Origin of the sequence: Mesorhizobium sp. M0830, assembly GCF_040319965.1 — a bacterium.
GTDB lineage: Bacteria > Pseudomonadota > Alphaproteobacteria > Rhizobiales > Rhizobiaceae > Mesorhizobium.
In genome coordinates, this window is record NZ_JAMYOR010000001.1 from 1 (window position 1) to 57671 (window position 57671).

51 protein-coding genes (1 of these 51 running past the window's edge) are annotated in these 57671 nt (G+C 60.5%); 20 read left to right on the plus strand and 31 right to left on the minus strand.

Annotated features, from left to right (window positions below):
- Window positions 1-175 precede the first annotated feature (175 nt).
- Entirely contained in the window at window positions 176-499 is a 324-nt protein-coding gene (locus NKI20_RS00005) for a TfoX/Sxy family protein (RefSeq protein WP_352827181.1), read from the minus strand.
- Window positions 500-589: 90 nt separating this feature from the next.
- On the opposite strand from NKI20_RS00005, the gene NKI20_RS00010 reads away from it, so the two are divergent.
- Window positions 590-1087: a GFA family protein gene (locus tag NKI20_RS00010; protein ID WP_352726564.1), complete on the plus strand. Its 498-nt coding sequence runs from the start codon at window positions 590-592 to the stop codon at window positions 1085-1087.
- Window positions 1088-1120: 33 nt separating this feature from the next.
- Here the strand turns inward: NKI20_RS00010 and sufA are convergent, their stop codons facing one another.
- From sufA to NKI20_RS00045, 7 genes are all read right to left on the minus strand, one after another.
- Entirely contained in the window at window positions 1121-1501 is a 381-nt protein-coding gene (gene sufA, locus NKI20_RS00015) for a Fe-S cluster assembly scaffold SufA (protein ID WP_013532156.1), read from the minus strand.
- 100 nt (window positions 1502-1601) lie between these two features.
- A complete protein-coding gene (locus tag NKI20_RS00020; protein WP_352485723.1) occupies window positions 1602-1994 on the minus strand; it encodes an SUF system Fe-S cluster assembly protein in 393 nt (130 codons plus the stop codon).
- A gap of 21 nt (window positions 1995-2015) precedes the next feature.
- The gene (locus NKI20_RS00025; protein WP_352602711.1) at window positions 2016-3260 is read right to left on the minus strand and encodes a cysteine desulfurase; all 1245 of its coding nucleotides are present in this window, start codon (window positions 3258-3260) and stop codon (window positions 2016-2018) included.
- Window positions 3261-3264: 4 nt separating this feature from the next.
- Complete coding sequence (gene sufD / locus NKI20_RS00030; protein WP_352827185.1) at window positions 3265-4533, minus strand: Fe-S cluster assembly protein SufD; 1269 nt, start codon at window positions 4531-4533, stop codon at window positions 3265-3267.
- Window positions 4534-4552: 19 nt separating this feature from the next.
- Complete coding sequence (gene sufC, locus NKI20_RS00035; protein ID WP_023759796.1) at window positions 4553-5308, minus strand: Fe-S cluster assembly ATPase SufC; 756 nt, start codon at window positions 5306-5308, stop codon at window positions 4553-4555.
- Window positions 5309-5335: 27 nt separating this feature from the next.
- The gene (sufB, locus tag NKI20_RS00040) at window positions 5336-6853 is read right to left on the minus strand and encodes a Fe-S cluster assembly protein SufB (RefSeq protein WP_023759797.1); all 1518 of its coding nucleotides are present in this window, start codon (window positions 6851-6853) and stop codon (window positions 5336-5338) included.
- Between the two features lie 186 nt (window positions 6854-7039).
- Window positions 7040-8218, minus strand: coding sequence for a cysteine desulfurase family protein (locus NKI20_RS00045; RefSeq protein ID WP_352827188.1), 1179 nt, complete (start codon window positions 8216-8218; stop codon window positions 7040-7042).
- 236 nt (window positions 8219-8454) lie between these two features.
- Here NKI20_RS00045 and NKI20_RS00050 point away from each other — a divergent pair, with 236 nt between their 5' ends.
- Window positions 8455-9129 carry an alpha/beta hydrolase gene (locus tag NKI20_RS00050; RefSeq protein ID WP_013532163.1) on the plus strand — a complete coding sequence of 225 codons (675 nt, stop codon included), beginning with the start codon at window positions 8455-8457 and terminating at the stop codon, window positions 9127-9129.
- A gap of 79 nt (window positions 9130-9208) precedes the next feature.
- Here the strand turns inward: NKI20_RS00050 and NKI20_RS00055 are convergent, their stop codons facing one another.
- The 3 genes from NKI20_RS00055 to NKI20_RS00065 all read right to left on the minus strand — a co-directional run bounded on the left by NKI20_RS00055 (window position 9209) and on the right by NKI20_RS00065 (window position 12278).
- The gene (locus tag NKI20_RS00055; protein ID WP_352827191.1) at window positions 9209-9955 is read right to left on the minus strand and encodes a phosphatase PAP2 family protein; all 747 of its coding nucleotides are present in this window, start codon (window positions 9953-9955) and stop codon (window positions 9209-9211) included.
- Between the two features lie 126 nt (window positions 9956-10081).
- On the minus strand, window positions 10082-11725 hold the full coding sequence (locus NKI20_RS00060) for an ArnT family glycosyltransferase (protein ID WP_352827193.1): 1644 nt from the start codon (window positions 11723-11725) through the stop codon (window positions 10082-10084).
- Between the two features lie 358 nt (window positions 11726-12083).
- Window positions 12084-12278, minus strand: a complete 195-nt coding sequence (locus tag NKI20_RS00065) for a hypothetical protein (RefSeq protein WP_352827195.1) — start codon at window positions 12276-12278, stop codon at window positions 12084-12086.
- Between NKI20_RS00065 and tyrS the strand changes: the two genes are divergently transcribed.
- The gene (gene tyrS, locus NKI20_RS00070; protein ID WP_352827197.1) at window positions 12265-13518 is read left to right on the plus strand and encodes a tyrosine--tRNA ligase; all 1254 of its coding nucleotides are present in this window, start codon (window positions 12265-12267) and stop codon (window positions 13516-13518) included. The genes NKI20_RS00065 and tyrS overlap by 14 nt on opposite strands.
- 6 nt (window positions 13519-13524) lie before the next feature.
- Here the strand turns inward: tyrS and NKI20_RS00075 are convergent, their stop codons facing one another.
- Window positions 13525-16905, minus strand: coding sequence for a DUF3971 domain-containing protein (locus NKI20_RS00075; protein ID WP_352827200.1), 3381 nt, complete (start codon window positions 16903-16905; stop codon window positions 13525-13527).
- A 95-nt stretch (window positions 16906-17000) separates the two neighbouring features.
- Here NKI20_RS00075 and NKI20_RS00080 point away from each other — a divergent pair, with 95 nt between their 5' ends.
- Both NKI20_RS00080 and NKI20_RS00085 read left to right on the plus strand, forming a co-directional pair.
- Window positions 17001-17468: a peroxiredoxin gene (locus NKI20_RS00080; RefSeq protein WP_352827203.1), complete on the plus strand. Its 468-nt coding sequence runs from the start codon at window positions 17001-17003 to the stop codon at window positions 17466-17468.
- A gap of 148 nt (window positions 17469-17616) precedes the next feature.
- Entirely contained in the window at window positions 17617-18921 is a 1305-nt protein-coding gene (locus tag NKI20_RS00085) for a M23 family metallopeptidase (RefSeq protein WP_352827205.1), read from the plus strand.
- Window positions 18922-18994: 73 nt separating this feature from the next.
- On the opposite strand, the gene NKI20_RS00090 is transcribed toward NKI20_RS00085, so the two are convergent.
- Both NKI20_RS00090 and NKI20_RS00095 read right to left on the minus strand, forming a co-directional pair.
- Entirely contained in the window at window positions 18995-19150 is a 156-nt protein-coding gene (locus tag NKI20_RS00090) for a hypothetical protein (RefSeq protein WP_352827207.1), read from the minus strand.
- Window positions 19151-19159: 9 nt separating this feature from the next.
- A complete protein-coding gene (locus NKI20_RS00095) occupies window positions 19160-19909 on the minus strand; it encodes a methyltransferase domain-containing protein (RefSeq protein ID WP_352827210.1) in 750 nt (249 codons plus the stop codon).
- Between the two features lie 303 nt (window positions 19910-20212).
- Here NKI20_RS00095 and NKI20_RS00100 point away from each other — a divergent pair, with 303 nt between their 5' ends.
- The 7 genes from NKI20_RS00100 (at window position 20213) to NKI20_RS00130 (ending at window position 25774) form a co-directional block, all read left to right on the plus strand.
- Window positions 20213-21379, plus strand: a complete 1167-nt coding sequence (locus NKI20_RS00100) for an ROK family transcriptional regulator (protein ID WP_352827213.1) — start codon at window positions 20213-20215, stop codon at window positions 21377-21379.
- Window positions 21376-22140, plus strand: coding sequence for an ATP-binding cassette domain-containing protein (locus NKI20_RS00105; RefSeq protein ID WP_352726547.1), 765 nt, complete (start codon window positions 21376-21378; stop codon window positions 22138-22140). The genes NKI20_RS00100 and NKI20_RS00105 overlap by 4 nt, the downstream gene beginning before the upstream one ends.
- 40 nt (window positions 22141-22180) lie before the next feature.
- Window positions 22181-23221: a sugar ABC transporter substrate-binding protein gene (locus NKI20_RS00110; RefSeq protein WP_352827216.1), complete on the plus strand. Its 1041-nt coding sequence runs from the start codon at window positions 22181-22183 to the stop codon at window positions 23219-23221.
- 148 nt (window positions 23222-23369) lie between these two features.
- Window positions 23370-24365: an ABC transporter permease gene (locus tag NKI20_RS00115; RefSeq protein WP_352629239.1), complete on the plus strand. Its 996-nt coding sequence runs from the start codon at window positions 23370-23372 to the stop codon at window positions 24363-24365.
- On the plus strand, window positions 24362-25132 hold the full coding sequence (locus NKI20_RS00120; protein ID WP_352827219.1) for an SDR family oxidoreductase: 771 nt from the start codon (window positions 24362-24364) through the stop codon (window positions 25130-25132). The genes NKI20_RS00115 and NKI20_RS00120 overlap by 4 nt, the downstream gene beginning before the upstream one ends.
- A 233-nt stretch (window positions 25133-25365) precedes the next feature.
- Window positions 25366-25545 (plus strand): hypothetical protein, encoded by a 180-nt coding sequence (locus NKI20_RS00125; protein ID WP_352827221.1) that lies wholly within the window; start codon window positions 25366-25368, stop codon window positions 25543-25545.
- Between the two features lie 10 nt (window positions 25546-25555).
- The gene (locus tag NKI20_RS00130) at window positions 25556-25774 is read left to right on the plus strand and encodes a hypothetical protein (protein WP_352827224.1); all 219 of its coding nucleotides are present in this window, start codon (window positions 25556-25558) and stop codon (window positions 25772-25774) included.
- 63 nt (window positions 25775-25837) lie between these two features.
- Here the strand turns inward: NKI20_RS00130 and NKI20_RS00135 are convergent, their stop codons facing one another.
- Entirely contained in the window at window positions 25838-26278 is a 441-nt protein-coding gene (locus NKI20_RS00135) for a hypothetical protein (protein ID WP_352827226.1), read from the minus strand.
- A 224-nt stretch (window positions 26279-26502) separates the two neighbouring features.
- Between NKI20_RS00135 and NKI20_RS00140 the strand changes: the two genes are divergently transcribed.
- From NKI20_RS00140 to ligD, 3 genes are all read left to right on the plus strand, one after another.
- Window positions 26503-26703: a hypothetical protein gene (locus NKI20_RS00140; protein WP_352949259.1), complete on the plus strand. Its 201-nt coding sequence runs from the start codon at window positions 26503-26505 to the stop codon at window positions 26701-26703.
- Window positions 26704-27019: 316 nt separating this feature from the next.
- Complete coding sequence (ku, locus tag NKI20_RS00145) at window positions 27020-27889, plus strand: non-homologous end joining protein Ku (RefSeq protein WP_352827228.1); 870 nt, start codon at window positions 27020-27022, stop codon at window positions 27887-27889.
- A 3-nt stretch (window positions 27890-27892) separates the two neighbouring features.
- The gene (gene ligD / locus NKI20_RS00150; protein ID WP_352827230.1) at window positions 27893-30436 is read left to right on the plus strand and encodes a DNA ligase D; all 2544 of its coding nucleotides are present in this window, start codon (window positions 27893-27895) and stop codon (window positions 30434-30436) included.
- A gap of 83 nt (window positions 30437-30519) precedes the next feature.
- Here ligD and NKI20_RS00155 read toward each other — a convergent pair whose 3' ends face one another.
- The 3 genes from NKI20_RS00155 to ku (NKI20_RS00165) are packed head-to-tail and all read right to left on the minus strand — an operon-like array spanning window position 30520 to window position 33635.
- Complete coding sequence (locus NKI20_RS00155) at window positions 30520-31518, minus strand: ATP-dependent DNA ligase (RefSeq protein WP_352827232.1); 999 nt, start codon at window positions 31516-31518, stop codon at window positions 30520-30522.
- Window positions 31515-32783 carry a cytochrome P450 gene (locus NKI20_RS00160; protein ID WP_352827236.1) on the minus strand — a complete coding sequence of 423 codons (1269 nt, stop codon included), beginning with the start codon at window positions 32781-32783 and terminating at the stop codon, window positions 31515-31517. The genes NKI20_RS00155 and NKI20_RS00160 overlap by 4 nt, the downstream gene beginning before the upstream one ends.
- Window positions 32784-32834: 51 nt before the next feature.
- Window positions 32835-33635 carry a non-homologous end joining protein Ku gene (ku, locus tag NKI20_RS00165; protein ID WP_352827616.1) on the minus strand — a complete coding sequence of 267 codons (801 nt, stop codon included), beginning with the start codon at window positions 33633-33635 and terminating at the stop codon, window positions 32835-32837.
- A gap of 571 nt (window positions 33636-34206) precedes the next feature.
- Here ku (NKI20_RS00165) and NKI20_RS00170 point away from each other — a divergent pair.
- The gene (locus NKI20_RS00170; RefSeq protein WP_352827238.1) at window positions 34207-34647 is read left to right on the plus strand and encodes a DUF2267 domain-containing protein; all 441 of its coding nucleotides are present in this window, start codon (window positions 34207-34209) and stop codon (window positions 34645-34647) included.
- A gap of 143 nt (window positions 34648-34790) precedes the next feature.
- On the opposite strand, the gene NKI20_RS00175 is transcribed toward NKI20_RS00170, so the two are convergent.
- The 4 genes from NKI20_RS00175 to NKI20_RS00190 form a co-directional block, all read right to left on the minus strand.
- Entirely contained in the window at window positions 34791-34940 is a 150-nt protein-coding gene (locus NKI20_RS00175) for a hypothetical protein (RefSeq protein WP_352827241.1), read from the minus strand.
- 340 nt (window positions 34941-35280) lie between these two features.
- Window positions 35281-35559, minus strand: a complete 279-nt coding sequence (locus NKI20_RS00180) for a hypothetical protein (RefSeq protein ID WP_352485736.1) — start codon at window positions 35557-35559, stop codon at window positions 35281-35283.
- Window positions 35560-35643: 84 nt separating this feature from the next.
- Window positions 35644-36009, minus strand: a complete 366-nt coding sequence (locus NKI20_RS00185) for a PRC-barrel domain-containing protein (protein ID WP_352602757.1) — start codon at window positions 36007-36009, stop codon at window positions 35644-35646.
- Between the two features lie 276 nt (window positions 36010-36285).
- On the minus strand, window positions 36286-36585 hold the full coding sequence (locus tag NKI20_RS00190) for a DUF1236 domain-containing protein (RefSeq protein ID WP_023759824.1): 300 nt from the start codon (window positions 36583-36585) through the stop codon (window positions 36286-36288).
- Between the two features lie 214 nt (window positions 36586-36799).
- Here NKI20_RS00190 and NKI20_RS00195 point away from each other — a divergent pair, with 214 nt between their 5' ends.
- The gene (locus NKI20_RS00195) at window positions 36800-37585 is read left to right on the plus strand and encodes a DUF1236 domain-containing protein (RefSeq protein WP_352827245.1); all 786 of its coding nucleotides are present in this window, start codon (window positions 36800-36802) and stop codon (window positions 37583-37585) included.
- A 291-nt stretch (window positions 37586-37876) separates the two neighbouring features.
- Window positions 37877-38044 carry a DUF3309 family protein gene (locus NKI20_RS00200; RefSeq protein WP_023759825.1) on the plus strand — a complete coding sequence of 56 codons (168 nt, stop codon included), beginning with the start codon at window positions 37877-37879 and terminating at the stop codon, window positions 38042-38044.
- Window positions 38045-38182: 138 nt separating this feature from the next.
- Here NKI20_RS00200 and NKI20_RS00205 read toward each other — a convergent pair whose 3' ends face one another.
- Both NKI20_RS00205 and NKI20_RS00210 read right to left on the minus strand, forming a co-directional pair.
- The gene (locus NKI20_RS00205; protein WP_352827248.1) at window positions 38183-38710 is read right to left on the minus strand and encodes a YciE/YciF ferroxidase family protein; all 528 of its coding nucleotides are present in this window, start codon (window positions 38708-38710) and stop codon (window positions 38183-38185) included.
- A 418-nt stretch (window positions 38711-39128) separates the two neighbouring features.
- Complete coding sequence (locus NKI20_RS00210) at window positions 39129-39560, minus strand: hypothetical protein (RefSeq protein ID WP_352827250.1); 432 nt, start codon at window positions 39558-39560, stop codon at window positions 39129-39131.
- A gap of 1133 nt (window positions 39561-40693) precedes the next feature.
- On the opposite strand from NKI20_RS00210, the gene NKI20_RS00215 reads away from it, so the two are divergent.
- Window positions 40694-41383: a hypothetical protein gene (locus NKI20_RS00215; RefSeq protein WP_352827252.1), complete on the plus strand. Its 690-nt coding sequence runs from the start codon at window positions 40694-40696 to the stop codon at window positions 41381-41383.
- A 1149-nt stretch (window positions 41384-42532) separates the two neighbouring features.
- On the opposite strand, the gene NKI20_RS00220 is transcribed toward NKI20_RS00215, so the two are convergent.
- The 5 genes from NKI20_RS00220 to NKI20_RS00240 all read right to left on the minus strand — a co-directional run bounded on the left by NKI20_RS00220 (window position 42533) and on the right by NKI20_RS00240 (window position 51565).
- Complete coding sequence (locus tag NKI20_RS00220; protein WP_352827255.1) at window positions 42533-43609, minus strand: type I restriction enzyme HsdR N-terminal domain-containing protein; 1077 nt, start codon at window positions 43607-43609, stop codon at window positions 42533-42535.
- A 70-nt stretch (window positions 43610-43679) separates the two neighbouring features.
- Window positions 43680-47150 carry an AAA family ATPase gene (locus tag NKI20_RS00225; protein WP_352827258.1) on the minus strand — a complete coding sequence of 1157 codons (3471 nt, stop codon included), beginning with the start codon at window positions 47148-47150 and terminating at the stop codon, window positions 43680-43682.
- On the minus strand, window positions 47147-48406 hold the full coding sequence (locus tag NKI20_RS00230; protein WP_352827261.1) for a metallophosphoesterase family protein: 1260 nt from the start codon (window positions 48404-48406) through the stop codon (window positions 47147-47149). The genes NKI20_RS00225 and NKI20_RS00230 overlap by 4 nt, the downstream gene beginning before the upstream one ends.
- A 237-nt stretch (window positions 48407-48643) precedes the next feature.
- On the minus strand, window positions 48644-51232 hold the full coding sequence (locus tag NKI20_RS00235) for an AAA family ATPase (protein WP_352827264.1): 2589 nt from the start codon (window positions 51230-51232) through the stop codon (window positions 48644-48646).
- Between the two features lie 141 nt (window positions 51233-51373).
- The gene (locus NKI20_RS00240; RefSeq protein WP_352827267.1) at window positions 51374-51565 is read right to left on the minus strand and encodes a hypothetical protein; all 192 of its coding nucleotides are present in this window, start codon (window positions 51563-51565) and stop codon (window positions 51374-51376) included.
- Window positions 51566-51976: 411 nt separating this feature from the next.
- Here NKI20_RS00240 and NKI20_RS00245 point away from each other — a divergent pair, with 411 nt between their 5' ends.
- Window positions 51977-54079: a UvrD-helicase domain-containing protein gene (locus NKI20_RS00245; RefSeq protein WP_352827270.1), complete on the plus strand. Its 2103-nt coding sequence runs from the start codon at window positions 51977-51979 to the stop codon at window positions 54077-54079.
- A gap of 10 nt (window positions 54080-54089) precedes the next feature.
- On the opposite strand, the gene NKI20_RS00250 is transcribed toward NKI20_RS00245, so the two are convergent.
- Together NKI20_RS00250 and NKI20_RS00255 are read right to left on the minus strand one after the other, a co-directional pair.
- Complete coding sequence (locus NKI20_RS00250) at window positions 54090-54995, minus strand: ASCH domain-containing protein (protein WP_352827273.1); 906 nt, start codon at window positions 54993-54995, stop codon at window positions 54090-54092.
- Between the two features lie 31 nt (window positions 54996-55026).
- Window positions 55027-57671, minus strand: the 3' portion of a protein-coding gene (locus tag NKI20_RS00255; protein WP_352827276.1) for a DEAD/DEAH box helicase. It continues 340 nt past the right edge of the window; 2645 of the gene's 2985 nt are visible here — the last part of the coding sequence; its start codon lies beyond the right edge, outside the window; its stop codon occupies window positions 55027-55029.

A 57671-nucleotide genomic window follows, 5' to 3' on the forward strand; every position in this document is an offset into this window, starting at 1 on the left:
CGCCATCGATAAGCCGCCGCCGGTCAATCCGAGCCGACCAAGAGACCGATCCTCCCTCAATCAGATGGCCTTCATATATGAATAACTTTCCCCGGACAGTCCTGCGTTCTACGGGGGAGATGGCCGGCAGGCCAGAGGGGGGCGCTGTCCCGCCGGCGTTCCCAAATATTGCGCGTCACTTCCCCGCCCGCCGTCCCGCCTCATACGCTCGCCTTACCCAGACCGTCATCTCGTCGGGATCATCGAAAGCGCTGTCGGGAACGCTCCAGTAGGGCATGGAGACCTGATTGCCATGGCGGGAGCCGGTATAGGTCCATTGCGTGCAGCCGGCGGCTTCGAACTCGGGTGCGCTTTGCTCGTCGGCCTTCAGCATCAATTCGCCGCGCAGCACGATGGCGACGATGACGCCGTCGAAATAGATGCCCTTGCCGCCGAACAGCTTGCGGATACTGACCGGGCCGAGGCCCTCGAACAGTTCGGCGATGCGTTCATTGTCCATGCCGCGATCATGTCACCGGCATTTGACCTTGTCATCGCCGCAACCAAAATCATGCTGACAGGTTGAGAGCCATCCGTTGGAGTTTTTGCCATGCCGCTTCTGCTCAAAGGATCCTGCCGCTGCAATGCCGTCCGCTTCGAGGTGGAGAGCCACACGCCGGTGCCGTTCATGCTGTGCTACTGCTCGATCTGCCGCAAGCAGCAAGGCGGCGGCGGCTTCACCATCAATCTCGGCGCCGACTACGAAACGCTGAATATCAGGGGCAAGAGAAGCCTTGGCGTCTACCGGGCCGAAATCGAAGACGACGAGCACCCGCAGTGCGAGATATCGACCGGCGAACGCAATTTCTGCAAGAAGTGCGGATCGGCGCTGTGGCTCTACGATCCGACATGGCCGGAACTGGTGCATCCCTTTGCGTCAGCTATCGACAGCGACCTGCCCATTCCACCGAGCCGGGTGCATTTGATGCTGAAATACAAGGCGAACTGGGTCGAGCCCGATATCGGCAAGGGCGACAAGGCGTTCGACGTCTATCCCGAGGAATCGATCGCCGACTGGCACAAACGGACGGGAATGTGGGTGGAGTAGTCTTCTTCGCCCCGTCTACGGGGCGAAGAAAGATCAGGCCGAGGCGCGTGCTTCCGCCAGCGCCTTGAGGTCCGCCGGCTTCAACTCGACGGATTCGCCGCAGCCGCAGGCCGAGCTCTGGTTCGGGTTGTGGAAGGTGAAGCCGGTGCGCAGCGTCGTCTGCTCGAAATCCATCTCGGTGCCGAACAGGAATAGCGCTGCCTCAGGCGCCACATAGACATGGGCGCCGTCGCGCTCGATATGGTCGTCCTTGGTGTTGGGCTCGGTCACCAGATCGACCGTGTATTCCATGCCGGCGCAGCCGCCCTTCTTGATGCCGAGGCGAATGCCATGCGCATTGTCGCGGGTGGCAACGATCTCGCGCACCCGGTCGGCGGCCTTTTCGGTCATCGTGATGACGGCGAAGCGTCCCATTCTTTTTCCTTCCATTCCATGCAGGTTCAAGGCCTGCCGAATGATTCTTCACCTAAAATGGTGAAGTTTTATGACTGGCGCAAGTGTGCCAGCCTCGACGCTAATACCAACCCACCGCGACCTGCGCCTCTTCCGACATGCGATCGGGCGACCAAGGCGGATCGAAGGTCATGTTGACTTCGACGCCGGACACGCCTTCGACGGCGCCGACGGCGTTTTCCACCCAGCCGGGCATTTCGCCGGCGACCGGGCAGCCCGGTGCGGTCAGCGTCATGTCGATCTTGACCGCGCGATTGTCCTCGATGTCGATCTTGTAGACGAGGCCGAGTTCGTAGATATCGGCAGGGATTTCCGGGTCGTAGACGGTCTTCAGCGCCGAGACGATGTCGTCGGTCAGCCGCGCCAATTCGTCGGCGGGAATCGCCGAGGCGGAAACCAGCGGGTTGATGGCCGCTTCCGGTGCGGTCTCGGTGGTGTGGCTCACATCATCCATGGTCGTCACCCAAAAAAATTCTCACCCGAAGAATTTGCGCGCTTTCTCAAGCGCCTCGGCCAAAGCGTCGACTTCGGCCCTGGTATTATACATGCCGAATGACGCCCTGCATGTGGAGGTTACGCCGAAGCGTTTCAACAGCGGCTGGGCGCAATGGGTGCCCGCGCGGACGGCAATGCCTTGCCGATCAATCACCATCGACACGTCATGCGCGTGAATACCCTGCAATTCGAACGAGATGATGGCGCCCTTATCCGGCGCGTCGCCGAAGATGCGCAGCGAGTTGATGGCGCGCAGCCGCTCATGCGCATAATTCTTGAGGTCGGCCTCATGGGCCGCGATGCGCTCGCGGCCGATCTTTTCCATATAGTCGAGCGCGGCGCCCAGCCCGATCGCCTGGACGATCGGCGGCGTGCCGGCCTCGAAGCGGTGCGGCGGCTCGTTGTAGGTGACTATGTCTTCCGTCACCTCCTCGATCATCTCGCCACCGCCCATGAAGGGGCGCATGCCCTCAAGAATGTCCTTCTTGCCGTAGAGCACACCGATGCCCGAGGGGCCGTAGACCTTGTGGCCGGTGAAGACGAAGAAATCGCAGTCGAGATCCTGCACGTCGATCGGCATATGCACCGCGCTCTGGCTGCCGTCGACGAGTACCGGAATGCCGCGCGAATGGGCGATGCGCACGATCTCCTTGATCGGCGTCACCGTGCCCAACGCATTCGACATATGCGTGATGGCAACAAGCTTTGTCTTGCTGGTCAGCCGCTTCTCGAATTCCTCGATGTGGAAAACGCCGAGATCGTCGACCGGTGCCCATACCAGCCTGGCGCCCTGCCGTTCGCGGATGAAGTGCCACGGTACGATGTTGGAGTGGTGTTCCATGATCGACAGCACGATCTCGTCGCCCTCGCCGATGTTGGGCATGCCATAGCCATAGGCGACCGTGTTGATGGCCGAGGTCGTGTTCGACGTGAAGACGATGTTGTCGGTGCTCGGCGCGTTCAAGAACCGGCGCACCGTTTCCCGCGCCTTTTCGTAGGCGTCGGTCGCGGCGTTGGAGAGGAAATGCAGGCCGCGATGGACGTTGGCGTATTCCTGGGAATAGGCGTGCTGTATCGTGTCCAGCACCACCTGCGGCTTCTGTGCCGAGGCGCCGTTGTCGAGATAGACCAGAGGCTTGCCATAGACTTCCCGCGACAGGATCGGGAAATCGCGGCGGATCGCTTCGACGTCGTAGAAATCTCCGATCTTGCCCGGCGCGTTCATCACTTCACCCGTGTGCCACAAACCAGCCGTCGAGCCGCGCTTCGAGCGCCTCGACAATCGCCTCGTCGTCCAGTTCCTCGATCACCTCTGCGACGAAGGCTTTCACGAGCAACCCCCGCGCGGTCTTCTCGTCGACGCCACGTGCCATCAGGTAGAACAAATGGTCGTGGTCGATCTCGGTGACGGTCGCGCCATGGCCGCAGATGACGTCGTCGGCGAAAATTTCAAGCTCGGGTTTGGTCGAGAACTCGCCGTCGTCCGACAGCAGCAGCGTGTTGCAAGCCATCTTGGCATTGGTCTTCTGCGCGTATTGATGGACGTTGATGCGGCCCTGGAAGGCGCCCCGCGCCTTGCCCGTCACCACATTGCGGATCACTTCCGTGGAGGTCGTGTGCGGCACGGCATGGTCGAGAACCATGGTCACGTCGGTGTGGGTGTCGCCGGCCAGAAGATTGATGCCGCGCAGTTTGAAATCGGCGCCTTCGCCAGTCGTCCTGACCATGACCTCCTGGCGCACAAGCTTGCCGCCGGCGTTCATGACGAACAGCGTCAGCTTCGCATTCTTGCCGATATGGGCCTTGAACTGCGCCAGATGCGTCGCGGTTTCCGGCTGTTCCTGCACGATCAGCCACGTCACCTCGGCGCCCTCGCCCAGCACGAGCTGGCTGACCGAGCTGACCAAAGCAGCGCCGTCACCCGCCTGACGCTCGACGATGACCGCCTTGGCGCCAGCGCCGACACGCACCGGCAAACGCACATGGGTCTGGCCGCCGGCCTGCAAATTCTGCAGTTCGATCGGCTTTTCAAGCTCCGTGCCTTCGGCGATATCGACGAAATAACCGTCGGCGACAAAGGCCGTGTTCAGCGCGCCGATGGCATCGTCGCTGCCATAGGGATCGAGCCCCGGAGCAATGCTGCCATCGATCAGCTTTTCCGACAGAGGCTGGAAGGCGACGCCTTCAAGGGCCGGCATTTTCGCGTCGGACTTGCCATTCAGGATCGACACCACGGCAGAACCATCGACGATCGGTGCAACGGCCTTGGCCATGGCGGCCGGGTCGAAGTCCGGCACCGCATTCAACAGCCGGCGCAGGTCGGTGTAATGCCAGGATTCGATGCGCCGAGTCGGCAGGCCGTGCTTGATCGCCTCGATGGCGTCGTCGCGCTTCAGCATCACCGCGCCGTCGCCCGGCAGCAGCGACAGCCGGTCACCGAACGCGTCGATCAACGCTGTCTCGGCCTGCGTCCGCTGCGGTTGAGTGTGCATATTCATCAATCTGCCCTCTGGCATCTCACGCGGCTTCGCCGATCACGCCGGCATAGCCGTTGGCCTCAAGATCAAGCGCCAGCGACTTGTCGCCGGACTTGATGACCTGGCCCTTGTAGAGCACGTGCACGCTGTCCGGCACGATGTGTTCGAGCAGGCGCTGGTAATGGGTGATGACCAGAAACGCGCGGTCCGGTGCGCGCAAAGCATTAACGCCGTCGGACACGATCTTCAGCGCGTCGATGTCGAGGCCGGAATCGGTCTCGTCTAGCACGCACAGCTTCGGCTCAAGCAGTTTCATCTGCAGGATCTCGGCGCGCTTCTTCTCGCCGCCGGAGAAGCCGACATTGAGCGGCCGCTTCAGCATCGCCATGTCCATGCTGAGCGAGGCAGCTGCCTCCTTCACCCGCTTCAGGAATTCCGGAATCTTCAGCGGCTCTTCGCCACGCGCCTTGCGCTGCTCGTTCATCGCCACTTTCAGGAATTCCATGGTCGCCACGCCCGGTATCTCCATCGGGTACTGGAAGGCGAGGAAAATGCCCGACGTGGCACGCTCGGCCGGATCCATTTCGAGGATCGACTGGCCGTTGTAGAGGATGTCGCCCTCGGTCACCTCATAGTCCTCGCGGCCGGCGAGGATGTAGGACAGCGTCGACTTGCCCGAGCCGTTCGGTCCCATGATCGCAGCGACCTCGCCGGCTTTCACCGTCAGGCTCAGGCCGCGGATGATTTCGGTGCCGTCATCGACGATGCGGGCATGCAGATTTCTGATTTCAAGCATTCTTTTGTTTCCTGAATATCTGTCCGGTCAACCGACCGAGCCCTCAAGCGAAATTCCGATCAGCTTTTGCGCTTCGACCGCGAACTCCATCGGAAGTTGCTGGATCACATCCTTGACGAAGCCGTTGACGATCAGGGCGATCGCCTCTTCCTCGGGGATGCCGCGCTGCATGACGTAGAATTTCTGGTCCTCGGAAATCTTCGAGGTCGTGGCTTCATGCTCGAACTGCGCCGTCGAATTCTTGGCTTCCATGTAGGGCACGGTGTGCGCGCCGCACTGGTCGCCGATCAGCAGCGAGTCGCAGTTGGTGAAGTTGCGGGCGTTGGTCGCCTTGCGGTGCGCCGAGACCTGGCCGCGATATGTGTTCTGCGAGAAGCCGGCGGCGATACCCTTGGAGATGATGCGGCTCGACGTGTTCTTGCCGAGATGGATCATCTTGGTGCCGCTGTCGACCTGCTGATAGCCGTTCGACACGGCGATCGAATAGAACTCGCCGCTGGAATCGTCGCCGCGCAGGATGCAGCTCGGATATTTCCAGGTGATCGCCGAACCGGTCTCGACCTGCGTCCACGAGATCTTCGAACGGTGACCACGGCAGTCACCGCGCTTGGTGACGAAATTGTAGATGCCGCCCTTGCCCTCGGCGTCGCCGGGATACCAGTTCTGCACCGTCGAATATTTGATCTCGGCATCGTCGAGCGCCACCAGTTCGACAACTGCCGCATGCAGCTGGTTCTCGTCGCGCTGCGGCGCCGTGCAACCTTCGAGATAGGAGACGTAGGCCCCCTCCTCGGCGATGATCAGCGTGCGCTCGAACTGGCCGGTGTTCTTCTCGTTCATGCGGAAATAGGTCGACAGTTCCATCGGGCAGCGTACGCCCTTGGGCACGAAGACGAACGAGCCGTCGGTGAACACGGCGGAGTTCAGCGTGGCGTAATAATTGTCGGAGGTCGGCACGACCGAACCGAGATATTTCTTCACCAGTTCCGGATGCTCGCGGATGGCTTCCGAGATCGAACAGAAGATGACGCCGGCCTGCGCCAGCTCTTTCTTGAAGGTGGTGACGACCGATACGGAATCGAACACGGCGTCGACCGCGACACGGCCCGATTTGTAGACATTGTCGCTGGCTTCCTCGAGCTCGGAGGCGTCAGCCTTTTGCACGCCGGCGAGAATTTCCTGTTCCCTCAACGGAATGCCGAGCTTCTCGTAGACCTTCAGCAGTTCGGGATCGACATCGCTCAGCGACGTCGGGCCGGGCGTGCTCTTCGGCGCAGCGTAATAGTAGATGTCCTGGAAATCGATCTTCGGATAATGGACGCGCGCCCAGGTCGGCTCGTCCAGCGTCAGCCAACGGCGATACGCTTCCAGACGCCATTCGAGCATCCAGGACGGCTCGTCCTTCTTGGCCGAAATGAAGCGGATGATGTCTTCGCTCAGGCCCTTGGGGGCCTTGTCCATCGCTATTTCGGTCTGGAATCCGTATTTGTATTGGTCGACGTCGATCTTTCGGACCCGATCGATCGTGTCCTGCACAGCAGGCATATGCGTTCTCCATCCACGCCGGGGTCAAGGCCCGACAGTTTTCAAACTATGGCACTGCCAATCAACGCCGAAAAAAGCGCTCGCGGCAGCGTGAGTTCCATATAGTGCGTCTCGACCGGAAATTCACCCGGCCAGCACGAAACGCACGGCTCTACCAGGCCGAAAGGCCCAAACTTGTCCAACCGCTCACGCGGCCTGGTCTCTATCCGCCTTCTCCCTGGCGGTTTGCCGTGCGGCGATCCCCGCCAGCGCGGTGCGGAACAGCTCGATATCCTCAGCGCCCGTCGCCGAACCGATCGACACGCGCAAGGCGCCAAGACTGTCGCCGTATCCCATGGCCTTCAGCACATGGCTCGGTCCGACCTTGCCCGACGAACAGGCGGAGCCGGCCGATAGCGCCACGCCGGCCAGATCGAAAGCGATCTGAGCGGTTTCGGCCTTGACGCCCGCAATAGCGAAGAATGTCGTATTGGCAAGCCTTGGCGCACCCGTTCCAAAGATTTCCGCGTCCGGCACCAACATTTTCACAATGGCTTCGATCTCGTCGCGGCGCTGCCGCACCGCATCCATGGCCGGCAGCCCGCCCAGAGCCGCGCGTGCGGCGGCGCCAAAACCGGCAATGGCGGCGAGGTTTTCCGTGCCGCCACGGTGGCCCTTTTCCTGGCCGCCGCCATTGATCAGCGGCTTCGGCATCATCAGATCGGAGGCGGCGACTATGGCGCCGACGCCCTTGGGGCCGCCGATCTTGTGCGAAGACAGTATCAGATAATCAGCGTAACCCGCTGACATATCGATTGAAAGGCGTCCGGCAGCCTGAACGGCGTCGACGACGAGGATGCCGCCCGCTTCCTTGACGATACCGGCGATGCGATCGATCGGCTGAATGACACCGGTCTCGTTGTTGGCGGCATGGATGGCGACCAGCGGCAGGCCATCGGCCTTGTCATGCGCCACAAGTGCTGCGGCCAAGGCTGCAAGATCGGCGGTGCCGTCAGCATCGACGCCGAGCCGCGTCACCAGTCCGGCCGGGAAGCGCCCGCCGTTCAACAGGCAGGGATGATCGGCTTCGGACATGTAGAGCCGGCTCATGCGTATGGCGCCGCGTCCCATCTGCCAATCGGGTGAAAGCAGCGTCGAGGCGGCTTCAGTCGCGCCGGAGGTGAACACGACGTGCTCGGGCTTGGCGTTGACAAGTGCCGCCACATCACGCCTTGCGGTCTCGACCAGGCGTCGCGCGGCGCGGCCTTCGGCGTGGACCGAGGACGGGTTGGCGGCGAAATCGAGCGCCGCGACCATTGCCTCGCGGGCCACTGCAAGCAGCGGCGCACTGGCATTGTAGTCGAGATAGGCTCGTTTTGCGGCCATTTTCGTCCAGTTGGTCCCGTTAGAAGCCATTCCGCCGACGTATCGCGTTATTTCCTTGAAATTCCAAGGCGAGGCGTCCTATTTACGCGGCTTGCGGCGCGGGTGGCCCGGCTCGATGGCTTGCCACTCAGTTTTGAACAATTCTAAACTAGCTTCTAAGAAGACGCTCGCCCTGCGTCAAGGCCAGAGGAAGACATGTTCCGGGCGCCGCGCATTCGTTGCAAGTGGAGTATTTTATGCCTGAGGTCATTTTCACCGGTCCTGCCGGCCGCCTGGAGGGGCGCTACCAGCCTTCCAAGGAAAAGAGCGCGCCGATAGCCATCGTTCTGCACCCGCACCCACAGTTCGGCGGCACGATGAACAACAAGATCGTCTACGACCTCTTCTACATGTTCCAGAAGCGGGATTTCACGACGCTTCGCTTCAATTTCCGCGGCATTGGCCGCAGCCAGGGCGAATTCGATCACGGCACCGGCGAATTGTCGGATGCCGCCGCAGCGCTGGATTGGGTGCAGTCGCTGCATCCGGATTCCAAGAGTTGCTGGGTCGCCGGTTACTCCTTCGGCTCCTGGATCGGCATGCAGCTTTTGATGCGCCGGCCGGAGATCGAAGGTTTCATCTCGATCGCGCCGCAGCCCAACACCTATGACTTCTCGTTCCTGGCGCCCTGTCCGTCATCGGGCCTGATCATCCATGGCGATGCCGACAAGGTGGCGCCACCAAAGGATGTGCAAGGCCTGGTCGACAAGCTGCACACGCAAAAAGGCATCACCATCACGCAGAAGACGTTGCCCGGCGCCAACCATTTCTTCTCCAACGACGCCGACCTGTTGCTCGAGGAGTGCGCTGATTATCTCGACCGCCGGCTTGCCGGTGAATTGTCGGATCCGCGGCCGAAGCGGCTGAGATAGGAAGAACGGCAGCCATTTACGAGCCTCCCCATCTCAGGGAAAGGCGCACGCCAGGGCCGGTTCGAGCCAGACCGAACGCTCAGGCCTTCCTTGTCGGTCCGATCAGCCGAAACGTGTTCTTGCGGACCGGCAATCCTGACGGCATCGGACGAAAGATGAAGCCGAGCCGGGCAAAGAGCAGCCCGCAGGCCAGCGCGATGGCGCAGCCGAGGCCGAAGCCGGCAACGGTGTCGCTGGGATAGTGCGCGCCGACGAAGACCCGCGTCGAGGCAATGCAAGCCGTGATCGCCAATGCGATGTACCAGCGCCTTGGAAACAACAGCAGGGCGACGCCGAATACGGCGCCCATGGTCGTGGCATGGCCGGACGGGAAGCCGGCGAAGCGCGCATCAAAAGCGAAGGGATGCAAGGCCAGCACACCAAAGTCGCCGAAATAGAGCGGGCGAGCCCGACCGATCGCGTATTTCAGCACATTGACGGTGAGGCCCGACAGGCCGACGGCGCCCAGCACCAGAAAAGCCAGGCAGGTCCAGTTGTAGACGAGCATCAGCGAGCGCCTTGAGAGGCTTCGCCAGTCCGTCAGGTTCGCGGCAACGAGCAGAAGCGCCGACGGGATGAGATACCAGCCACCCAGGCCGAGCTGCGTGAAAAAGTCGGCAAGCCGGACAAATTTCGCCGACCACTGGCCGTGAAGCACTCCAGCCGGTGTGTCGAGGCGGACGAACGCTGCCGCCGTCAGCAAAACCCAGACCAGCACCCAGACCGACCACAAAATATTCGGGTATCTGGCCGGACGGACGGCAAAGCGCCTTTTGACGATCTGCATCGTATCGCGAAAATTGTCGAGGGACCGGCGCCCTAGCCCAAGGAGCAGGCCGGAAACGGAAGGGCGCGATTTTACCAACATGTGAAATTCGACCCCATTGTTGCCGTCATGGGCATCGACGAGCCGTCATTGGGCCACACGATAGAGGCCGAGAGACAGTTTGTCTCCCGACGAATAGTTGAGCCCATCGATCCGCGCCACTCGGTTTGCCGACTTGCCTTGTGCGGCCAGCAGGCCGTTCAGTTTCTGCTCGTCGCCGACCTTTGCCAGCGCCAGCGCGCAGGCAGGGTCGCCAAGCAGATGTCTGGCGACGCCATCGACATCGGTCAGCACCGTCTTCGTGCCCACCAGGAACACCAGGCTCGGCTCGTGATATTCCGCCGAAGCGAGCACCGTGGTCTCGCAGGGCCTGTTGGCACGGACCGCCGCTTCGATGGCCGGGCTCAGCCAGATCGGCTTCAGCGACGGCGCGATGATGCCGAACAGCAAGCCATAGGTGATGCCCGCGCAGACCGCGATGGCGCCGATGCGGCGCAGCGGCACTTGCAGCTCCCTGGAAAAAGCGAAGTAGGCCGCCCCCAGTGCTGCCGCGGCTGCCGGGATGCTCCACCAGGAGAAAGTGCCGGTGAGGTAGATCGGCGCTCCGATGCAGACCGCCGCCAAGCCGAGGCTGACGACGACCAGACCGAATGCTGTCGACCACCACAACCAATTCTGCCAGCGCTTGAGCGGCGCATTCGCCTCCTGCGGCGACAACGTCAGCAGCCAGCCGATCAGCAGCGCCATGCCGGGATAGGCCGGCAGGACATAGTGCGGCAGCTTGGTCGGGATCAACTCGAACACCAGCCAAAACGGAATGTACCAGGCGAGGCAGAAACGCAGCCGCGGATCGTCGCGCAACCGGTTGAGGGCCTGGAGCCCGGCGCCGACCGCGACCAGGCCGAAAGGCCACATGAACAGCGAATAGGTCAGCATGTAGAAACCGGGCGGCAGGCCGTGCGACTCCTCACCAGACGCGACCTTGGCCACCATGTCCTTGCCGACGGCATCCTGCAGAAAGGCGCCACCGCTCTTCCAGGTGATGAGCGCGACCCAGGGCAGCACGATAAGGAGCACCAGAGCGACGCCGCGCACGAGCTTCAGCTTCAGGATCCAGTGCCAGTCGCGCTCGAAGGCGAAAAGGGTGGCGACCGTCAGCACCGACAACAGCGGGGCGACGGGTCCTTTGATAAGGATCCCCAGGCCTTGGGCCGCCCAGAAGACCCACGGCAGATGGGCGGCTATCGGTTCCTTTCGCCGCGACGCCAGATAGATCTGGGCGAGCGCGCCTTGAGCCGCAACGCAGCAAGCCAGCAGCATCGCGTCGGTCTTGGCGTCGCGGCCCTCGAAGGCGGTGGCGAAGATCGCCGCCATCATCAGACCGGCGGCGAGACCCGCATTGGCCGCGAAGAGCTTGGTGCCCGTCCAGGCGATACCGACGACGGACAGGGCAATGCCAAGCATGGAGACGAGGCGATAGACCCAGATTGGCGCCGCCGCGCCCTCGCCGCTCAGCGCCACGGCCGCCGATTGAAGCCAATAGATGCCGATCGGCTTCTTGTAGCGCGAGGCATCCTGAAAACGGATGTCGACATAGTCGGAGGTTTCGACCATCTGCTTGGTGGCCTGGACAAAACGCGACTCGTCGCGGTCGACTGGCGGAAGGCTCATCAGGCCGCCGAAAGTCATCAGCAGACTGAACAGAAAGAGGAGGAGATAGTTCCTGTTCATCGCGGGAGCTTTCCGGGTCTGATCTGCGGGATGGCCCCGTCGTGGCGCTTCGGCCCTGCCCCTGCGCGGCGCCTCAATACGCCAGCCAAAAGAATGAGGCAAGAAGTGGGCTTGGCCATCTAGGGCTCCGAACTCAGGTAAAACCTGACGGCAGCCAGTTCAGCGGTGTCGGCAGCTTCTGTACCGGCAGCTTTTCACGATAGGAATTTTTTCTTGACTCTGTGTCCTCAGCTATGGTACATATTCCTCTATGGTGCTGATTTGCGCCAGTGACCCGCCGCACAGGCGGGTTTTTCGTTTCCGTCAGCCTACGCGCCGGCGAAGGCTCCGAAGGAACCCGTTAGCCCGAGTCGTTGCCCTACTTGGCCACCCGCCCGGGCCGCAAAACCGGAAACCACTTTTGCTGATCGCGAGTTCTTTGTTGAAGCGCGATCAGACGCAAAACCGGAAACCACTTTTGCTGATCGCGCTTGGATGCTAAACGCCCGCGTTCATGCACGTCCGAGCCGCAGCGGCCGGGTGCTTTCGGGAAAGAAACAATGTCCGCCTTCAAATCCGATTTCCTGCGCACGATGAGCGAGCGCGGTTTCATCCACCAGACTTCGGATGATGCCGGCCTCGACAATATCTTCGCCAAGGAGACGGTGACCGCCTATATCGGCTTCGACGCGACCGCCAAAAGCCTGCATGCCGGCTCGCTGATCCAGATCATGATGCTGCACTGGCTGCAGCAGACCGGTCATCGGCCCATCGCGCTGATGGGTGGCGGCACCTCGATGATCGGCGACCCGTCCTTCAAGGACGAGGCGCGCAAGCTGCTGACCCCGCAGGATATCGACGACAACCTCGCCGGCATCCGCCGCAATTTCATGCCGTACCTCAAATTCGGCAGCGGTCCGAACGATGCCATCATGATCAACAACGCCGACTGGCTGATGGAGATCAACTACGTCAATTTCCTGCGCGACGTCGGCCGTCACTTTTCCGTCAACCGCATGCTGGCCTTCGATTCCGTCAAGCTCCGGCTCGATCGCGAGCAGTCGCTGTCGTTCCTCGAATTCAACTACATGATCCTGCAGGCCTATGATTTCGTCGAGCTCTACAAGCGTCTTGGCTGCCGCCTGCAGATGGGTGGCTCCGACCAGTGGGGCAACATCATCAACGGCATCGATCTCGGCCACCGCATGGAGAACGCGCAGCTTTATGCCCTGACAACGCCGCTGCTCACCACCTCATCAGGCGCCAAGATGGGCAAGTCGGCGTCGGGCGCGGTCTGGCTCGATGCGGAGATGCTGAGCCCCTATGAATTCTGGCAGTACTGGCGCAACACCGAGGATGCCGACGTTGCCCGCTTCCTAAAACTCTACACGACGCTGCCGCTGGACGAGATCGCGCGGCTCGAGCGGCTCGGCGGATCCGAGATCAATGAGGCCAAGAAGATCCTCGCCACCGAGATCACCGCCTTGCTGCACGGCCGCGCAGCCGCGGAGACAGCAAGCGAAACCGCGCGCAAGACGTTCGAGGAAGGCGCGCTCGCCGAATCGCTGCCGAGCGTCGAGTTGGAGAAGGCCGCTCTCGAAGCCGGCGTCGGCGTCCTGTCGCTGCTAGTCACCGCCGGACTGGCGGCGTCGAACGGCGAGGCGCGGCGGCATGTGCAGGGCGGCGCCGTGCGCCTGAACGACGAGCCTGTCAGCGACGAACGCCGGCTGGTGACTTCAATGGATTTGGGTCCGGAAAACGCCGTAAAGCTTTCCTTGGGAAAGAAAAAACACATTCTGGTGCGGCCGGCTTGAGGCCACTCACCGGTATTCGAAGATCGACCTGAATATACCAGGCGCGATGACTGACAGCGGGTTGATGTCCAGCAGCGGCTTGTTGGCATTGCCCTTGAGCCGGTAGGTCACGCCGATCAGGCCACGGTCGCGTCCGTTGCCGAGCAGCGCGCCGACGATGGGCAGTTCACCGAAGATGCGATTGAGGCCATAGACCGGCATGAACGTGCCGGTCATGTCCATGTTGTTGTTCTGGTCGTAGAGCGTGCCCTGGAACGTCGTGCCGATTCGCGGGCCGCGCAGCACGCCATTGGCCAGTTTCAGGTAGCCGCTGCCCTTGTCGATCTCGGCATAGCCGCGCTCGAACTTCACCCGCGACGTGTCCAGCTTACCCTTGACCGCCTGATTGAGGCTGCGGTTGTCGCCTGCCGGCGTGGTCGAGACGATAGAGGCCAGTTTCGGCTCGTTGACCACGAAAAAGTTGCTGGTGTCGACCTTGCCCTTCAGCGCTCCGTCGCTCGGCCCCGCCAGCGCCAGGGTGATCGTTCCGCCTTCCATATGCTCGTAGATGTTGAGGAACCTGAGGACGGCGCCAGCGTCCGCGGACTGCATGTTGAGGGCGCGTCGGCCGGCACCGGTGGTGTTGCTGATGGTTATGGCGGCGCCCGAACTTGCCATGGCGCTGACCTTCAGCCCATTCACCCGCGATCCGGCCGCACTGTAGTCGAGTTTCAAATTGGACAATTGCTCGTCGTGGAAACCGGTCAGCTGATCGACATCGGCGCTGACGGAAATAGCATCGGAACCTGTCGTCTTGGTGGCCGTATCCACATCCGAGGTGAACTGCTTGATAAGCGATCGGGCATCCAGGGCACTGCCTGTTATGTCGACCGCATAGCTCTTGCCGGATCGCTTCACCGACACCGCTACGTCGTCGCCCCTGTTCAGGGTGACCTTGCTGAACCGCGCCGACGACAAGCTACCATTGACCAGCACGATGCTGCCGTCGATGGAGAAACTCTCTCCGTCGAGGTTGAAGTCGGACAGCGTCGTCGTATCGCCGGCCTTGGTCATGACGAATGTGACATTGGCGGGGACCCCCGCGCCCTTGCTCCAACCCGCCCAGGGGATGTCCAGCCTGGCATTGGTCAGATCGGCCGAGACGTTCTGGTTGCCGCTCCCGTTCTTGTCGATTGCTACTTTCACCGTTCCGGCAAGCAGCGGCTTCAGACCCGGCATGGCGGCGGCCCGGACCTTGTCGTCGAGCACCAAGGCCACCTTGCGGCTGCGCGCCGGCCCATCATCCCTGAGCGGCTCGATCAGATCGAGTTCGGCCGGAATGCCGTTCAGCGACGCCTTGGCGGAGATCACCGCCTTAACGGGGTCGACGGTGATCGAACCGTCGGCATCCGTCACGGTCTGCCCCTCGAAGGGTTTGGCCAACGACATGCCGGTGTAGTCGAGCGACACCAGCCAATCGAGCTTCGAGGAGTCGACGCCGGACTGCAGCGGAATATTCGCCCTGACGTGGCCGGTGACGCTGCCCGACAGTTCTTCCGGCAGAATGCCGACATGACGCATGGCGTTGATCGGCTCGTAGGATGCGAGTTCGGCAACAGCGGATGCGCCGCCGTCAACGTCGATGTCGAGCGCGCCGATGACCGGCGGGTGATTGGCCGCCTTGATCGCCAGCGTGCCATTGCTGGCCGCCACGGTGCGGCCGCTGGGCATATAGACGGTGCCAGAGGACAGGGAGATATCGACATCGTTGCCGTGAAAGCCGACGACGCCAACCGCGTCGCGTATCGGCGGAATGCGGCCGGCCGTGTCGAAGCGCGAACCCTCGATCTGGAAGCGGCCGAATATTTCGTCGGCGGACAGCGGCACGCCGTTGCCCAGCCGGCCCGGCACGACCTGGAACTGGAGGTTGGCGTCGACGACGCGGCCGCCGAACAGATTGGCGAGCACCCACAGCCGCGCGTTGCGCGCCGAAAACCACGGCCACAGCTGCTTGACGTGAGAGACCTGCATGTTGTGGATATTGACGGCAAGGTTGATCCCCGGCGCCTTGCCGTCGACGAACGCCACGGCCGCGGTGCCAAGCACTTCGCTGGAGGCAGCGGACCGAAGCGCGATCTGGTCGGCGACCAATCTGTGGCTCACCGTGTTGTAGACACCGGCAATCCGGGCAAGGAAGGTCAGCGCTGGCTCAGGCGACTCCGAAGGCGCCAGCGACGAACCGTCGCTGGTCAGGTCATAGCGATAGGAAGGCTCTTCACCCGCCGCCCCGCTTGCCGGCTTCGGACCGATCGAACCGGCGAAATCGAATGTCGAGCGACCGGTCTTCAGCAGCAACCTGTCGACCTGGACCTTGTTGCTGCCGGCAACAAGCGTTGCGTCGACATCGACGTCAGCCGGCAGCAGTCCGCGCGTGCCTAGATTGAGAATGGAACCCGTCGACGACAAAAGAGCCGTCAGCCGCGATGCATTTGCCCCCGATCCTTCCGATCCCGTCAGCTTCAGCGCGACCGCGCCCAACTTCCCGGCGGCGGCCGCGGGACCGTCGGCATCCGCCAGGTCGATGATGGCGTCCAGCGCCGTGACGCGGTGTGCCGCGATGTCGCGGGTGGCGGAAGCGGCAACGGTAACCGTCCTGCCGTTGACATCCACCTTGGATGAAAACTGCATGCCGCCCGGTCCCGATTGCACGACGGTGGCGTCGGTTATCTTGAAGAGGTTGATCGTTCCGGTTTCGGGCAGCACGAATTCGACGTTGCGAAGATCGATCTGGCGCAGCGAATCTTCCCGCACGGCATCGAGCGCGCGGTTGACGTTTCCGAACACCGCATTGGACAGCTTCTCAGGGTCGATGAGGCCGTCCGCATTGCGCAGGGCGGCGGTCCAGTCGCCGCCGGACGGCATCGCCGCCACGACAATGCGGGCATCGGAGATCCTGGCGCTGGTCAGCCGCACATCCCCCCACAGAAGAGGAACCAGGCGCACGCCGAATCGCACGCGGCCGGCATCGGCCATCGGCTTGCCGTCGGCGGTCTTCAGGCTGACATCGCTGACCTGGAGCGCTATGAAACTCGAACTGTCGAGCGTGATGCGCGCCGGCCCGACCGCGACATTGACATCGACGCCGGCCAGCTTCTCAAGAGCCGTTTCCGCCTCGATACGAAGCCGGTCGGCCCCGATGCCGGAGGCGCCAACCAGATAAACGAGCACGGCGGCCAGCAACACGAGAGCGACCAGACTGGCGAACAGCCGCGACAAGATGCGAAAGCCGCGTCCGATCCGCGCCTGACCGAGCGGCGGCACACGACACGCCGACGGGAAAGCCGCCAGGTCGGTGATCTCGCCACGCCTGAACCGGATCTTCTTGTGCTGCGGTTGCTCCTGATCCAAGCAATTTTCCGTTGTACGAACTCGATCGTGGACGACTCCCCGCTCGACACTATATCGGTGTGGCTTCGCGCGTAACCTCAAACAAGGGCATCGGTATGGCTGACCTCGACGTGGGCGATCTTGCGCCGCAATTCGATCTGCCGCGCGACGGCGGCGGATCGCTCAGCCTTGCCGCCTTCTCCGGCAAGCCCATTGTCCTCTATTTCTATCCGCAGGATGACACAACAAGCTGCACGCAAGAGGCGATCAGCTTTTCGCAGCTGAAGCCAGACTTCGAGAAGGCGGGGGCCGTAGTGATCGGCCTGTCGCCTGACACCGCCAGGAAGCACGACAAGTTCAAGTCGAAATACAATCTGACCATCGACCTTGCCGCCGACGAGGAGCGCAAGGTGATCGAGTCCTACCATCTGTGGGTCGAGAAATCGATGTATGGCCGCAAATACATGGGCGTCGAGCGCGCGACGTTCCTGATCGGCCGCGACGGACGGATCGCCAGGATCTGGCGCAAGGTCCGCGTCAAGGGCCATGCCGAGGAGGTGCTCGAGGCCGTTCGCGCGCTTTGAGGTTTGCCGGCACGGCTGTTCGTGCGTTCCCCCCAAAGCTTATGCTCGCCTGACGGGTGCCGCCGCAAGCCGGTGCACCACAAGCCTTTGTTAACCTTAATAATGTGTAGTCAAGCTGTCGTGGTGTCGTAACCGAAAGCTTGGTCCCGTGAACGCAACCGGTCAGTCAGCAGTCTTCGGCAGGCGCAAGGAGCCCCATACGGTCATCATCGCCCGGGGCAACGAGATCAGGCACTTCACGATCCGTCCCTGGCTCGCGGCCTTTGTCGGCTCGGCACTGGCCGCCATTGCCATCGGCTACCTCATGGCCACCTCTTATCTCGTGCTGCGTGACGATTTGATCGGCGCCACCACGGCGCGGCAGGCACGCATGCAGCAAGCCTATGAAGATCGCATTTCCGCGCTTCGCGCCCAGGTCGACCGCATCACCAGCCGCCAGTTGCTCGACCAACAACTGATGGAAACCAAGGTCAGCGAACTGCTGGAACGGCAGAGCCAGTTGAGCCAGCGCCACGGTCGGCTTGGCCCGCTGCTCGAACGTGCGGAGAACGAAGTCGGCGCGGCGCCAGCCGAAGATCCGGCAGCGGTGGGCAAACCGGACAAACGCGCCGAAGTGACCGGCAGCATCAAGGAGCCAGCGCAGAACTATGCGGTCGCCAGCCTTAGCGCCGACCTCGGCGCCGGCGACACCAGGCCGTTTTCGCTATGGTCGACCCGCTCCGATCCGCTGCCCAACGATTCCGCCGCCGATCGTGCCGACAAATTGTTCGTGTCGATCAACCAGTCGCTGAAATCCATCGAGAATGACCAACTGACCCGCATCAGCACGCTTGCCGACAACGCGTATAAGAGCGCCGACGCGATCACACAGGCGCTTCAGGCAGCAGGACTGCCGGTCGACAGCGATTTCGGCAAGGGCGATAGCGATGTCGGCGGACCGCTGATCCCGCTCGACTCCTCGATGAAGTTCGACAGCAAGGTCAAGGAATTGGACGAAGCGCTTGACGCGCTCGACCATCTCAAGAGGGAAGCGCGCCGGCTGCCGCTCACCAACCCGGCCCCCGGTCATTCCGTCACCAGCCCGTTCGGCGTGCGCACCGATCCCCTCCTCGGCACCGCCGCGCTGCATTCCGGCATGGATTTCAGGGCGCCGATCGGCATGGCCGCCAAGGTCACGGCGCCCGGAATCGTCACCAAAGCGGGCTGGAACGGCGGCTATGGCCGCATGGTGGAAGTCGACCACGGCAATGGTTTTGCGACGCGCTACGGGCATCTCAGCGAGATCGACGTGACCGTGGGCGAGAAACTGGATGCCGGCGCCGTCATCGGCAAGACCGGCAGCAGCGGCCGCTCGACCGGCCCGCATCTGCATTACGAAGTCCGCCACAATGGCGAAGCGATCGATCCCTTGCGCTTCCTCACCGTCGGCAGGAAGGTCGCACAGTACCTCTAAGGCGCGCAGGCCGGGAGCTGAATCCCGCTCTCAGGCAATCGAGCCGTTCGGGCAACCTCCATCTCGCCAGACGTCATTCCTTCTTCGGAATCTTGTCGCCGTTCGGGGATTTCCCCTTGCGGGGCGGGCGCAGATTGTCGAAGCCCATAATACTGGTCGGCATCCAAACGCGTTCCACCTCAGCCTCAAATGGCACCAGCGTCGATATGCCCTGCATGCTCATCGCCATCTTTGCCGCTTAGCTCTTTTGCGGGAGCGTGGACCGTTCCGGCCGATGCATGCCGGCAAGCAGCCATTTGATGCGCCCCGTGATGGTGCGCCGCTTTAGCTTTGTCACCTTTGAAAAGTACTCTTCAGGGTGAACGCGATCAAGGAACGCAGGGGCGACCGGGACGAGACCATGATTTCTTGCGGTCTCGTCGTCAGCCAAAAAGATCAGGTTTTGCCGGTAATAAACGGGGATTGACGTGTCAGTCCAAATCACCGGCCGGATTATGTCGTAGGCTTTGAAGCCATATGTTTCGAAGGCATTTGCCCAATGGCTTTGCCATTGTTCGTTGATGTGGTGCATGCCGCCCTGAAACGGAATAGCGGCAGAAAACAGCACTGCCGGCGCGCTGCGGCACAGCCACTCGACGGCTCTGAGAGACGCCGGGCCAGAGATATGCTCCAGCACTTCTGCCGAAATCGCCAGATCGAATCGGCCAAGGTCGGGCAACTCTTCTTCAAAATTCGCTTCGGTGAATTCGTGTGGGGCGATGAGCCTCTGCTCTGCGGGCACCCAAGGTCCGTCGATACCTCTTATTTTCTGCACGCCCAGGTGTTTTGACGCGGCGAGCCACGATCCCGTAGCTGTTCCAAAGTCGACAACGGATTCCGGCCGCAGTAGGCTAATCAAAGGGCGCAGGACCGTTTCAGCAATACCAACCTCCCGGCTGCGAGATTCAAAGAATGCCGGTCCGTACTCCTTGCTTAAGTCTTTGCCCACAAAACTTCCCCCTCCAAAAACTGGCCCTGTACCAGAATTCGAGTGCGCGAGCGACAGTAAAGATCAAGCCCCTCAGAGTTTCGCACTGCCTTCCTCGCTTGTGGGTCGACTGGTTCACTCACCCTTGGCGCGGTTCGACATGGTGGCAATCGGCCTACGACGACGCGTGAGCAGGTCCTGAACCGGGTGTGCGGTCCACGGCCTTCTCTGGATTTGGATTCGCCCCATCAATTTATTTTTGAATTCCATTTGACTGAATAAATAGCAGGTGCGAAGCTAATCTCTCCTAAGGGCGCGCAAATCATGGCACTGCGGGGGACCAATCAGGAGTTCGGGCGGCCGTACAACCGGCGGATCGTGCTTGAGTCCATCCGCCTGCATGGGCCGATCGCCCGCGGCGAGATCGCCCGGCGCGTCGGGCTCACCGTCCAGACCGTATCGACCATCGTTCGCGAGTTGGAAGAGCAAGGCTATATCCTGTCGCTGCGCGAAGAGCCTAAGGGGCGCGGCCTGCCCCCGGCGACCCTGCGCATCAATCCCGAGGGCGGCTATGCCGTCGGCGTTCACATTACCCCGCTTGGTATCAGTGCAGCCTTGATCAATCTGAGCGGCGACGTGATCGAGAGCACCTACCGCGAGGCGCCGAACGCGACGCCGGACCATGCCTTCGATTTAATCGGAGCGATGGTGATCGAATTGACCCGACTGCGGGCTGGAGGGCGCGTGTTGGGCGTGGGATTGGCCCTGCCCGGGCCATTCGATGTCGAATCCATGAGTTTCGTCGGCCCAACCACTATGACCGGTTGGAAGGGCGTGGCACTTGGCGAGCGATTGGCGACTTCCACCGGGCTGCCGGCCTTCTTTGAAACCGACATGGCGGCTGCAGCCATGGGCGAGCGCCTCTATGGCCTCGGCGCCCAGTTTTCCGAATACTACTATCTCTATTTCGGCGTTGGCCTTGGCGGGGTCATGGTTCATGACGGCTCCGCGTTGCGCGGCGCCTGGGGAAATGCCGGCGAGATCGGGCACATTCCGGTCGTTCCCGGTGGCGACGCTTGCCCGTGCGGAAACCGAGGCTGTCTCGAACGCTACCTGTCACTCGAAGCGCGGGGGCGTTGGACGGGCGGCGAGGCCGAATGGGTGGCCGAAGTCGCACCGATCTTTCACAATGCCGTTGCCACCATCGAGAACCTGTTCGACCCTGAAACGGTCATCCTCGGCGGGCTGGCATCCACCGATCTGCTCGAACGGCTTGCTGGTTCGACTGTCGGCCTGCACAACTCCGTTTCGGCACGGCAGGACCGCACGACACCTCGAATCCTCGTCGCGCGCGGCGGCCAACATTCGGTGTTGCGCGGCGCTGCCGCCCTTGCGGTTTCCGGCGTGCTGTCGCCTCGCTTCGGCCAGATGTTCGCTGCCGAACGTGAACGCGAGCGCGACCTTCTCAAAGGCAGGGAGATTGCGGCATGAACGAACCCTTGCTGGTGCTCGACAACGTCACCAAGAATTATGGCGCCATCGAAGCGCTCAAGGGGATCAGCTTCTCGATCGGCAAGGGCGAAGTCGTGGCGCTGCTGGGCGACAACGGCGCCGGCAAATCGACACTGGTCAAGATCATCGCTGGCGGGCTGGAGCCGACCTCGGGCCGCATGCTGTTCGAAGGCAAGGAGTTCCTTGCCCGAACACCCGCCGAGGCCAAGGCGGCGGGCATCGAGACCGTCTATCAGGACCTGTCGCTGTGCACCAACGTCGACGTGGTCGCCAATTTCTTCATGGGCCGCGAAATCACCAGGAAGGTTTTTGGCATTCCCGTGCTCGATGAGCGCGCCATGGAAGCCGTCGTCGGAAAGGCGCTGGCCAGTGCCGGCACCCGTATTCCGTCGCTGCGCACCAATGTCGAGCACCTTTCGGGGGGTCAGCGGCAAGCCATCGAACTCAACCGCTTCGTGCACTGGGGCGGCAAGCTGGTGCTGCTCGACGAACCGTTCGCAGCCCTTGGTGTCGAGCAGACGCGGCGCGGTCTCGACATGATCCGCCAGGTGGCCAACCAGGGCATCGGCGTCGTCATCATCACTCACATTATGCAACAGGCCTTCCAGGTCGCCGATCGGATCGTTGTGATCCGGCAAGGCGTCGTGGCGGGCGACGTCGCACGCAATAAAACAAGTCCCGACGCGGTGATCAACATGATCACCGGGGAGACGCTTGCCGGTGCCGGACCGGCGGGCTGAGGGACAAAAAGAGGGGTCCGGCTTAAGAGGAGCGAACGACATGAAGCGAATACTTCTTGCTGTCTTCGGTATCCTGGCATTGGCCTTTGCCACGCTCACGCCGGCATTCGCGCAGTCCAAGGGTATCGTCTACTATCTGGTGCCGACACTGCTGGACGAGTTCCAGACCGGCTCGGTGAGCGCTCTGGAGCTGTTCCTGAAGCAGACCGGCTATGAGATGAAGACGCTGAACGCCGACAACAAGACCGACGCTCAGCAATCGCAGATGAACGACGTCATCGCGCTGAAGCCGGCGGCCATCATTCTGGCGGCCGTCGATTTCAATGCGCTGAAACCGTCCGTCGAGGCCGCCCGTGCGGCCGGCATCCCCGTGGTCGAGTTCGACCGCCAGATCACCGCTACGCCCTCCGACTTCACCTCTGTCGCCGGAACGGTCGAGATCGGCTACGTCGCCGCCGACCAGGCCGAGAAACTGCTGAAAGCCAAGAACGGCTCGGTGAAGGGCAAGGTGCTGCAGGTGCTCGGCGATCCGGGTGACCCTTATACGCTCGACATCCAGAAGGGCTTTGAGGAGAAGATGAAGGCGTTCCCGGACGTCAAGATCATCTCGCTTCCGGCCATGCAGTGGGCGGCGGATGCAGCCGGGACTATCGTCAACGACCAGATCCTTGCAAACCCCGACATAGACCTCATCTTCAGTCATGCCGCGCACCTGTCGGTCGCTGCCGTCGCCTCGCTCGAGGCCGCCGGCAAGAAGCCGGGTGACGTCATGCTGATGAGCTCGAACGGCGCGCCGGTCGGACTCGACCTGATCCGCAAAGGCTGGCTCAACGTCGAAGTCGAGCAGCCGCTTTACGCGCAGGCCGCGGCTGTCGCCATGTTCATGGACAAGATCGTCAAAAAGGAAGAGATCAAGCCCGGCGAATACGACGTGCTCGGCCTGAAATCGACCGTGACCAAGGAAGCCTGGGGCCCGAACATCAAGATCCCCGGCGCCGCGATTACCAAGGAAAATGTCGACAACCCGGCCTTCTGGGGCAACCAGAAGCCGCCGACGGACACCATCAAGTCCGTCGAATAGTCATCTGAAAGCGCTCCGGGCCGTACGGCCCGGAGCCTGCCCTTTCACAACGCCGCGTCCGAAAGGCCGCCGTGGCGAATTTGACTCCGCGCCTGAAACCGACGAAATCGAATTGATTTCGCGGGGCATGCGCCAACCGGATCATCCTATGAACCCGCGCACACGCAAAGCCCTGGAGTTCGTTCTCGATAACCTTGTCTGGTTCATGCTGCTGTTCGTGCTGGTGGTCTTCTCCATCTTTGTCCCGAACTACTTCCAGCTCGGCATCTTCGCCAACATCATCGAGGCTTCGAGCGTGCTCGGCGTCATGTCGATCGGCCTGGCGCTGGTCATCATCGCCGGTCACATGGACCTGTCGGTCGAATCCGTGGCCGCGCTCAGCGCCATGGCGGTCGGCATCCTGTTCTGCTCGTCGGGCATCGGCATGGGCGTGAAATTGCATCCGGAATGGCTGATGGTTCCGGTTTCGCTGCTCGTTGCGTTGGCCGTCGGCGGCATCATCGGCGCCTTCAACGGCTACCTCGTGGTCAAGGTGAAGATGAGCGCCTTCATTATCACACTGGCCTCCTACATTTGGGTGCGCGGCCTGGTGCTGGTCATTTCGGGCGGCCGCTCGGCACAGGATCTCGCGCCGGCCATCCGCTGGTTCGGTATCCAGCGCCTGATCGGCCTGCCGCTGACCGCCTGGATCGCTGTCGCCTGTTTCGTCGTCTTTTCGCTGATCATGGCCAAGACGCCGTTTGGTCGGCATCTCGTGATGATCGGCGGCAACGAGACCGCGACCTTCCGCGCCGGCATCCGCGTCAACCGCAATCTCGTCATCGCTTTCGTACTCGCCGGCGCCATCGCCGGGCTTGCCGGCTGGCTGCTGGCGATCCGCACCTCGGGCGCCACCGCCAATCTCGGCGTCGGCCTGCTGTTCAATGCTTTCGCCGCCGTCGTGATCGGCGGCGTCAGCCTGAAAGGCGGCGTCGGCACCCTGCCCGGCGTCTATGCCGGCGTGCTTTTGCTCTCGGCCATCAATACGGCAATTAATTTGATGGGCCTGCCGGCCAATTTCACCCAGGTCATCCATGGCCTGCTGGTGCTGGCCGCCGTGCTGCTCGACGCTTTCAAGCAAACCATTCGCCAGAGGCTGGCATGACCGAAAGACTTAAGGACAAGGTGGCGCTGATCATCGGCAGCGCCCGCGGCATCGGCAAGGGCATCGCACGGCGCTTCGCCGAAGAAGGTGCGCGGCTGGTCCTCGCCGACACCGAGGATGGAGCCGGACAAACGACCGCGGACGAGCTGGCCGTCCCGTTCATCCGCACCGACATCTCGCTGATGGCCGATGCCGAGGCAGCGGTGGCGCTGGCGCTCAAACAGCACGGCCGCCTCGACATCATCGTGCAGAATGCCGGGATCTATCCCTGGCAGTTGATCGAAAACACCAGTGCCGACGACTGGGACCGTGTCATGGCCGTCAATCTGCGCGGCACCTTCAATGCCAGCCGCGCCGCTTTGGTGCCGATGAAGGCGCAAGGTTTTGGCCGCATGCTCTACACCTCGTCCATCACCGGCCCACACGTCACCAGCCCTGGCCACGGCCACTATTCCGCCAGCAAGGCCGGCATCAATGGCTTCATCCGCGCTGCAGCGCTCGAATTCTCCGGCTACGGCATCACCGTCAACGGCGTCGAACCAGGCAACATCCTGACCGAAGCGATCGAGCTGCATCGCGGCGCGGCCTACATCAAGAACATGGAGGACTCCATTCCGCTCGGCCGCCTTGGCAGCCCGCGCGACGTCGCCAACGCCTTCCTGTTCCTCGCTTCCGACGACGCCAGCTACATCACCGGCACGACCATTGTTGTCGACGGCGGACAGTTGTTGCCCGAGGGCAATGATTTCAGGCTTTTGCCGCCTTGAGCATTGCGCAAGCGTTGGCGAGTGCATCAGCCTCGCACTTCGGCAACGGCTTGACCGCTTGCAGACGGCGCGGCGAACCTCGGCAGCGACCGCCGGGCAATTGGCTGTGTTCGGCTTCTCAGGAGCCTTAGCTTCCCGACCGAAGCGCAGAGAACGCGTGATGATCACTGCGCGCGGCAATTCGCGGAACAATCGACCGTGCCATCGGTTCTTCTCCAGGAAGGAGTTCAGCCATGAGCAAGAAACCCCCACCGGTCCCAGCCGAAAATCGGAGTCCCAAGGGTGTCGGCGAACGCAAGTCGATTCGGCTCGATGAGGCGAGCAAACGCCAGGCTCCCAACCCCGAGAAGCAGGGCCAGCAAGGCAATATCAACGTCAACACCACCCATCAGATCAATCAGCAAGATCGCTGAGGTGTGAAAGATGTCCACGTCCAAGAAAACGCCTGCGAGCATCCGGCAGGGTGGCCCTGGCGCTTCACACGAAAATGCCAAGGCTCCGCTCAAGATCAACAAACCGCCCGCGGATTCCGACCAGCGCAAGCGCAGCAAGATTTCTGGAGGCGGCGGCGAGCGTGACAGCCACCATACGCATGATGCAGAAATGAAAGGTAGCGGCACCAGGCCAGCGCACCAACCATAATTCGGCTGAGCAGAAATCGAAGGATGGGAGCCGTGAATGGCATCTCCGTACGGGGCCGCCAGCTCACCGTGCTACCAACTCATGAAATTGCTCGCGGACGCCGGGCCTGTCCTTAGCCACCATAAGTGCCAGTCCGCGGGCGTCAAAAATCTCGAACCATTCTTCCCATTCAACCTGTTCCGGTCCACCCATGGTCGGTGGTCGATCCGCTCCTCGGTCCTGGTCCTGATAGGTGTGTTGGCCGAAGACGATGACAAGCGAGGGCTCATTTTGTTCGATAGAAGGTTCGGCCGGGAGAAGCGCGGGGAAGCCACCGCGTGCTGCTGCCCAATCCCGAATAGCCTCGTGGTCGACAAGGGTGACCATCCCTGTCGACATTGGCTCCGGCTCATTCGGCGCCTGCGACACCCGGTCTGACCATCCGCTCTTGCGCGCGGATTCCGTCTGCCTTGCGTTCAGCCCACGCTCGCGGATACGGCCATGTTCATCGCCATCTTTTGCCATGTGTCACTCCCGATATGCTCCTAGCAACAAACTGGGCCGGACAGGAAATGTTCCAACTACCCAGCGAGAGGTCCGCTGACGGTCGCGTCGTTGGACACTGTTCGGGAACACTCCTCGCCTTCGAGGGTTAGCTTGGCGACAGGATCACATCCGCCGCATCCCATGGGGTCGCTTCGAATACGAATTCAAGCATTATCCCAAGCCAAAAGAAGGAGTGTTCTGGAATGGGTGCCAGCGATATGAAAGCGCGACCGCTCGAGGTCAAGGCGATCACCGGAGTGATAGAGGAACTCGAAAGGCAGGCGGCCGAAAACCCGTCGAAACTCAAGGTTCGACGGGATGGCGATAAAATAGTCGTCGATGGCGAGATCGACGTCGACGCGCTGGTTATGGTGGTCGTCGGCTCCATGGCCGGAGGTCCGTAACATCGCATGAGCCAACGAACCACCGGCGCCTGGTGCGCAGCCGTTGATGTTCCGCCGCTCCCAAAGGTTCGACTGCCCGATGTGAAACGACGAACAGCGCAGCGCTTCATTGCGCCGGCGGCATTCCAGGCTGATCGCCACCCGTCGTGGTTGCGAGGGCGCGACTCCCAGGCGGTCGAGACCATTCGGCAGGCGCGCGAAGATAGGGTTTGCAGGTGGCGGCCGCGATCGCATGGCATGATTGTTTATCTCCAGGAACAAATCCCGGCGCCGCCACGTTGCACCTCATCACGTGTTGGACCAGCGAGGCAGTATCTTGGCGCCCAGGGCAAATTGGAAAGGTTTCCTGAAGGTAGGGGAGCTCAGCTGCCCGGTGGCGCTCTACACAGCCGCCTCGACCTCCGAGCGGATTGCCTTTCACACGGTAAACCGCGCGACCGGCCATAGGGTTCATCGCGAGTTCGTCGACAGCGAGACCGGTAAGCCGGTGGAGAAGGACGAGCAGGTCAAGGGTTATGAGACAGGTTCGGGCGAGTATGTCGTGGTCGAGCCCGACGAGGTCGCCGCCGCCGTCCCCGAAAGCGACAAGACACTGTCGGTCTCGGCCTTCGTCGGCTGCTCGGGCGTCGACGACGTGTATTTCGACAAACCCTACTACCTAGCTCCTTCGGACAAGCATGGCGAAGAGGCATTCACGCTCATCCGTGAAGGCATGCGTCGGAAGAAAGTCGCCGCCATCGCCCAAACGGTTCTGTTCCGGCGCGTCCGCACCTTGCTTATCCGCGTCTATGACGAGGGCCTGATCGGGACCACGCTCAATTTCGACTATGAAGTGCGCTCGGCGACCGACGCCTTCGAGGACGTACCCGACATCAAGGTCCAGGGCGAGATGCTCGATCTGGCCGAGCACATCATCAAAACCAAGCGAGGCAAGTTCGACCCGACCACATTCGACGACCGCTACGAGGCGGCGCTCGCCGAACTCGTCAAGGCGAAGCTTGAGGGCAGAAAGATCGAGCCGCGCAAGCAGCCGAAGCGCGAGAAGGTCGTCGACCTCATGGACGCGCTGCGCCAAAGTGCAGGCGTTGGCGACAAGGGGCCAACGGCGCGGAAAGGCGTTGCAAAATCCAAGGAACCGCAGCGCGCGAGGGCAAAGGAAACCGCACCGCGTCGAAAAGCCGGCTGACAGATGGCGCTCGAGACCTATCGCAGGAAGCGCAATTTCTCCATCACCCCGGAACCGCAGGGCCGCAAGGCGGCGAAGACCGGCAACAGCTTCGTCATCCAGAAACATGCCGCAACGCGGCTCCATTACGACTTCCGTCTCGAAATGGATGGCGTGCTGAAGAGCTGGGCGGTCACCAAGGGACCGAGCCTCGTCCCCGGCGAAAAGCGTCTTGCCGTGCACGTCGAGGATCATCCCCTGGACTATGGCGGCTTCGAAGGGACGATCCCGAAGGGCGAATATGGCGGCGGGGCCGTCCTCCTGTGGGACAAGGGCACCTGGACCCCGATCGGCGATGCCCGCCGTGGCTACGCCAAGGGCCAAATGGATTTCGAACTGCATGGCGAGAAACTTGGCGGCCGGTGGCACCTGGTGCGCATGGCCGGAAAGCCGCGGGAAGAACGTGAGAACTGGCTGCTGATCAAGGGCGACGACGACGCCGCGCGCGATAAGAGCGAGGCCGACATCCTGGACGAGCGTCCGGAATCGGTCCTGACCGGCCGCGAGATCGAAGATATCGCCGGCGAGGAGCCCGGCTGGTCATCGAGAACCGGCCGCATCCGAAAGACCCGTGGCCGGCACACAAAGGCCGCCCCGCTCCAAGAGCAGACCGCCCCTGTCGACGTGACGGACCCGTCCAGCATCAAGGGCGCCAGGAAGGCGGCGCTTCCGGATTTCGTCGAGCCGACGCTGGCGACGCTAGTTTCGACGGCGCCATCAGGTCAACGCTGGCTGCACGAGATCAAATTCGACGGTTACCGGCTGCAGGCCAGGATCGAAGCCGGCCGGGTGAAGCTGCTGACGCGCAGCGGCCTCGACTGGACGCAGAAGTTCGGCAAGGCGGTCGTTACGGCGCTGGCCGAACTCGCCGTCGGCACGGCACTGATCGACGGCGAACTCGTGGTTGAGACATCGGTCGGCGCATCCGACTTCGGCGCCCTGCAAGCCGATCTCAGCACCGGGCGCAACGATCGCTTTCGCTTCTACGTCTTCGACCTGCTGTATCTCGATGGATACGATCTGCGCGATGTCGCCTTGGCCGAACGCAAGGAGCTGTTGGGAAAGATCACAGCCGCCGGCCCAGAGCTCATCCGTTACAGCCAGCATTTCGAGGAGAACGGCGCGCTGGTGCTGCGGCATGCCTGCCGACTGAGCCTCGAAGGCGTCGTCTCCAAGCTTCGCGATGCGCCCTATCGCTCCGGCCGCGGCAGGAATTGGGTGAAATCGAAATGCTCCGCGCGGCAGGAATTCGTCGTGGCCGGCTATGTGCCGTCGACCACCTCGCGCAATGCCATCGGCTCGCTCGTGCTCGGCGTCCATGACCAAGGCAAGCTTCACCATGTCGGGCGCGTCGGCACTGGTTACACGGCCGCGGTCGCGCAGGACCTCTTCAAGACGCTCGAGCGCATGCGCGTTGCCTCGAGCCCGTTCGACGAGCGGCTCAGTGCGGAAGAGGCGCGGCAGGTCCGTTATGTCAGACCCGAACTCGTCGCCGAGATCGAGTTTCGCGCCTGGACCGCCGACGGCAATCTTCGCCATGCCTCATTTCGCGGACTGCGTGAAGACAAGCCCGCCAAAGAGATCGTCCGCGAGGCGACGAAGGTGAACAAGGAGACCGAACAGCCGCAGCGGCGGACCGTCAAGCTCACCCATCCCGATCGCCTCTACTGGCCCGACCAAGGCGTCACCAAGGAGGGCCTCGCCGACTACTATGCCGAAGTCTGGCGCTATGCGTCGCCCTATATGGTCGGGCGTGCGTTGGCACTGCTGCGCTGCCCCAACGGCATTTCAGGCGAGCAGTTCTTCCAGAAGCATGCCTGGAAGGGTCTCAATCCCAACATCGTGCTGGTCCAGGACCCCAGGGATCCGCCGGATGAGAAGCTGATCAGCATCAACGATCTCGACGGCTTGATGGGTCTCGTCCAGTCGGCGGCGCTGGAGATTCACCCCTGGGGGTCGATGGTGAGCGACTGGGAGCGTCCCGATACGATCATCATGGATCTCGACCCCGGCGAGGGCGTGAGCTGGGAGGCGATGACCGAAGCGGCTGTCGAGACACGCGAGCGGCTGCGGGAAGCAGGGCTTGTCCCATTCCTCAAGACCTCCGGCGGCAAGGGCCTGCATGTGGTAGCGCCGTTGAAGCCGCAAGCCGAATGGCCCGCCGTAAAAGCCTTCACCAAGGCAGTCGCGGACGCCATGGCCTCCGACAGCCCCAGCCGCTACGTCGCGACCATCACAAAGTCCAAGCGGCGCGGGAAAATCCTTATCGACTATCTGCGCAACCAGCGCGGTGCCACCGCGGTCGCTCCTTACTCGACAAGGGCACGGCCGGGAGCGGCGGTCTCGATGCCGTTGTCATGGGACGAACTCGGTCCCGGCGTCGGGCCGGCCTATTTCACAGTGGAAAACACCCCAATCCGGCTTGCCTCCCTGTCTTCTGATCCATGGCAAGATTTTCGCACAGCCGCGGTGCCAATCGAAGAGCGCCAGCGCAAGAAGGCGGCTTGAGGAGCATCAACGCAGAGCAGGCGCCTTTGCCTCGACGCAATTCCGGGTGGCAAAGCCGTTTCCACATCTTGCCTGGAATTGCCCTAGTCGATTTGCTCGAACGTGCACTGCTCTGGCGCCTTTTCCGGTCGCCAGCGCAGGAATTTGGTGCCGTGCCGGAAACGGTCGCCGGTCACATGATCGAATCGAACTTCGACCACCAGTTCCGGCCGAACCGGCTCCCATTCGCTGCTGCGCTCCGTGCTCCAGCGGCTCGGCCCACCCGGCGCCTTTCCGGTGAAGCCCGGCGGTTCGCGCATCGCTTCGAGTTTGCGGGTGAGCTCGGCCCTGTGGTCATTTGCAATTGTCGAGGTGAACCCGACATGATCGAGCTTGCCCGCATCATCATAGAGGCCTAGCAGCAAGGAGCCGACCTGCGAACTGTTGTTGAGATAGCGAAAACCGCCGACCACGCAATCGGCCGAACGCAGTCGCTTCACCTTCACCATCGACCGCACGCCTGGCCGGTACGGCTCGTCGAGCCGCTTGGCGACGACGCCGTCCGTCGATCCATGTCCTGCATCGCTCAGCCAGGAACGTGCCTCGCTTACGTCGCGCGTAGCATGCGAGAGTAGAATGTTCTTGCGATCGGCCGAAGCGACAAAGTCCTCGAGCGCCGCCCTGCGTTCCTTCAGCGTCCGGTTCGTTATGAGTTCTCCATGCTCGTCGCAGAGTATGTCGAACAAGATCAGATCGGCCGGCGTCTCGACGGACAGCTTGCGTATCCGCGTCGCTGCCGGATGAAGCCGCATCTGCAGCGCGGCGAATGACAATTTACCGGCGATCGAGACAACGATCTCGCCATCGGCGACAAAGCGGGGCGAGGGCAGCTCCTTCAATGTCGCGACGAGCTCGGGAAAGTATCGGCCGAGCGGCTTGCCCGATTTCGCACGCAAATCTACCGCCTCGCCCTGCCGGAACGCCAGGCAACGGAAGCCGTCCCATTTGCGCTCATATTGCCAACCCTCTCCTTCGGGAATTTCGTCTGCCGCCTTTGCTTCCATGGGAGGCGTGTCGAGTGGCAAGGCGAAGTCGCCGCTCATTGCCCTGCCCCGGTGTCGCTGCGGCGGATGTCGCGCAATCGCAGGTCGTTTTTCGGCAGTGCCGGTATGCGAGACAGGTCCAGCGGCGACACTTTGTCGGTGATTTCGTACGCCATCGATCGGGTTAACACACGGATCGCCTCCTTCATCAACGCGACTGTCACCGCCTCGCCCGGACAGCGATGCGTAACCGAAGCGTCGCCGCCGCCATGCGGTACGAAATCGAAGCCTTGCATCCGCCAGCCAATGTCGCGGTCGAGCGAAAAGGTGTCCGGCGCGGGAAACCGCCGCGGGTCATGATTGGTACCGTGGAGATCAAGCAGCACCCAGGCGCCCTTGTCGATCCTGTAGCCATGCCACTCGAACGTCTCCTGGGCGACGCCGCCGATGAATGGAAAGAACGGATAAAGCCGTCTCACCTCTTCGGCGAACGCTTCAAGGCTGGCCTCATCCCCGGCTGCGAAGCGATCCGCCCATTGTTGCTGCTCGTTCAGCGCCACGGCGGTAAAGACGATGTAGCGGCCGATCGCGACCACCGGGCGCAGGATATTGATGATTTCGACCGCTGCGTCCGATATTTCGAGCAGATTTCCTGTCTCATCACGATGCTCGGCTATGATCCGGATCGGTGCGTTTTCGCCGAGCGTGAGTTCTCCTGAGCGGATACGCCGTACCACGGAGCCGACAAATCGCTCCGTTCGCCGGCGCCGCCAAAGTGCAAGCCACGTGCTCGGTCCGAAACCGCCGGCATTCTCGACCATGCCGCTCAGTTCGCGACAGAGGCCTTCGGCGCTGATTTCGTCGAGCGGCAGTGCCGACCATCGCGCGACGGATCTCGTCAGGATGAGGTTCACCTCTTCGAACAGGCTGATCTCGCCGCGCCGCTGCCAATGCCTCAGCGCCTCAAGCCACTCCTCGCGGAAAATCCTACGCAGGCGCTCCACCTGATCCGCCGCAAGGAGGAAGGAAAGAAACATTGCCTTGCGGTGGCGATGGGCGCCATCGTCGAGACCCTGGACACTGCCCTTGTCCTGCAGCAGTCGCAGCGTCGTTTGCGGCATCGCACCGTTTCGGGTGAAGCGGTCGCCGCCATAGAACATTTCGGCGGCGCTTGCGCCGCGGACGCAGATCGCCCTTTTCAACAGCAGGCGCGTGACAAAGATGTCGGTGTTGAGCCGGTCGCATCGGCGGCCGATAAACTCGTAGCCTTCGCGAAGCAGTGCCAGTGTATTGTCCAAAGCGGGTTCATGGGGGATGGCCTTCATGATCTTGCCTCGTTTGCGCCGCCGCCACCCTGCCCTTCCTCCTCCAAGGACCTATTTCTTTCCCGCCTCCGAACGGATGCTTTTGCGCAGCGCATCCATGATGTCGATCACATTGCTGGGCGGCTGCCCAGCCTCGGCCCTGGCTTTGGCCGGACGCTTCTTGCCCTTCTTCTTCGAGGCGATGATCTCCAGCAGTCGCGCTTGGACGGGATCTGCCGACATGGCGGGATCCCATTGCTTGGTACGCTCGTCGATCAGGGTCTCGACCATGTCCATCAACTTCTTGTCAGGTTTTCTCTCGCTGATCTGGCCGAAGTATCCCTTGGGGTCGCGCACCTCATCGCCGTAGCGAAGCGTCCACAGCACAATGCCCTTGTCGCGCGGCTCCAGCATCACGGCACGCTCGCGCCGATACATCACAAGCCGCGATATCCCAACGGTTCCGGTCGACTTCATCGCATCGCGAATGACCGAGAATGCCTCCTCCCCGACCGGATCGTCCGGCGTCAGGTAGTGAGGCTTGTCGTACCAGATCCAGCCGATGCTGTCGGCCTCGACGAACATATCGATATCGATCGTCCGCGTGCTCTCCAGTGCGACCGCGTCGAGCTCCTCATCCTCGAGAAGCACAAATTCGTCCTCGCCGCGTTGGTAGCCCTTCACCTCATCGTCCTCAGCCACCGGCTTACCGCTGACGGCATCGACATACTGGCTGATGACGCGGTTCCCGCTCTTGCGATTGAGCGTGTGGAAGCGGACCTTTTCACTCTCGGTGGTAGCGGGCGTCATCGCGACCGGGCAGGTGACCAGCGAGAGCTTCAGATAGCCTTTCCAGAAGGGACGTGGCGCCATTGGGAAACCTTGAGATGCAAAACAGTCGAACGCGCCAGACAGATCGATTGTTCCCGGTCTCACGCGACTGAAGGCCGTGGACAACATCGCCGTCCTCATCGGCAGCGAGCCTTGACCAGAAGCGCTCGACACCGAAGTCAAGAACAGATTGGCACGCTGGTTGGCCTCCTGGATGGTGGCGGCCCTGGCGGTCTCCAGCACGAAGTGCTCCGTCGTCATCATCTGCAGGAGCTGCTGCCGGCTCTCGCTTTCGTTTGCCTTGATTTCCTTTGTATCCGGCATCGCGAACGGGTCTATCGGCGGTCGCTGAATTGCCGGCGCGACGCCGGCCCTCGGCTTGCGACGCTGGGTCTGTCGCCGGCACCAACCGGCGCGAACGAGCAGTCGTCGGCCGAAGAACGAATGCCGTTCGGGTAAGGTTCCGGCTCGATCGCCGATCGCTGTTTCACGCGGCCGGCTGGAAAACCGGACCCGGAACTCGGTTCCCCAGACAATTTTTGTCTTCGGGTGACGAAACAATTGTCCCCGAGCATCGTTTCGCCCCAGGTCATGAGTTTGCAAGGAGGCGATGATGAGTGCAACCGGCTTGGATGTCTTCGACAAGACACTGCAGACCACCAACATCTGGCTCGACGAGATCATGGCCGATCTGGGTCCCGACCGGCGCATTGCCTGGCACATATTGGGCGCTGTCCTGCGGACGCTAAGGGACAGGTTGCAGCTCGGGCTCGCCGCCAAGCTGGGCGCTGAGCTGCCGCTGCTGGTACGCGGCGCCTACTATGACCGGTACCGGCCAGCGGCTGAGCCGGAAAAGACAGGCTCGCTGGAAGAATTCTCGCAGCACATCAGTGAGGAATTGAAGACCATTCGCCCTGTCGACCCCGAGGATGCGGCGCGTTCGGTCTTTCGGGTGCTGGCGCGGCATGTCGACCTTGGCCAGTCGGCAAAGGTGCGGGATGCACTGCCGAAGGAAATCCAGGCGCTCTGGCCCGACAGCGTCGGCGTCCGATAGCGCTAAACCAGCCTATCATTTTCAGTTGGTGCTCAGGAGACGTTCAGCGCCTCCCGAACCAGTGGAAGCGGGTTCCGCACCCCGGAAAGCCACCAATCCTCTTTTTCGCAAGTTACCAGCGCGCTGCGGACGCCGATGGGCCGTCAGTGCCGCAAACGGTTGGCAGGCTGGTCCTGGCGCTGCTCGGTCGCGACCTGTTTGGAATCCAGGCCACGTTCTCGGGTATGCTGGGCCTTGTCGCGATTAGACAGGATCTGGTTTTCCTTGAGCTTGTCCTTCGGCGTCATGGTCATGGCGCCCGTGCCGGAACCCTTTCCACGTGAACCCGCTCCGATTTGTTTCTTGCTTCCGCGTGACATTGGCTGCTGCCTCCATCGTATCCAGTAATCTCCCACGAACCGCGCTATTCGTCGGCACGATTCTCGTTGTGGACTCTCTCCTAGTCCTTGCTGCGGAGGATGCGGATTTCAGGATCAACAAGATGAGGCATGTCGGTCCTGACATCCGATCCCCTGCGCAATGACCAGCCGCTCTCACAGAGCATTTGAGAGCGTCGCTATCCAGCTCAGCGACTGGAAGCTGTCGTTCCACGCTGCTTCGCGCGTCTTCCTGCAACCGTCGACTGAGGGAATTCTACGGCTCGTCGATGTCCAGCTTCGAGGGGTTCTGCGAAATGAGACGCTCTTCCTCGTCATCCGGCAGCGCTTCGTCGCTGTTCTGGTACGCGTTATCGTCCTCTTCATCGGGCAATTCACCACTCTTCTCGGTGGCGTTGCGACTGTCGCCGTCTGGCGGCACACCATCCGGAAGAACCTCGCTGCCTCGGATCGCGTCCCAATCCTGCTTTTCGAGTGCTGGTCCTTCGGATGTGACGACGGGTTTCTTACCTGGTGTCATCGGGCCTGGTGTCATCGGGCTCTCCTAGGCTTCGGCATTCACCTTCGGAGCGCGCATTCGCGCCCACATCAGCATACGCCGCAAGGGCTGGCATAACGATCAGTGCCAGTAGGGTTCGACCCTCCAATATCGATACGAAGCTTCGCGGGCCGGCCTTCCATCATCGACGGTGAGTTCATCGATCGAGTAGGCGGGCGCGGCCTTGAGCTGATCTGTGCTGAAAGAGACAACGTATCCGCCGCGGTCCGGATCATAATCCAAGAGGGACCATGGCACCGCGTGGTATCTTTCACCGATGCCCAGAAAACCGCCAAAGGAAATCACTGCGAACATGATGCCATTCGCGGTCTTTTCGAGCATCACGTCGTCGATCGTACCAATTTCCTTGCCCGCCGTGTTGTAAACAGTTGTGCCAATCACGCGCGAGGCGCGGATGGCGTCGGTATGGCCACTCGGAGTTGGCATTTCTTGAGCTCCTCTCTGTCCAAGTCAGATACCCACCAAACGGGCGGTCGGCGCTGATGTTCCCAAAAAACTGCCGGTGCTCTGTGGTCCGGACTCGACGGAGTGGCCGTCGCACAGCACGTCGTTACACGGCTGCGATAACGCCTGCCGATAACGGAATTCCTGGTCCTCGGTTCGAACAGTAGCGAAAGGCGACGAGGGTACCCTCACCGCCTCTGCTACGGAAAAAGGCGCGTCGGAATTCCGTGCAGCGCCCCCGTCCGAATTGATCGCCGATCACTGAATCACCTTGACCACCTTGCGGGTGCTCGGATCTACCAGCAGCGTCTGATTGTCGACGACGACATAGCGGTATTGGACGTTGGGTATCTCGTGCAGTTCGACGGTATCGGGCAAGGCGGAACCGATGTTGAGCTCGACGCCGGGCAGGTTAACTGAAGCCAGAGGCTGCTTCCTCACATACTCCTTGATGACCGTCTCCTGCTCGGGTTGAATCACCACATCCTGAGCAGCCGCCGCGCCAACGCCCGCCAGCAGCAGGAAGCCCGCCGCAACACTGGTAAGATGCAATCTCATGATGGTCTCCTTTGAAAGCTGGATGGTCTCCTGTGAAAGCCGGCCACCTCTCGGCTGCGTCACATCGTTGCCGCCCGCAGCCCGGGCTGCCTAGTCGTAAACGCCATCGGATGCAGCTTGTTCCTCCGAACCGCCCGCCAACAGACCGGGAACAAAGTTTTTGGGTCAGAGTTCTACCCCGCGAAGGGACTCACACGTTCAAGGAGAATTCCCCATGAAACGCGTTCTGATCACCAGCATGCTGGCGCTTGGCGTCAGTTGCGGGGCGGCACTCGCCCAAACGCAGCAACCTGCGGACAACCAGTCGGGCGGCGATACCAAGTGCACGATGGGTACCGCCAAATGTCAGAAGGGTTCCAATATGGGCCAGCGGGCCCAGGGCAAGATCAAGACCGAAGAGCAGACCCAGGGCAAGGCCAATGCGAAGACTGAGCAGCAGGCCCAGGGCAAGGCTGGCGCAACCACCGAGCAGCAGGCGCAGGATCAGGCCGGCACCAACTGCACAGCTGGAATGCCCAATTGCAAGAAGGGCTCGAAGAAGGGCGAACAGGTCCAGGGCAAGGCTTCGACCCAGACCAACGAGCAGGCGCAGGGCAAAGCCGGCATGACCACCAACCAGCAGGCCCAAGGCAAGGCGTCGACCCAGACCAACCAGCAGGCGCAGGGCAAAGCCGGCATGACCACCAATCAGCAGGCCCAAGGCAAAACCTCGACCCAGGACAACACCTCGACCGCGTCCATCAACAACGTGACGGTCGAACAGAAGACGCAGATCGTCAACGTGATCCATGAGACCAGGGTCGAACCGGTGTCGAATGTGACCTTCGACATCAGCGTAGGCGTTGAGATTCCCAGGAAAAAGGTTCGGCTGCATCGTCTGCCTGCCCGTATCGTCAAGATTGTCCCGGCCTATGAGGGCTACGAGTACTTCGTGCTGGCCGATGGCCGCATCGTGATCGTCGACCCGAATACGCTGAAGATCGTCCTTATCCTGACCTGACGGGGACACATGCCCGCCGCGCCGAAGGCATGGCGGGCCTTTCCACACTGATATCCATAATCAAGCCCAGTCTGATACGCTGCTCCGTGGCTGTCGCCGCCATAAAGCTGGGCGGTTTCGTGGCTCTCGCCCTCTCGCTGCTTTCTCTCCAGCGCTCTGCAGGCTGATTGTTCCCGCCTATATCAATCGCGTGTTCGGGCCGCCCTGGGAACAGGACGGCTTGCTGCGCGTTCCATAGTCATCTTCATCAAAATACGCGGCAAACGCACGCGTTGGCAAAATGGAGAGGACATGAGCATCCTCGGAATTATTCTCATCATCATACTGGTACTTGCCTTGCTCGGCGGCCTCAGCGGCCTAGGCGGCGGGCCGTTCTATGGCACCGGCTATTACGGCGGCGGTGGGCTTGGACTGGTGTTGATTATCATCATCATCCTGGCTCTCCTCGGGCGCATATAGCGCAGCGACCCAGTCTGTCCCTCAGGGCGGGGCCCGCGCCGTGGTCGGCGTGACAACGAACGCCGACCAACTTCCGAGAGAAGAGATAAGACGGCGGAAGCCCGACGCGTCGCCGGGATTCCGCCGATCGCAATCGGGCTACGCAGCTTGCTGCAGAGCGCGCTCGTTGACGCCCCCCTCGCCCAGCCTGGAAAGCGCTTCGTCGGTCGCCATCTCTTCCTTAAGAGTGGCGTTGAGCAAGTCCGCGACGTCTCTCTTACCCATCTGTTCGGCCCAGGCAATCAGAGTGCCGTATCGAGCAATCTCGTAGTGCTCGACTGCCTGCGCGGCTGCAACCAGTCCGGCGTCAAGTGCCGGGGCGCCTTCATATTCCTCCAGCACTTCCGAGCCCTCTTCGACAATGCCGTCGATGGCAGGACAGGTCTTGCCGCGCGCCGACCTGCCGATTTTCTCGAACACTTCCTCAAGGCGATCCACATGGCCTTCCGTTTCGATCCGGTGTTTCTCGAAGGCGGCGGTCACTTCTTCCGATTCCGCTGCTCTGGCCATCTTGGGCAGGGTCCTCAGTATCTTCTTCTCGGCATAATAGAGATCCTTCAGTCCATCGAGGAATAGATCCTCAAGACCTTTCCTTGCCGCTTTCGTTGTTTTCTTCGTGGTTGCCATAATCGTCTCCCGCTGGGTTGGTAGCCGCCTCCGCAAACGTGCGAGGCACTCGATAACCCACCTGCCGGAGACAAGTTCCCGGGCGACCGAGCACCGTCGAAGAATTCTCCAGGGACGAGGCTGGCCTGGCATTTCGGCAATCTCTTCGGCGTTCTTTTTCACGCCTGCCGCGGGCGACGTATCAGCTGACGTGCTCCCCTGGTCTTGCTTGGGGCCTCTCTTCAGTGGCGAGGTGCGCCAGCTGATATCGCTGATGCGAAGGACAAAATGACGCTTACCGCTTACAGCGAAAGCAGCACCTTGCTTCGTCGAAGCCCTTCAATGGCGCATGAGGGCCGGCTCTGGCCGGTGCGCCGCGATGTTGCTGAAACATCCGCCGGCAGTCACCGCACCGTTTAGATGCTTGTGCAAAGCGGCTTTAGTGTACCAGCACGTTCCGCAGCCAGGCCATCAGCCTGCTTCCACGGATGGTCTTGCGCACCCTGGCGGCAGCCCAGCTGGCTTGCATCGTTGCCCCGATATGGCAGCTGCAGACGATGTCGTGCAGTTGCCCATCGCTCAGCTTGAAGAAGCGTTTTGCTTCCCCGTAGCTATCACCCTGGAGACCCGAGGCACGCAGCAGCGGATCCTCGAACGCAACGGTGATCGCCGACCCCGCCGTTCGCGTTTCCGCGCGGACTTTCGGATGCAGATGTTCGGTGCCGGTCAGTGCTCCAAGGCATCGCGCGGGTTGCCGCTCGAGGAGCTCTGCCCAACGCTCGATCCTTTGCGTTCTGGTCATGATGGCGCTTTGCGCCAAGGGATTGACGTCTGCGATTGTTCGCAGCTCGTGAAGCGTCTGGTGTTTCATGGTCGGCTCCTGTTGACAGCGCAGCATTCACCCCTTCAGGAAAGCTACCGCGACGGCATCCGCCGACAAGAGCATTGCCGAAAGAGTTCCATCAAACGATGCTGCAATCCTGTTGGAAGGTGCGCTGGTTTCTCACGCATCGAGGCCGCTGGGGGCGTGACAGGCCAATGGCCCTGAAATTTGCATATGGTGGGCGATGACGGGCTCGAACCGCCGACATCTTCGGTGTAAACAGTGGGCTCCCCACTGAAACCCTTGGAAATCCGGGAAAAGAGCACTTCGCAATATGCCGTTTTAGGCGTGTTGTTCTGCCTGTGTTCGACTTTTCAGGTTCATTGAACCGAAGAGCACTTCGTAAATCTCACGCCTACCGCTCAAATGTCAGACAATTTGCAACTGCCGGACATCGGTGGCGGCGCTAAGCAACCACGGTAAAAGCCCTGAAATTCGTTTGAGGCGCTTTGAGTGCGAATGGCTGTTTACGCGGACAGGACCCCACTCCGTCCGCGGAAGATGCTCCTCCAGTGAGGGCAGTCTTGTCGGCTGAGGGCACATTGGCAGTCCTAGGGATAATCCCAGGAATAGGCGCGGTCGTGCGGACCTGACTATCGGCCATCTCACGTGGCATTCGGAGAACAGTACTCATGTCCCCAACAATCCGCTTCCCGCGTCAGATCAGCCGGTCGATTCCGCTCCGACGCAAGGAGCTGGCATCTGGAGGCCCGCCTCGGAATTCCACACGCATTGAACTGATTGGGTTTTTTGTGAAACGCGACCCCATTTCTGCCCCCTAAACCATACCTTGGTGGAACGTGATTTCGCTCTTTGTTCTCCTGACAAGTGAGCGATAAGCCAGTGGTGATCGAGCATCGCTTTAAGAAACGTTCTCAGGTCAGGGATCGTCACCGACGGCCAATCTCTAGGTCGTCCATCGGACATCTGGAATTTCTTCGGGACGCATTATCAGTACATGGCGTTTGATAGGAAGCCAGGCGGGTCGGATCCACTGCTACGATGCGCGGTAAAGACGGCAGAACCTACACGGGGCACAAAGCTGTTCTGTAGCCAGCAGGGCTCGTCACCACGATACCGCCAGCCTATACAAGGATATCGCGGCAGGGGTGGAAGCAAAAATGGGCAAGTTGGGCAATGGATACGGGAGCGAATTTCACTTGCTCCGCTATCTGGAACTTGATCGCGTCAGTCTGAACAGCGCAATTCAAACGACCACCGGCTCAGATGATGTTGAGTGGCTCCCTGGACCGCCCGATGCGCTCAATCCAGGGAAGCTCCGGGAATGGAAAGGACTCAATTTCCTCAGCCATGATGTTCCGTTGCAAACCGTGTGGCGAAAGATCTGGCCAAGCACTGGCAATCCCCCAAATTGGGATAGCGTTGGCAGGATCCAGATAGGTGGCCAATGGCAATGGCTACTGGTGGAGGCCAAAGCGCATGGAGGGGAAGTGGCTTCCTCGTGCTCGGCCTCAAGCCAGCACAGTCGGGCTCAGATTGCGGCGACCCTAGCAGCCACCAAGCAGGCTCTTGGCGTAAGCCCGGAACGGGATTGGCTTAAGGGATACTATCAGTATTGCAATCGGCTGGCGGTCTTAAACTTCCTCCAGGAACAGAACGTCCCGGCCCACCTCCTGTTCATCTACTTCATTGGCGACAAAAGCGGCTCTGGTCGCAATTGCCCGCAGACGAAAACTGACTGGCATGACACCCTAGAGCGCCAGAGGAAGCATGTAGGGGTCCCAAACAACCATCCGTTGCAAGAGAGGGTGCATACCCTCTTCCTGTCCATCCAAGCCCCGGTGGCGTGAGGGGTCCACGGATTAACATCACCGCCCAAACGCCTCTGGGTAGAAACACTGAAAAGAAGGGGTTGAAAATGAGTGCTGCCGCAAAGGGCATCCAGACGGCGCGCTGATCATCGGCAACCGGCGATCGGCGAAGTTTCACCCCGAAGTAGAGGCCGGCAAAGAAAGACGACGACCCTCAACAGTTGGTAATATCCATAGGGCCGCCCGGCCATGGCCAAGACGAGTTCAAAATCGTGTGGGCACGACCTGCGGAAAGAGGCCACACGGGAGATCCGTCATACGACCTTTTGCCCCAGAAGGACCATATCGGGATTAAGATCAAACGGGCGACCGTAATCAATGAAAGGTAAGCGAATCCGTGCCTCGTAGTCGGAAGCACACATCGGAGGAGGAACACACACATCTCGCCATCAAAGTGGAGCACTGCGAGGCGAGCGTCGAAACTCGTATCGAACCTGGTATATATCAGCCTCAATATGCTTGGGATTTGGACGACGATGCCCCTCTCTATCGGACGACAACTCAACTGACATTCGCTGGCGTAGCGACATATCCAGAAAGAAGAGCGGGCGAAGCTTATGAATTGACGATATATGGTTCGACTTCGGACCTGCGGCGCAATAAGGCAACGGTCAAAGATGTACAGGCGCGTGACGAGCGTGGCTCACTCAAGTTTCGGTCATACCGCGGCAGGCAGATCCCTGTATACAATCCTCCGTCGGGCATGGGACTCATCGACAAGGTGCGTGGTGAGTTACGCTGGATAGCGTGGCTTCATGTTTCTCCGCTCTTTACGAATGATGCACTCGTCTTGGTGAATAGCGGACGATCGCTGTTTCTGGGGATACACGAACGTCGGAGTAAGCGCGTGCGCTGGATCCAGGGAGTAAGCTTACAAACGACCGACCCAGCTGAAGAATAGCACAAGCGCACGAATGCAGCATGGGCTGAGCTGGATAAGTGTGAAATGGGTATTTTACACTGAGCCCCCTCACCTATCGGCGAAATCACCGCCACCCCTGGGGGCCGGCGGCCGAAATCCTGTGCTTGTGCGAGTTGGTCCTTGGCCAACGCGCGCGAGCGGATGGCTCATTGCGCAGTTCGACTTTGAAGGAAGGCCCATAGCCTGGAATTTCCGAAACGCTCAAGTCATAGAGCAATCGAGGGCGCTGCGATTGCGCCGGCAAGATATTCCTTTGCGGTAGCTCGTAAGCGATCGGCGTGGTCATAGATTTCGTCGAGCGAGTCAATCTTGACCTTCTCTTCCTTCTCACCATCGAAAAGCCCGAGATATTTCACGGACCTGTTGAACCATAGCCGGGCCAAGGGCTTACGGTTGTTGTTGTCGACCAGGATCCCGCAATAGCTCTTCTGGTCGCGCATGATCACCCTACCTGGCTTTAAAAGGTCGCGGACGATTGCCCGAACAACCATGAAGCCCTCTCGCTCGTCCTCAGTAGTCACAACCTCTTCTTCGGTGCCAAGTCCGTCCGCGCCAATTTCCGATACCTCGGTTTCGGCCAAGGCTGTGGAAAGACGTGACTGAACGGATTCACGGACAATCTCGCGAAAAGCTGCTTTGACCATGGGGGTGAATTGCTCTTTCACCTGGGCCGTGAACCGTCCTTGGTAGAGCCCCCCGGTCACCATCCGTACAAAATCCTCTGGCGGATTCTCCATCACGCTTCCAATTTCCTTTTTGATCGCCGACGTATATTTCAAGCGATGGGCGGATTGCAGGATCCCATCGACATTGAAATCCGCTTTCGCGAACTTCTTCAGTTCGGAGGTCAATTGCCCCTGCAGGTCCGAAAGATCGAATGTGAGGAACGGTCGGTCATCAAGCTTGTTTGGCGCAACCAAATCCGTATGAAAATGGAAGGCGCGACCGTTTGTCAAAATGGCGAACTTTGCATTAGTGACGGAAAAATATCGGTACAACTGCGCGAGATGCACTCGATCAAGCACGGTGGTGATCGGCTTGCATTCCACAAGAATCCTGATTTCTCCGTCAATCTTGATGGCGTAGTCAACCTTCTCGCCCTTCTTTCCTACTGCGTCGGCACAGAATTCGGGAATGACCTCGTCTGGATTGAAAATGTCGTAATCTAAGGCTGCCAGAAAGGGCAGTACTATCGCCGTCTTTAAGGCTTCCTCGGTAAGCATTGCGCTCGAATGCGTCTTGATACGATCGGCAAGAACGCGAAGTTTTTCTTCGACACTCATGATCCCCTCCCCAAAATTGAGACGTAGGATCATGCAAATTTTCCGTTTGCGCAAGTCAACCCACGCACAACTATCCGAGCTCATGGATCGCCACGCCCGGGACAACAGCCCTGGCGATCTCGCATAGGTGTTGGTGATGCGTGAGATAGATCACCTGCCCGGCACTTGCCATCTCGCCAAACAATCTGAAGACCTCCTCAGACCGGAAATGGTCGAAGGTTTCCATTATGTCGTCGGCAATGAATGGCACCGAGGGTCGAAACTGCGCAAACTCGTAGTAGCCGGCCAGCCTGAGCGCCAGGTAGAGCTGGAAACGTGCGCCCTTTGACAGTGCGTCGGCAACCTTGGACTTCCCGTCGCGCTGCAATGCAATGAGGACTTCGCCGCCTTTGACGGGTTGGGTCGCCAGCCCCGAATACTGGCCACGTGTGATGAGCGCGAAAGCGTCAGACGCTCTTCCCATCATCCCGGAGCGATGACGCTCGCGGTATAGACGCAGCGCGTTTCCAGCCGACATAAGGCCCAGTTTCAGCTCGATATAGCGGACGGCCTTGTCTTCGATTTCCAGAAGGACGGTGCGGCGTTCGGCATCTATTCGAGCCACAGCGCTGTCGCCGCCAATGGCGTCCAGCTTGTCGGCCGCTCGCGTCTGCCGGATGAGCTGCAGTTTTATCGCTTCGTCAAGATCGCGAAGCCGCAGCTCGCTTTCGCCCTTCTCGATTGCGAGGCCATCGAAATCGAGAGCATCCAATATTGAACACGCCTGCGCGAACCCTTCCACCGCAAGCTCGGCCGACAACCGCTCTTCAGTTTCGGCGACTTCCGTGCGCAGACGATCCCTCTCCCGCAGCAGCTTGTCGCGTTCCACGACTTCGGACAGCGTAGTTACACCAAAGGCGCCCAGCACTTCGTTTTTGCGCCTTTCATGTGCCGCCATTTCGACATTGAGGGTGTCGCGTGCATCTTGCAGGCGCTCCAAATCATTGAAGAGGCTTTTTTTCATCTCGCTGGCGCGATCGGCGCGCTCCAGGCGTTCAGCAAGCCGGATGGCCAACTGCTCCGGTTCATCTTCGCTCGTCGGCTCGGCGGCTTCAGCTGCGGCAGCGGTGACCTCGACAATGAAATTGTCTGTGTCTGCCTCCATCTTCTCGATGCGGAGCTGCATGGCATCGCGCTCCTGAAGGCTTTTCGACAGTTCTGCCAACTGATCGAGTACGGTGCCGATGGCCGGTGCCGAAATGCCGCTCGCAAGCCAGGTACCTTCGAGCGCTTCGGTGATGCCGGCCAGCCATTCTTCCTCACGCTTTTCCGCCACTTCCACAGCCCGTCGTCTGGCTGCCAGTTCCTGCTCCTTCGCGCTAATTGTTCGCAGTGCCTCTGCACGCTCGGCATCCACCTTGGCTTGCCTGTCGAGGAAGAGTTCCGCGACGGCCATCAGCGTCTCCAGGCTGTCTCCAGGATCCGAGCTTATGCCGACGCTCTCCAGCGCGCGGACCAACCCCAGGCGTGTTTGGTGTTCTTCGTCGGCCGCCCGCGCAGCCTTCTTGACGGCAACCCCTATCTCCTCGCTGCCGGCAAGCGCGTCGGTTCTCGCAGAAGCACGGTCCTCGATCAGTTCGATCAGACGCTCGGGCAAGGATTCTAGGCGGTCTGCCATCAGCTCCCTTCCTGCTTCGCGAATTTCCGCGAGCACTGCTTCCCCGTCCAAGTCGAGCTGTGCAAGTTGGCCGTCCATCCGTGCGATCGCGGCCACGGTCTCAGCGAGGCTACGGACCGTTGTTCGGATCTCGGCGAGCTCCCGCGCATTGGCCAGACGAAACGCTCCAACACTGTCATCCCGAGCCAATACTATCGCGAAGTCGTCCGCTGTTTCGCCAGTGAGGTCATCTCGATGCCTTGCCCAGGCTTCGTCGCGAGCACGCCGGATGGTGGCGGCCGCTTCATCGTCTGTTATGTTTCCCGAGGCACGAAGGGTATCCAGCCGCGCCATGAGCACATCGTGGGTGTCCTGGTGTTCGGCAAGACGTTCGCAAAGGACCGCCCTGCTCTTGCTAAGCTCTGCTGTGCGCTTCTTCCATTGGCCGAGCTGACTGGCGCTTGGAACCGACATCCTGGCCAGCGCCCGTGCATCTCCGGACCAGGGATGCAAGCGAGCGAGCGCCGCCTCCCATCGTATTCCGCCCGCATCCTCCGCATCGCGTGCCGTTTTGATCTCCCGTAGGTGCCCACTTCCCCTCGCTTTCGACAAGGCTGAACCCAGCCTTGCCCGGGCGGGCCCAGGCACGGCCCTTTCTTCGCCGACGCGCGCTCGTGCTGTCTGAAGTGCGTCAAGCGCGGCCGCAGCTTCGTCTCGGGCGCCGCGCACACCGGTAGCAATGCCGGATCGCTGTTCGATCATGTTGCGAACAACGCCAACAGTGGCAGCAGGCAAAAGCAGCGCAGCAGGGTTAGGCTCGGAGGACCTTCCCAATGCGGCAAGGCAACTCGCTACCGTGTTATCGAATATTTGCAGTTCCATCCTGCGATTGGGCAAGTCCAGGCCTGCCGAGACATAGCGCACCTTGCTTTCCGCCAGACCGCGAATGCGCTCGGAAACCGCAAGGATCGTTTCGTCCACGTCAACAGAGGTGATTTTCGTCGTCAGACGCTCGACCTCGTCGATGTTCCCGGACAGCCGCGTTCTCAGGCTGGCATCATCATCGATCAATCCGGCGACATTGCCTGTCCAGGTCCGTGACGGTGAAGCGATGTCGGGTAACTCAGCCAGTTGGGCTGCCTTGCGGCGGATATCCGTCAGGATCGGAAATGCGCGAAAATACTTGGCAAGGGTATCGAGCCGTGCCGAAAGCAAGGATCGCTCGGTGACACTGCGGTCATATTTTTCCGTGGCCTCAACACGTTCGGCCTCCAGGGCCTCGTATGTCGACGCCAATGTGTCGATCGCGTCCTTCCCGGCTTTCAGTTCGGCAAGTCGCTTCTTGAGCAGCGCAAGGTCGGTTCCGTGGGCCTGCTTGCGATAAAGCCCGTCGGCTTCGGCCTCGAGCGCACTCAAGGTGTCACTGGCTTGCCCGAGGCCGGCGCTGGCCGTGAAAAGGAGCTTGCCCAGGTCGCCGCGCGACTCCAGTATCGATTTTCCGCCAGCTTCCAACGTCTCGTCGTCCAGCGAGAACATCGTGCTGTAGGCCTCCCTGGACAGGCCCGCGAGATGCGCCGTTATCGCTATTTCGCTGACCGGTTGGCCTGTCGCGTTCAACAACGAGTTGCTGCGTTGTTTCGTGCGCGTGAATGCATGCTCCGCTCCGGCGAATTCGAGCATCCCGCCGATGCGCATCGCGCTGTACTCGTGCAGGAAATTGTAGCGGCTGCGTTCCTCGATACCGAACAGCAGGTCCAGATAGCCGGAAAGCGCGGTCGACTTGCCGGCCTCGTTCAGGCCGAACACGATATGCAGGTCGGGGCCGGACTCCCGTCTTGGTCCAAAGTCGATCGTCCTGTCGGTGAATTTTCCATAGCGAATGAGGTCAAGGCGCCGGAGCCTCATTGCGGTCCACCTGCCTTGAGGCGGGCCGTGATCAGGTCGGCGCCGCTGGCAAGCACTCTGTCGAGGAACAGTTCAAGGCCCGCCTCGTCTTTTCCGGCGAAGTCGCGACCGTCGGCCGGAAGATCCGCGACCATCTTCTGGACAAATGCCCTCGCCTCAGCACGGAAGGCTTCCGAGCTGGCGTCGGCGCGCATGGATTCAGCGAGTTCAAAAATCGGATCCGCGATGCCTTCGGGTGTTTCCTTGCTAGGTGGAGAGAAATCCAGCTCGAGCTTTTCCACCCATGTATCGCCCACCTGGTTCGCTGCCTGCTCGGCTTCGGCCAGGAGGAGATCCCTGTCGCGGATAAGGGTCCACGACAAAGGCGACGTTCCGCTCAGACCGAGACGTGCCACAACGTGCCGAGATCTGACGGAAGCCCGGATATCTTCGAGCGCGGATCGGACACGCCCGACGGCTTCAGACCATTCCACCGTCCCAGTCAGGTCCACGCTCACCCGCTCGAATTGCGCGATGCTGGTCAGTCTTTCCTCGATCTCGATGGAACGGTCGTCGCGTATCGTGACCAGGGTGACGGATTTCTCTCCGGCCTCATTGATGTCCCTGCCCTGCGGCATTCCCGGCATCACCACCGTGCTTGATCCAGGATGGACTTTGCGGACATGGATGTGTCCGAGCGCCCAGTAGTCAAAACTGTGGCCGTGCAAGTCGGCGACGTTGCAAGGCGCGTAGACATCATGGCCGGGGGATCCGGCCAGGCTGGTGTGCATGATGCCGAGGTTGACCGCCCCTTCATGCGGAGCGCAATATTTTGGGAGCAGGCTTTCCGGCGCCTTGGGGCTCGCGAAGCTCAATCCATGGAACATGACGTCGAGCCCGCCGGCGGTTTGCAGCACGGACTGTTGACGGCCGCCGAAGATCGTAACCGTGTCTGGAAAGGTGAGTTGCTTCGATATCCGCGACAGGGCGTCGTGATTTCCGCGGATCTTGAAAACCCTGATGCCGGCTTGGTGCAGGCGTGTCATCTGCGACGCTAGGAACCGCGCTGTTTTCATCGAGGTCTGGTCGCCATCGTAAAGATCGCCTGCAATGACGAGCGCATCGACACGCTCCGCAACGCAGAGATCAACTATGGAGACGAATGCCTGGCGGCTGGCGTCTCCCACGAGCTCGGCAAGATCGGCGTTTCGCATCGCCAGCGAACGGAGCGGCGAGTCGAGATGGATATCGGCCGTATGCAGGAATCGAAATGCCATTCGGCGGTCTCCGGCGACGGAATATAGAGGTCTTCGACCGCGGCTCGATAGATGATTCACGACACGCGGTGTTGGCTGTCCTGAGCTCAGGCTGCTATCCATCTAGCGCCTATGCCGACGTAGTTTTCGCTGCCCAGTTATCATGTTGGACGATGCAGTTGTCAAAGCTCAGCCGGCTCTTGGCATCCTGCTTTGCAAGCCTAAAGTGGGTGCACTGGTCAGGGCAGAAATACTGGATCACTTGCGCTTTTTCTTCGCCTCGATCTGCATCATTTCGACCCTCACGATTAGTTTTTCCAGTTCGTCGGGTTCGGGCATACCGCCGCCAAACTCATCAGAGGTGGAATGAGCGTCGATCAGCCGCGAGATATCGTCCTGCAAAAGGCATATCTCGTCGGCAACCTCGTTCGTCCACAGAATCCCTTTCAAGTTGCCGATTTTGACCTGCTCATCCCAACGCGTCACGGCGCCTTTGAATACATCCCGGATGATGATCTCCTCCAAGGTCTGCCGCAACGCCGAAGCGCCCGCACGCACGTTATCGACTCTGATCTGTCCGATTGCCTTTTTTGCTTTGGCAAGGGATTCCTTCGCGCGATGTGGTGTCTTGTAGGCGTCAGAACCCGCCGGGCAATCATCAAGCTTGACGTGTCCTGGCGCGTTATTAACGCCCCTGTCGACCCAATGGGTTGCCAGCTCAACGCCGTTATCCTTGGCCACATCTATAAGTCTGCTGAGAAACACCAGGTCATGCGTAAAGACGATGACCTGCCGGATTTTCGCCTCGCGGGCGAGACGTTCGGCAATCTTGCGCTTGCGCTTGTGGTCGAGCGAGGTGACTGGATCGTCAAGCACGATCCCGGCCGATGACGGATTCAAATTTACTTCCGTCAGGAAGTCGGCAAGGGCAACCGCTCTCTGCTCGCCTTCGCTTAAGATCTCATGTGGTTTGTGACCTCCCTGCATCTGCAGGCCGCGCATAGTCTTTCCGCCGCTGCCTCTGGCCTTGAATTCGACGGGCAGGACAGCGTCGAGGTACCCGCACTCTTGCTTCAGCCGATCTTTGTAGTTTCCTTCGATCAATGTCTGGAAGAGGTCTTTCTGCTTTTCGGTGACAAAACGGGTGCTCACCGAACGTCTGGCTGTTATAGCCTTGCTAATCCACTTCTGGTTCTCGATATACGCACATATGTCGTCGATGTTCTGTGAGAGAACCTCTCGGTGGCGTAGCAGGATATGCTCTGCCTGACGGACGGACAGCGCTTCATCGACAGAATTCTCATTCAGTTGTTTGATCTCGTCGTCCAGCGCCTGCCGGCTGGCATCGATCGTGACGTTCGGCGTGACGATATCGCGTTCGGGCAAGGAGGCATTCCGGCGCTCAAGGTAGTCAACAATTTGGTCGCGGCGTGAGGCAAGCTGGGCCGCTAATTCATCGATGGTGCGGACAAGCGCGGGCACGACCTTCAAGAGATCGGCGCGCATTCGCCCGTCTGCCGGCAGAAGCACAAGGTCCGATTTCTTCAAGCGTTCGACGGTTGCGTTGAGGAGAGCGTTGGCTTTCTCAGCTGCTACGCGTGCCTCGTCGTCAAGGAAGCTCCAGAAGCGTTGCACGAGCGATGCCGACGGCTCGTCCAGGGGCCTATGGCAGAGCAGACAGGGGTCCCCCACTTGCGGATAGGAGTCCTTCTCCTCTCGTCCCAACTGCCGCGCTGATTTTGCGAATGTCTCCCATGTGGTGCTGCCTGTCTTTTTGAGATCTGCGCTGCTTGCACCGCTCAGGGAAGCAGCCATGGCGGCTGCGATTTTTAATTTCAGTACGCTGACCTGCTCTTCGTAAGCCCTACACGCGTCCGCGCCCAGCTCGTGCAGCAGTCCAGCAACCCGCTTCGTCAGGTTATCGATATCTTTCCGCGCGTCCGACCGCTGCTTGATCAGGTCGGCGGGCGATTTGGATTTCAACTCCGCGATTTGGGTGTCGATCTCTTCGAGAAGCATCGATTCCGTCTCGCCGTAGACCGCCAGCTCGCGGAGCGCCGCTCCGTCGGTGTCCTTGGACAGTGTGCCGATCTCGGTCTTGATTCCGCTCTCGCCTATGAAGATGTTGATGAACTTGTTTTCCGATCGGCGCTTGACGATTTCATCATCAAGGCGTTTCGTTATGGCCTCGATGACGCGGACTACCTCATCGAAAACGTCAAACCCTACGGGCTGAAAACCGAAGGGGGTTTCCTGCGCCAGGTGGACGGTAGCTATCGCTGAGTCGAAGACACTGACCCGCCGCAGGACCGGATGCTCGGTCCCTTCGGTGACCGAAAGAGTCTCCTCCTGCCCTTGTCCGCGCCGGATCATAATATTGGCACTGGCCGGGATCGCTTCGGATTTTATGTCGTAGACGTTGGGGTGAATCTTCTGGCGTGAGCGGCTGAAACAAGCGGCAGATAGTATCCTGGCAAAGCCGCTCTTGCCTGCGCCATTATGCCCGTAGACGATGGTTAACCCATTTCCGAAGTGAAGCTCAGCCGAAGCGGGGATAGCGTTGACACTGACCGGGTTTTTGATCGCGGCAATGACCAAGGGACTTGAGTCTGTGCTGTCGGGTCGACCGGTGATGGAATCGGGAATAACGGGAAGCGGCGCTGCGTCAGTACTGAGCAACGCCCCTCTCTGAAAAATCGTGTACGCTTCTCCAATCCGCTCTTCTGAAAGCTTGCCGTCGCGCACTGCATAGGATACCGCAAATTTTTGCCAGCCGGGAAGTGATTTTCCCCACCTATCCAGCGCCTCCCAAATACTCACCGTTTTGGCGACCACATCGCTCGTCACGTTCCCAGATCCTCCCTCCAAGAGCAGGTGCAGTAATCCTGCCCCCATTGGTCTGTTGGTCACCAACCGCCCGCAATTGGCGCAAGAAACCAGCATCGAGTTTCAAATCAACAGAAGATATCCGACGAGAAGACCCGCTGACTATTCCATCGATACGGATGACAAGTGGAGCGGCAGATGCGGGTTCACTTTCAATAGCAGTTCAATTTCGGCAATATCTCGGCCAAGGTCGTTTCGAAGCTCAATCTCATCGGCCAGCGCTATTTCGTTTTGATGGAACGCGACGCTTAGATGATTGGCGATCGACGCCGAAACCGAAAAAACTGGATCCATACACGTTAGCCCCCAACCCGAAACACTATTGGGTCCAGGAAGCGATGTCGATAGACTGAAGGTGGCCTAGAAATTTCTCCTGTGTACGAGTTCAGCGCCGTGGCCAAATGTTTGTCGCTTCTGGTAGCGTCACCGGCTGTGTTCGAAGCGGAATGCAGCACGCCGCGCCAGATCCTGCTTGCCAATGCATTCTGCAGAAATCTTGAGCTGTGCTCGGAAATCCCGTTGCCGATGACGCGTCAGCATTGACCTCATGGTCGCAGCATTCGAGCAGGGCTACAGCATACAGCTTGCAACTGCGCGCTGTCGCGCTCCGTGTTCGAAACTTGCTCACGCTGCGGTCCACGGGGCAGACTGCAAGCAGAGATCAATAGATTCTGTAGACCATCGTCTCGGTTTGGGAACACTGACATGACTGACGCACAAGCTATTCCGACCAGGCCAATTGACGTCTCGGATCAGCAGCTTGACGAATTTCAGCAGCGCTTCTGTAAGGCCCCCGGGGGCAATTTGCGCCTCCTTGCTCCTGCCGGCAGTGGTAAGACACAATCTCTCTTATGGCGGTGTGCGGAGCTTTATCGCCGAGCGGATTCGAAGGGCCGGTTCCTTGTCGTGACTTTTACCCGTGCAGCGCGCGACGAACTACGCGCACGACTTTCAAATCCCGATTTCGCGTTCATGGCGAGTGCTGTCGAGGTGGTGACTCTGAACGGCTGGGGCTTCAAGAGGCTACGCGCCAATCATCACAGCCCGCGCCTGCTGGTAAGTGAATTCGAAAAGTCAGGTTGCGTGCGAAATACATTGCAGCCCGTCTGGCGCAAATTCCCTCCGATTGAGAAGGCTATGGAGGCGCAGCCCTACGTTGTTGACAAGATTCTGAACGGCCTGATTGAACGACTGAAATCATTAGGGTTCGACCATGAAGCTCCGAGCATTTGGGCCGCCCACGACCAGATGGATTACCTCATGCGTCTGGGCTTGCTTTGGCAAATCCAAAATCTCATCGACCAGCTGGCCGAATGCGAGATACTGGCCGACAAGCGCCTTGAATCCTTTATCGAAGAAGTGCTGCCGTTTTGGGTCGACAGTTGTCAGACCATGATTGGGCAGGCTCTTTTTTCGTTGGAAGACCAGAAATATGTCGCGTTCCTGGATCTGCGCCGGCAGATTGCGGAGGATCGATTTCCCACCGGCGGTTCGCGATACACACAGGTACTCGTGGATGAATTCCAGGACATCAATCCGCTTGACCTCAACCTCGTCCGAAAAATCGTCGATCTGCACAAGGCTGACTTGACGATCGTGGGGGATGATGACCAAGCCATCTTCGAGTGGCGGGGGGCGACACCCCACTACATCCTGCAACCTGATCAACATTTCGATCGTGAATTTTCGACCCACATCCTGGAACGAAATTATCGTTGCCCCAGAAATCTTGTAGCGGCGTCACAGAAGCTGATCGTTAACAACAAGCGTCGAGAAGATAAGCGCGTCGTTGCGATGCAAACGGTAGATGCAGAGGTCCAAATCGTGAGGAGCGACAGGTTCGTCGAATCCATCGATGCTGTGATGGATGAAGTGCGGTCTTTTCTCGCCAGCAACAGACCAAATGCGAAGCTTGCCATTCTTTCCCGCAAACGCGCGCAACTTATCCCGTATCAGGTTCTGATGGCGAGCGAGGATTTACCCTTTTGTGCGGCTGAGGATCTTCAGATTTTCATGAGTGGTGCCTTTGAAAAGCTGCGCCATGCCCTGCAGACATGTGCAATGGCGCGAGCCAATTTCAGGCCGCCTGCGCTTGTGGACGACATTGTCAAGCTTTGCGACCTGGTGAAACGGTATCCGTTGAAAAAGGCGGAACGAGAGGCATTGGCCGCCCATTTGCGCACGAGCCGACCAAAAAGCTACAGCGACGCGCTCGATGCGATAGCAGCCTACCGCGGATCATTGAAAGGCCTCAACGAGGATGGGGCCGCCGGCCTCGTTTTCTGCCGGGTGCTGCGCGACCTCCTGGATGCGCCGACGGTAAGGGATGCAATCGCGGCTTTGGGTGCGGGCTTTGCGGGGCTCAACCAGGATTATGGCAAATCGCAGGAAGACATATTCTACACCGACCCGCCCTTCCTCTACTTGGCGGAATTTGCGGGACGCTATGAGGACGACTTCCAGCGCTTCATTGATGATCTTGACAGCGCACGCGATACGCTTGCTCGGCTGCCGGGCGAGGAGGACGCTTCAGGCGCTGCCGACGAACTGTGGCGCCGACCTGTTCATCTGATGACAGCGTTGCGCGCGAAGGGCAAAGAATACGATACCGTCATCATACTTGACGCCAATGATGGCATCTGGCCCTTGCGCCGGGCGGAAACGGCGGAAGCCAAGGAGAGTGAGCGACGCTTGTTCTACGTGGCCATGACAAGACCAAAGCGCCGTCTCATGATTACGCTTAGTGGAAGGATTGGAGACCAGCCCGCCAACCCGTCGCCGTATCTGACGGAAGCGGGTCTCTTGTAGCGATCCGCGTTCAAGCGACCTCGACAGCTTGAAGGATCGCTCCAAATGCAGATTCCGCGCGCAGCGCGGACACAAACCAGCCATGCGCTTCAGGCTCATGACCCTCATAAGGGGCGAATGCGCGAAAAGCGCTGTGTCTGAACACATAATGGCCCGATCTACCATTCCTGAATCGCTCAACGCCAGGAATTCCAGCGATTGCGGTTTCAGCCTTCTTGTCCACCTCCGGCGGGAGGAAAACCCTGAACTGCGGTTCGGACTTCGGCATCCGGTCGACGAAGACAAACCGCTTGCCGCTCCTTGTAGTGACCGACAGTTCAAGCATCTTGGTCTGCGAACTTCTGCGCGGCTTGACGGCGAAGCCGATCTCTTCAGCCTTTAGCACGAGCTTGGATTCGAGGGCGGGGGATATTTGCGGTTCCTTGCCAGATGACCTGGGGGAAGAATCGAACCCTTCGGCATATGGGCGGGACGTTGAAGTGGGCAATGCAACGGACGCCGCCCGCACTGTCGCTGCGTTCGACCGATTTAATATAGCCGAATGCTGTTGCACGGCACGCATGGTTTCGACATCCAGATCGACCCAGGTAACGGGCCCCGAGGGACGAGTGAAAGGAACGGGCGCAGAAAACCGGTGGGCGTCTACCAGCACCCATGGTGTCAACCAGCCAGCTTGCGTCACCTCCTGAAGTCTGCTCGACGGGACACTGTGAAACTCGATGGAATCTGCCAAGCCGGACGCTGACAATTGCGGCAGGACGTCGACGAGTTTAACTACGCCTTCGATTTCTCGGCTGCCTTTACGAATGAGTGCGATCCGCCCGCGGATCGAGGTGGGCTGGGTTCGCAGCTCCCACGTCTTGTAGCCATCCAGGATCAGATCGATCCATGGCTCTCGAACGATGAGTGCTTTCATTTGCTTACTCTGATGTGAGGGATCGGATGGATCAATGCGTCGAGATGGTGGCCCCGAAAAGAGCGCCCAAATCTCCATCCGACACGGGCGGCGCCAGCATGTTGCGCGAAAGCGAACGCTTGCGGCTCAGGAGACGGTCCAGCGTGACGTCGAAGGACGCGTCGCCCAATACTGGATGAATCGCTATCGGCAGATGGATAGTCACCGGCTTGTCCTGCCCGATGCGATAGCAACGGTCATTGCACTGATCCTCAACCGCCGGATTCCACCAGCGGCTAAGATGAATGACATGGTTCGCGGCCGTGATGGTGAGGCCGATTCCGGCCGCCTTCGGGGACAGCACCAGGAGATCGAAGCCCTTTTGCGTCTCCTGAAACCGTTTGACATATTCCTGCCGCCGGTGGCCGGGCACTTCGCCGTTGATGATTGTCGGTTCGGCGTGAAGATCGAAGAGAGTGGCGGCAACTCCGGCGAAGGCTTTCTGAACGGCGCGGTCTTCGATGAAGATCAGTGCCTTATCGCCCGCTGATTTGACTTGCCGCAAGATTTCGATCGCCCGTGTCAGCCGTGCGGATTGCCCGAGCCAAGTCGCTGCCGATTGGGTGTCATAAGGATCGACCTCCCTGGCTCCTTCGGGATGCAGGGAAATCCCGCGCAACGCGTGAATCGCCTTAAGCATCGCTCCATGCGAGCGCTCGCCTGCCTGGGCGGAGCGAACGGCGTCCATATAGGCCTCCGCTTGTGCAACGGGCATATGCGTCTCGTAGGACATGATCTTCTTTTCAGGCAGCCCCTCTATGTGGTTTTCCTTCATTCTACGAAGCATCATTGGTGGCCCGTTGGCCTGCGGCTCGTCGAGCTTGTCCTTGAGCGCCTTGAGATTGGCCGGCTGGTCCTCGGTGTGCGCCTCGGAAAATCTCTTGAGATCGCCAAGAAATCCGGGCGCCACGCGGTCCATGATACACCACAGGTCCTCGAGCCTGTTCTCGATGGGCGTTCCCGTCAGCCCCAACACGAAATCGGCGTTCATCGCCTTGGCGGCATGAGTGTTGATCGTACGTGGATCCTTCACCTTCTGCATTTCGTCGAACACCGCCACCGAATAGCCAATCCGTGCGAAGGCGCGATGATAGTCGGCAAGGGCTTCGTATGTGGTCAGGATCCAGTCGGCGCGCCTCAAGGCGTCGCTGTCGAGGGCGTCCTCGGGGGACCAGGAGACCGTTCGTGGCCGCTTCAGCCTCTTCAAGCCCGGCCCGAACGCATCCATTCTCTCTCCCAGCGCATCCGGGGCAAGGTGTTGTTCTGCCTCGGCGATCCAGTTGTTCAGAAGCGCCGTTGGTGCGACGATCAGGATCGGACCTCGCTGCAGCGGCGTCAGCGATGCTGCTTGAGATTTCCGGTTCGCCCTGGTCCAGGCCAGAAAGCCCAAGGCCTGAAACGTTTTTCCCAAACCCATGTCGTCAGCTAACAGCACACCCGGTCGCCCCGCCACCCATGCGTTGAGCAACCATGACAATCCCGTTTGCTGGTGCGGCTTTGCCCTGGTACTCCCCATCAGTGCTGATGGCACTTCAAGCGGAATGGATGCAATCCGCCTTGGAGCAGCAAGCACATAGTCGGCGTCTTCCAGATTCTGCCTGATGAGAAGGACTTGCCTGTCGTCTTGTGCCAGTACCTCATCGCTTGCGGTCTGGCCGGGTTCTTCCCCCGTTTGGTCGATGCCGACCGGGGCAGAATCAACTGGAGCAATGTGAGCAAGCGCGCCCTCGATCTCGGATACGGAATAGTCCGTCCCCATAACGGCGACGGTCTCGTGTCCTTCGACCTTGGCGGCCTGAACCTGGTGCGACAGCTGCTCCACGCCCTCCTGGCTGAAGATGAGGGTCTTGTCTCGCAGCTTCAGCGCGAAACCTTCGGGAAGCCACTGACCAGCCTTGTTCTGCAACCAGGGAAGCGCTGGCCTTTCCCACACGCCAAGGCCGAGAACGCGTTCGGAATATTGTTGTGTCTCGACAAAAAGCGAAGCGGCGACGGCATCGGCCGCCTCCCCGCCGAGCGCTTCCGCGAGCGCCGGTCGAGGGTTGCGGATAAAGGCCCGTCGCGCTTCCCGCGAACCGGAACGCATCTTTCGGACCACATCCAGCGCCTGCTTCAGGTCAGGATCGAGGACGACGAAGACATTGCGCCCAAGGACGTAGGCATTGTGGGTGTGGCCGCTGGCCTCGTAACGCTCGGAAACGAATTTCTGTTGCAGTTCCGGCGGCAGAAGCGCGTCGGCAATTTCGTCGCGAAGCTTGCCCGTTGGTTCGTCCTCATCACCTTCGACGGCGGGCGCCACGTCCTCGAGAGTTGCCGCCTTGCCTCGACTCATCAGGACGGGCGTAAAGTCGGGACCGTTTGACGTTTCCCTGACATCGAGTGCGAAGGACCCTGCCTGATAGATCGTAAGGCTGGAGAGGTATTGATCAGATTTGACCTCAAGTCCCGTGCTCTCGCGCAACGCTTCCTGTACCGGTTGCCATAGTCCGATGCGAACTTCGATCGGTTGGCCTGCGCTCGCATTGTAAGATTCGATGGCCTCCGTCAGCCGGAACAATGCACCGGTCAGCCTCCCCGTGTCCTCACCGACCGTCACGAAAGCTCCGGTGCGGATTCCGAGAACGGGCCGAGTATTCG

Bases quoted from the DNA above. Each gene is read 5' to 3' on its own strand.
- NKI20_RS00005 (WP_352827181.1), bottom strand. From the start codon at position 499: ATGGACAATGAACGCATCGCCGAACTGTTCGAGGGCCTCGGCCCGGTC.
- NKI20_RS00010 (WP_352726564.1), top strand. From the start codon at position 590: ATGCCGCTTCTGCTCAAAGGATCCTGCCGCTGCAATGCCGTCCGCTTC.
- sufA (WP_013532156.1), bottom strand. From the start codon at position 1,501: ATGGGACGCTTCGCCGTCATCACGATGACCGAAAAGGCCGCCGACCGG.
- NKI20_RS00020 (WP_352485723.1), bottom strand. From the start codon at position 1,994: ATGGATGATGTGAGCCACACCACCGAGACCGCACCGGAAGCGGCCATC.
- NKI20_RS00025 (WP_352602711.1), bottom strand. From the start codon at position 3,260: ATGAACGCGCCGGGCAAGATCGGAGATTTCTACGACGTCGAAGCGATC.
- sufD (WP_352827185.1), bottom strand. From the start codon at position 4,533: ATGAATATGCACACTCAACCGCAGCGGACGCAGGCCGAGACAGCGTTG.
- sufC (WP_023759796.1), bottom strand. From the start codon at position 5,308: ATGCTTGAAATCAGAAATCTGCATGCCCGCATCGTCGATGACGGCACC.
- sufB (WP_023759797.1), bottom strand. From the start codon at position 6,853: ATGCCTGCTGTGCAGGACACGATCGATCGGGTCCGAAAGATCGACGTC.
- NKI20_RS00045 (WP_352827188.1), bottom strand. From the start codon at position 8,218: ATGGCCGCAAAACGAGCCTATCTCGACTACAATGCCAGTGCGCCGCTG.
- NKI20_RS00050 (WP_013532163.1), top strand. From the start codon at position 8,455: ATGCCTGAGGTCATTTTCACCGGTCCTGCCGGCCGCCTGGAGGGGCGC.
- NKI20_RS00055 (WP_352827191.1), bottom strand. From the start codon at position 9,955: ATGCAGATCGTCAAAAGGCGCTTTGCCGTCCGTCCGGCCAGATACCCG.
- NKI20_RS00060 (WP_352827193.1), bottom strand. From the start codon at position 11,725: ATGAACAGGAACTATCTCCTCCTCTTTCTGTTCAGTCTGCTGATGACT.
- tyrS (WP_352827197.1), top strand. From the start codon at position 12,265: ATGTCCGCCTTCAAATCCGATTTCCTGCGCACGATGAGCGAGCGCGGT.
- NKI20_RS00080 (WP_352827203.1), top strand. From the start codon at position 17,001: ATGGCTGACCTCGACGTGGGCGATCTTGCGCCGCAATTCGATCTGCCG.
- NKI20_RS00090 (WP_352827207.1), bottom strand. From the start codon at position 19,150: ATGGCGATGAGCATGCAGGGCATATCGACGCTGGTGCCATTTGAGGCT.
- NKI20_RS00100 (WP_352827213.1), top strand. From the start codon at position 20,213: ATGGCACTGCGGGGGACCAATCAGGAGTTCGGGCGGCCGTACAACCGG.
- NKI20_RS00105 (WP_352726547.1), top strand. From the start codon at position 21,376: ATGAACGAACCCTTGCTGGTGCTCGACAACGTCACCAAGAATTATGGC.
- NKI20_RS00110 (WP_352827216.1), top strand. From the start codon at position 22,181: ATGAAGCGAATACTTCTTGCTGTCTTCGGTATCCTGGCATTGGCCTTT.
- NKI20_RS00115 (WP_352629239.1), top strand. From the start codon at position 23,370: ATGAACCCGCGCACACGCAAAGCCCTGGAGTTCGTTCTCGATAACCTT.
- NKI20_RS00120 (WP_352827219.1), top strand. From the start codon at position 24,362: ATGACCGAAAGACTTAAGGACAAGGTGGCGCTGATCATCGGCAGCGCC.
- NKI20_RS00125 (WP_352827221.1), top strand. From the start codon at position 25,366: ATGAGCAAGAAACCCCCACCGGTCCCAGCCGAAAATCGGAGTCCCAAG.
- NKI20_RS00130 (WP_352827224.1), top strand. From the start codon at position 25,556: ATGTCCACGTCCAAGAAAACGCCTGCGAGCATCCGGCAGGGTGGCCCT.
- NKI20_RS00135 (WP_352827226.1), bottom strand. From the start codon at position 26,278: ATGGCAAAAGATGGCGATGAACATGGCCGTATCCGCGAGCGTGGGCTG.
- NKI20_RS00140 (WP_352949259.1), top strand. From the start codon at position 26,503: ATGGGTGCCAGCGATATGAAAGCGCGACCGCTCGAGGTCAAGGCGATC.
- ligD (WP_352827230.1), top strand. From the start codon at position 27,893: ATGGCGCTCGAGACCTATCGCAGGAAGCGCAATTTCTCCATCACCCCG.
- NKI20_RS00155 (WP_352827232.1), bottom strand. From the start codon at position 31,518: ATGAGCGGCGACTTCGCCTTGCCACTCGACACGCCTCCCATGGAAGCA.
- NKI20_RS00160 (WP_352827236.1), bottom strand. From the start codon at position 32,783: ATGAAGGCCATCCCCCATGAACCCGCTTTGGACAATACACTGGCACTG.
- ku (WP_352827616.1), bottom strand. From the start codon at position 33,635: ATGGCGCCACGTCCCTTCTGGAAAGGCTATCTGAAGCTCTCGCTGGTC.
- NKI20_RS00170 (WP_352827238.1), top strand. From the start codon at position 34,207: ATGAGTGCAACCGGCTTGGATGTCTTCGACAAGACACTGCAGACCACC.
- NKI20_RS00175 (WP_352827241.1), bottom strand. From the start codon at position 34,940: ATGACCATGACGCCGAAGGACAAGCTCAAGGAAAACCAGATCCTGTCT.
- NKI20_RS00180 (WP_352485736.1), bottom strand. From the start codon at position 35,559: ATGACACCAGGCCCGATGACACCAGGTAAGAAACCCGTCGTCACATCC.
- NKI20_RS00185 (WP_352602757.1), bottom strand. From the start codon at position 36,009: ATGCCAACTCCGAGTGGCCATACCGACGCCATCCGCGCCTCGCGCGTG.
- NKI20_RS00190 (WP_023759824.1), bottom strand. From the start codon at position 36,585: ATGAGATTGCATCTTACCAGTGTTGCGGCGGGCTTCCTGCTGCTGGCG.
- NKI20_RS00195 (WP_352827245.1), top strand. From the start codon at position 36,800: ATGAAACGCGTTCTGATCACCAGCATGCTGGCGCTTGGCGTCAGTTGC.
- NKI20_RS00200 (WP_023759825.1), top strand. From the start codon at position 37,877: ATGAGCATCCTCGGAATTATTCTCATCATCATACTGGTACTTGCCTTG.
- NKI20_RS00205 (WP_352827248.1), bottom strand. From the start codon at position 38,710: ATGGCAACCACGAAGAAAACAACGAAAGCGGCAAGGAAAGGTCTTGAG.
- NKI20_RS00210 (WP_352827250.1), bottom strand. From the start codon at position 39,560: ATGAAACACCAGACGCTTCACGAGCTGCGAACAATCGCAGACGTCAAT.
- NKI20_RS00215 (WP_352827252.1), top strand. From the start codon at position 40,694: ATGGGCAAGTTGGGCAATGGATACGGGAGCGAATTTCACTTGCTCCGC.
- NKI20_RS00220 (WP_352827255.1), bottom strand. From the start codon at position 43,609: ATGAGTGTCGAAGAAAAACTTCGCGTTCTTGCCGATCGTATCAAGACG.
- NKI20_RS00225 (WP_352827258.1), bottom strand. From the start codon at position 47,150: ATGAGGCTCCGGCGCCTTGACCTCATTCGCTATGGAAAATTCACCGAC.
- NKI20_RS00230 (WP_352827261.1), bottom strand. From the start codon at position 48,406: ATGGCATTTCGATTCCTGCATACGGCCGATATCCATCTCGACTCGCCG.
- NKI20_RS00240 (WP_352827267.1), bottom strand. From the start codon at position 51,565: ATGGATCCAGTTTTTTCGGTTTCGGCGTCGATCGCCAATCATCTAAGC.
- NKI20_RS00245 (WP_352827270.1), top strand. From the start codon at position 51,977: ATGACTGACGCACAAGCTATTCCGACCAGGCCAATTGACGTCTCGGAT.
- NKI20_RS00250 (WP_352827273.1), bottom strand. From the start codon at position 54,995: ATGAAAGCACTCATCGTTCGAGAGCCATGGATCGATCTGATCCTGGAT.